Origin of the sequence: Nostoc sp. (assembly GCF_036916575.1) — a bacterium.
Classification (GTDB): Bacteria; Cyanobacteriota; Cyanobacteriia; order Cyanobacteriales; family Nostocaceae; genus Nostoc.
Genome location: NZ_JBALGC010000059.1, coordinates 1 through 57,671, shown reverse-complemented (window position 1 = coordinate 57,671; position 57,671 = coordinate 1). Strand labels below are relative to the sequence as shown.

Here is a 57,671-nt window from a genome sequence, read left to right as displayed (position 1 = left end):
AATTTACGGAGTGTTTGTCAGGTGTGTCTTGCTTTGGCACTCAACCTGGTTTGTGAACTCAGCATCACACCTGTGGGGTTATCGCACCTTTGATGCTAATGATGGTGCTCGTAATCTTTGGTGGGTATCCCTCGTAACCTATGGAGAAGGATGGCACAACAACCATCATACTTATCCCCATATGGCGAAATCTGGGTTGTCTTGGTGGGAAATTGATGTTACTTGGTGGAGCATCCTAGTTTTGCAGACTTTGGGTTTAGCCAAAAAAGTTGTTTCGCGTCCTCCTCAAGGTGCAACTCACGGCTAAATTGCAACTTAACCATTATGAATTTGCCATGCCGACTGTGGGAAGCAGTCGGCTTACTAATTTTTATCAGTAGTATTTCACGGTAAAATCGCAACGGCCCAAATCTCAGTAATACATCATGTGTGGAAAAAGTAACTGAAATCACAGCCGTAAAAGTAAAATCCTACTGTATGTCATCTTTCTTTGTAAATAAATTCTGATAATTATTTGCAATTGTTTAGTGATCTCCTGTAATGTTTATTCTTAAGTAGTTGATTACTAAGCTCAGCAAGCGGCAAATATTCACTGGTTTGTTGAGAGTAATAGCAAGTAGAGAGTAGGTGTAGGGGTGGCAAATGCTATTGAAGCAAATATTAAAGATTCTTTTGGTCACAAGCTCTATTTGGTTTTGCGTTGCCAAAAGTGCAACTGCTCAGAAAATATCCTCTCAACAGATACAAAATGAATCTGCGATCGCTAAAGTACTACTCAATTCCAGGACGATTAGAGAGATTCCACGACTAGGGGAAGTAAAACCAACGATCACCAGCGCTCAAAGAAGAGTACAGGCGCCAACACCAGAAACAGTGCCAACTCCTGAAGTAGTGCAAGTAACGGGAGTCAAGGCAAATCCTACTTCTAAGGGTGTGGAGATTATTTTACAGACTTCCATTGGGCAACAATTGCAACTACTGAATCGCAGTGCTGGCAATAGCTTTATCACTGACATTCCCAATGCTCAACTGCGCCTACCGTTGGGCGAAGCATTCACATTCCGTTCGGATAAGCCTCTAAAGGGTGTTGGTGAGATAACGGTAATAAATCTGGATGCCAAGACTATCCGGGTGACGGTGACAGGTGAGGCGGGTTTACCTATTGTCGAGTTGTATGACAGTCCGAACGAGGGTTTGATTTTCAGCGTTGCGAGTGTGGCATCTTCGGCGCCGTCACAGCAAGCACCTCAAACACCACAAAAGCCCGAAGCTGGTCAGCCAGGGAGTCAGACACAGCCTAGTCTTCCATCAGCACAAAGTGACGAGCCAATTGAGTTAGTGGTGACAGGGGAACAAGACGGATACAATGTGCCAGATGCATCAACTGCGACCAAAACTGATACCCCCCTGCGCGACATTCCGCAAGCGATTGAGGTTGTGCCTCAACAGGTGATTCGAGACCAGCAAGCAAACCGCCTGATTGATGTGTTAAAAAATGTACCAGGCGTGGCACAGACACAATCTTCTCGCGCAGCCTTTGCTAATAATGTTTCGATTCGGGGTTTTGACGCGTCTAATAGTATACTGAAAGACGGACTCTTAGACCGTTCGCTGGCGACTCTTGGCTACGATCCTGTAACGGTTGACCGCATCGAGGTTCTCAAAGGACCTGCCTCGGTTCTATTTGGTCAAGGGTCACTGGGAGGCACTGTTAATTTAGTTACGAAGCAGCCACTTCGGGACCCCTACTACTTCCTAGAAGGCTCCTTTGGAAGTTTCGATTTTGCTCGGGGGGCGATCGATCTGTCAGGTCCTGTGAATGCTGACAAAACGGTGCTGTATCGCTTAAATGCCGCCGCCCAGACAACAGGAAGCTTTGTTGATTTCTATTCTCAACAGCGCTACAACGTTGCACCCACGTTAACCTGGCAGATCAACGACAGAGCCAAGCTCACTCTGGCAGCCGAGTATTACCAGACTAAAGCACCCAACGATTTCGGTATTCCGGCACAGGGTAGTGTCCTGCCAAATCCTAACGGTAAGATTCCGCGCAATCGCTACGTCGGTGGACCTTTTGATAATAACGATAATCGAGTCTATCGAGTTGGTTATAACTTTGAGTACCGCTTTAGCGACAACTGGCAAGTGCGTAGTGCCTTACGCGCCTCATTTCTTACTCTAGATAGGGAATCTATTTCTGGTACTCTAGCAACAGATGAACGTAATTATAATCGTAACTACTACACACAGTACTTCAGCGATGACATCTACAATTTCGATACCTATGTGGTCGGCAAGTTCGCCACTGGGAGTATCAAGCATCAAATAGTAACAGGACTGAATCTATCCAGACAGGATACCTATACCATCAATCGCATCAGCAAGATCGCCTCCCTGGATCTATTCAATCCCCAGTACGGCAGCAGACCAACCGGACCTGGCATCGATTTCAACGACGTTCGGATCAGGAATGACGCACTGGGTACTTATGTTCAAGATCAAATCACATTGGCAGATAACCTCAAGGTACTGTTGGGTGGACGTTTCGACATTGCCAGTAATGATTATCGTAGATTCGACACCGTGCTTGGTAGCTTCCGACAAAATGAAGCATTTAGTCCCAGAGTTGGCATTGTCTATCAACCGATTCCACCTATTTCCCTCTACGCTAGCTACAGCAAATCATTTCTACAAGCAGCAACTTTTAGCCAAGCACAAGCCGAACCAGAGCGCGGCACCCAATACGAAGTCGGCGTCAAGGCGGATTTGAGTAGCCGTCTGGCCGCGACTCTGGCATTCTATGACCTGACTCGCACGAATTTGCCCACCCAAGATCCTAATAACCCATTGCTCTCTATCCTGGTGGGCGAACAGCGCAGCCGAGGGATTGAGTTTGATATTTCCGGTAAAATTTTACCGGGATGGAACATCATTGCGGGCTACGCCTTAACTGATGCCCAAATCACCAAAGACAATACATATCCGGTTGGCAATGCTATCAATAAAATTCCCAAAAACTCTTTCAACCTGTGGACAACTTACGAGATTCAATCTGGTGCTCTGCAAGGATTCGGGGCTGGTGTAGGATTTTATTATGCGGGAGACCGACCGGGCGATTTAGGCAACACGTTTGAATTACCGAGCTACTTTCGCACCGATGCTGCTCTATTCTACAAACGTGGGCGATTCCGCGCTGGGCTTAATTTCAAGAATTTGTTCAATATTGATTATTTTGAATCAGCCAACAGTAGAAATAGCGTTTTCTATGGTGATCCGTTCACATTGCAAGGAACGATTTCTTGGGAGTTTTAATTCGATCTTTCAAGGCTAATTACCCTCTAGCTTAACAAAGAGGAACATTTCAATACACTGACTCATGAGTAGCAATATCAATCAGCAAAAATCTCTTCTACTCTGATTCTGAATTCTCAATAAAGTTGAACCCAATGCGACTAGAAATACAAAAACACTCCACTTCTGGGTAGACATGACCGCTAAAGCTTGTATATAATACTCTCCAAATTTATCAATAACTCTTCTCATTAAATTAAGAGTTAATTACTGGTGTGTGAGGAATAATTGTGAGAATTAAGCGATTGTCGTCTAATGTTGTGTTGTGGTTGGCGATCAGTTTTTTGCCATTGTTGATGGCACAATCTGTACGGGCAGTCGAGCAGAAGAATCAGCAAGCAATGCAGGGTGGGGAAAATTCAAACCCGACTACAACAAAAATTAAGCGATTGAGCGAGATTTCACGCCCAGTCAGAAATGTTAAACAGTTGGTTTCCCAATTGTCAACCCCAGAAACAGCGCCTACTACCAATGAAATTGTGCAAGTAACAGGAGTGAAAGCAAATCCTACTGCTCAAGGTGTGGAGGTGATTTTACAAACTAGGAAAGGGCAACAGTTACAAGTCACAAATCGCAGTGCTGGTAATAGCTTTATTGCAGATATTCCCAATGCACAGCTGCGTTTGCCGAGTGGGGAGGCGTTTAGATTTCGTTCCCAAAAACCAATAGCGGGAATTAGTGAGATCACTGTTACGAACTTTGATGCTAATACTATCAGAGTGACGGCGATCGGTGAAGCGAGTTTACCTACTGTGGAGTTGTCTGACAGTGCGGACGAGGGTTTAATTTTCAGCGTTGCGAGTGTGGCATCTTCGGCGCCGTCACAGCAAGCACCTCAAACACCACAAAAGCCCCAAGCTGGTCAGCCAGGGAGTCAGACACAACCGAGTCTTCCATCAGCACAAAGTGATGAGCCAATTGAGTTAGTGGTGACAGGCGAGCAAGACGGGTATCGCGTACCAGATGCATCAACCGCGACCAAAACCGACACGCCCTTGCGAGATATTCCCCAGTCGATTCAGGTCGTGCCTCGGCAAGTGCTACAAGACCAGCAGGTCACGAACCTGGGTGAAGCCCTGAGAAATGTACCCGGTTTAGCACAGGGACCCAATTCCGCATCTCGTGGGCAGTTCTCAGTACCCGCCATTCGGGGTTTTGATGCTGGCAGCAATATCTTTAGAGACGGGTTGAGAGATCCGACAACTGCCTATGTTGTTCCTGATGTGGCTGGGATTGAACAAATTGAAGTACTCAAGGGACCAGGCTCAGTGCTTTACGGGCAGGGGTCGCTGGGTGGAGTAATCAATCTGGTGACTAAAAAACCCCTGAGCAATCCTTTCTATTCAGCAGAATTCTCGGTGGGTAGTTTCAACCTTTATCGAGGCGCGATCGATCTTTCTGGTTCCCTGAATGACAGTAAAACCATCTTGTATCGATTGAACGCTGCGGCTCAGACAACTGAGAGCTTCCTGGATTTCTATGATGAGCAGAAATATTTTGTTGCACCTGTTCTTTCGTGGCAAATCAGCGATCGCACAAAGTTGACACTGCAAGCTGAATACGTCAATCGGCCCAAAAAGAATGGTCAATCAGGCATCCCAGCCATTGGGAGTGTCTTACCCAATCCTAATGGAGAAATCCCGCGCGATCGCAATATATCTGAACCAGATTCTACCGATGATCAGCGATCGTTTCGAGTCGGGTACGATCTGGAACATCGTTTCAACGACAACTGGCAATTGCGTAACGCTTTCAGCGCTACCTGGCTTCGACGAGAGAGAAATTTTATTATTTCCACTGCATTAGCCCCAGACAACCGGACGTTGAGTAGAGGCATCAATTTAGGGGGTGATGACCAGAGATTCTACAATGTTGACACGTACCTCGTAGGTAAATTTGCCACTGGCAGTATTCAACATCAACTCGTCACAGGATTTAACCTGACCAGGGAGGAGTCCGTTTTTGATATTACTCGACGCCAGGCAGCTTCCCTTGATGTGTTCAATCCTGTATACAGGCAGCCATTGGGATCTGTTACATCCAGGACTGATGAGGCTGACCTGACAGATACATTGGGTATTTACGTTCAAGATCAGGTCACGCTAGCTGACAATATGAAACTGCTGCTGGGCTTACGGTTTGATACTTTCAAACAAACCGTAGATGATCGAATCTCCAATACAAATCAAGAGCAATCAGATCATGCTTTCAGCCCCCGTGTTGGGATTGTCTATCAGCCAATTCCACCCATTTCGCTATATGCCAGTTATAGTCGAGCATTCACCCCGGTCACTGGAACCACTTTTGAAGGCAGTGCTTTTCAACCGGAAGATGGCACTCAATACGAAGTAGGTATCAAGGCAGATTTAAGCGATCAACTGTCTACAACCCTTGCGTTTTATGAGCTGACCCGCTCCAATGTCTTGACCACCGATCCAATCAATCCTGACTTCTCCATCCAAACAGGCGAACAACGCAGCAGGGGGATTGAATTCAGCCTTGCAGGTGAAATTTTACCCGGATGGAACGTGATTGCTGGTTATGCTTACACGGATGCAACAATTACTCAAGATAATGATTTTCCAGTTGGCAACTTGCTGAACAATATCCCCAGAAATAGCTTCAACATCTGGACCAGCTATAAAATTCAACGAGGTCCAGTACGAGGCTTGGGCTTTGGCATGGGGTTTTTCTTTGTGAGCGATAGACAGGGTGATTTAGCAAATACCTTTGAATTGCCCAGCTATTTTCGCACTGATGCTGCCATCTTCTATAAGCGCAATCAATTCCAAGCTGCAATTAATTTCAAGAATCTATTTAACGTGGACTATTTTGAGTCTGCTTTGAACCGATTGAATGTTTATTATGGCGATCCGTTTGTTGTACAAGGCACGATCTCGTTCACATTTTAGCTACACCGATGTCGAAATTACCAAAGACAATACATTTACGGTGGGCAATGCTTCTGGGTAGACATGACCGCTAAAGTCTGTATATAATATCTCCAACTTTATAAAGAAATTTTCTCATTAAATTAAGAGTTAATTACTGGTGTGTGAGGAATAATTGTGAGAATTAAGCGATTGTCGTCTAATGTTGTGTTGTGGTTGGCGATCAGTTTTTTGCCATTGTTGATGGCACAATCTGTACGGGCAGTCGAGCAGAAGAATCAGCAAGCAATGCAGGGTGGGGAAAATTCAAACCCGACTACAACAAAAATTAAGCGATTGAGCGAGATTTCACGCCCAGTCAGAAATGTTAAACAGTTGGTTTCCCAATTGTCAACCCCAGAAACAGCGCCTACTACCAATGAAATTGTGCAAGTAACAGGAGTGAAAGCAAATCCTACTGCTCAAGGTGTGGAGGTGATTTTACAAACTAGGAAAGGGCAACAGTTACAAGTCACAAATCGCAGTGCTGGTAATAGCTTTATTGCAGATATTCCCAATGCACAGCTGCGTTTGCCGAGTGGGGAGGCGTTTAGATTTCGTTCCCAAAAACCAATAGCGGGAATTAGTGAGATCACTGTTACGAACTTTGATGCTAATACTATCAGAGTGACGGCGATCGGTGAAGCGAGTTTACCTACTGTGGAGTTGTCTGACAGTGCGGACGAGGGTTTAATTTTCAGCGTTGCGAGTGTGGCATCTTCGGCGCCGTCACAGCAAGCACCTCAAACACCACAAAAGCCCCAAGCTGGTCAGCCAGGGAGTCAGACACAACCGAGTCTTCCATCAGCACAAAGTGATGAGCCAATTGAGTTAGTGGTGACAGGCGAGCAAGACGGGTATCGCGTACCAGATGCATCAACCGCGACCAGAACAGATACGCCCATTCGCGATATCCCCGCTTCGATTCAGGTCATCCCACAAGAGGTAATCCGCGACCAAGGAGCCACTAGCAGTCGAGAGGCACTGCGAAATGTCAGTGGTGTCATTTTTTCCACTGGGGGAGGGAATCGGGCAGAAAACTTTATCGTTCGTGGCTTTGGGATTACAGGAACACAATTTCAAAACGGAATTCGTGACGACTTTTATACGACTCGAACTCAAATCGATCTTGCCAACATTGATCGCATTGAAGTGCTTAAAGGCCCGGCTTCAGTCTTATTTGGACGAGCAGAACCCGCAGGAATTATCAACTATGTTACCAAGCAACCGTTACTCAACCCTTACTACAATGTCAGCCTCACAGCTGGTAGTTACAGTTTCTACCGTCCGGCAATAGATTTTTCCGGTCCATTGACGGCGGACAAGAAATTGGCGTATCGCTTGAATGTTGCTTATGAGAATGCGGGTAGCTTTCGGGATTTTGTTGATACTGAAAGATTCATCGTCGCACCTACGCTTGCCTGGCAGATCAGCCCCGATACAAAGTTGAGTGCAGAAGTGAGCTACTTACACGATGCACGACCGATTGATCGGGGCTTGATTGTCCTGAGCAACAATCAGGTGGCGAACATTCCCATCAGTCGCTTACTGGGTAATGCCAAAGATAACCAGTTTGCCGAAACGAGGGCAACATTGTACCTTGACCAACGCTTCAATTCTAACCTTTCTCTACGGTCTGCTTTCCGCTACACCAACTCTAGCGAAAAGTACCTGGATGGGGGGAGTGTGGCAACTTTTTCGGGACCGTTACGCAATGACCGCTTTCTTTCCGTAATGGAAGGTCAAGGAGCGCAACTCTACGAAACCTACAAGTCTCAAAACGATTTGATTGCCAAGTTTAACACTGGCTCAATTCAGCATACGGTTTTATTTGGTTTAGAGTTTGCTCGACAATCTTTCCGCCTTAGTCCTAGTAGGAGTCGCTCGGCAGGCGAGTACCAATATCAATTAGCAAAATCTCCTCTTACTCTGATTCTGGATTCTCAACAAAGTTGAACACAATGCGACTATAAATACAAAAACACTCCGCAATCTGGCATTCCAACTACATCGCTAGTCGTAGGACTGGTGGTGATCTTGAATTTTAATTTTGAATAATTTTAAGAGTATTTGCCATGAAATCTAAACAAATACGCGATCTGATATTTTACTTACACCGCTACCTCGGCTTAATTGTGGGACTGGTGGTGATTATCATTGGCTTCACTGGAAGTATGCTGGTATTTGAAAAGGAAATCAACCAATTCCTGATCAGTCAACAGTTTGGATCGGTGATTCCCCAACAACAGCGCCTTCCCTTAGAATCCGTACTGGAAACTGTCAAAACCGCTTACACTTCACAACCCAATCTGAAACTGTTGGGTATTAATTCCCTCCCTGACTCTGACACCCCCTACCGCGTCTTTCTGTTATCTCCTGATGAAAAACGTACCGAAGTTTTTGTCAATCCTTACACAGGTAAGATTATGGGTGCGCGTCAGTCGGAAAATACTTTATTTGGGTTGATATTTAAACTTCATTACCAACTACTTGCAGGTGATATCGGCACAATCATTGTTGGGATTGTTGCTTTGTTGCTGTTTATTCTTTGCATTACTGGAATTATTCTCTGGCCTGGTTGGAACAGGCTGATGGCTGGTTTTAAAATTAAGTGGAATGCCCATATTAAACGTGTCAACTTTGACCTTCACAAAGTGGCTGGAATTGTTACAGCTATTTTTCTGACTATGATTGCCTTTACAGGCTTTTGCTGGAATTTTTACAACTTTACCAAACCTCTTATCTATGTTGCTACCTTCACACCGATTCCACCTGATCCCGTTTCTCATCCGATCGCAGGCAAATCTCCCTTAAGACTCACAGAAATTTTACAAAAAGCCGATGCCGCTCTCCCAAGTGCATATACCACATATATCCGCCTGCCGCAAGCACCAGAAGGAGTAGTCAGAGTTGGGAAAAAATTACCGCAAGAAACAACAGAGTATGGTAATAGTCAAATTTATCTTGACCAGTATACAGGTGAAGTAGTGCAGCTGAAAAATGCTCTGAAATCATCACGGGCTGACCGTTTTCTCGATGTATTCGCACCAATGCACTACGGCACGTTTGGGGGTCTACCAACACGGATTCTGTATGTGTTTGTCGGACTCGGACTATTAACTCTGTCTGTTACAGGCTTTATTATGTGGTGGTATCGTTACAAAGGGAAAAATCCCAAACAGAAGACGATGAAAATGGTTGATTTAAGTAAAAGTTAGATACTCAAACCGGGGCGATCGCAGTACTTTACTTGTGGTTAGCTTAATTAGATCGCACATTTTTTTAATCAGGAAAATCTTCTTTGAATTTAGAGAAGATTTCTAAGTAACGCCAATTTGGTATCACACTCAGTAAATGTATCTTGGGCAAAAAGTCCTTTTGGCGATGATAATTCTCATTGAGAATCAGGCAACTTATATCAATAAGTCATAAATGACTTACTATCGATCTGCGATCGCTGCCAACCAAGCATCCAAATTAGTCATACTGGTAAAATCAAGCAACGCTTCCCCCAGATTTTCCAACTGTTCCAAACAGAGGGATTCGACAGCTGATCTGACCTCTTGCGGTAATTCGCCTACACGTCGAGTTAATTGAGGCAAAATCAGTGATCGCGTGGCAGTTCTAAGAAGGGTTATGGAGTGGAGAGGGGGTGAAATTAGCAATAAATTATTTTCTGTAAATTCTTGATGGTTGCCCGAATTCAATAAACAACCGCCCGAATTCAATAAACGGCTGTCCGATGTCCTGAATTATACGTGAAATACCAATTATTCCTTGAATTGTTGATGATGCCGTCTCTCGGAAATAACTCACCCTACATTTCCCTATGGCTATGGAACTGAGTCGGAATTGAAAACTCATCGTGCTGACTTAATTGCCTATTCTGCGAGTCATATTCCCAAATTAATCATTCGTAATTCCTAATGGGCTACGCCTAGCTGCACTAACATCTGGTTCTATCTGAGTTTGGCTGCTGGGTAGCGTCTTTTTTTTAGTGTCATCTGTGTTTGTCAAGAAATTATGAGAATTATTTGCAATTGATTAGTTATTTCCTGTAATGTTTATTCTCAAGTAGCTGATTACTAAATTTCATCAAGCAGCAAATGGCAGCTGCTTGATTGAGAGGAAGTAGTAAGTGGAGAGCAGGTAGAGGAGTATAAAAATGATATTGAAGCAAATATTAAAGATTGTTTTGGTCACAAGCTCTATTTGGTTCTGGGTTGCAATAAGCGTAACGGCTACTGAAGTAAATAAACAAGCACAGGGTAAATCTGTTGGATCAGCATTACTCAATTCCAGAACGACTAGAGAAATTCCAAGACTAGGTGAAGTAGAATTTCCTCGCACCAGCGCTCATCAGTTAGTACAGTCCCCAACACCTCAAATAGCGCCGACTTCAAAAGTTGTGCAAGTGAGGGGAGTCAAGGCAAATCCTACCTCTAAGGGTGTGGAAATTATTTTACAGACTTCCATTGGTCAACAGTTACAAGTGGTAAACCGCAGTACTGGCAATAGTTTTATCACTGATATTCCCAATGCTCAACTGCGTTTGCCGTCGGGTGAAGCATTCACATTCCGTTCTGATAAGCCAATTGCTGGTCTTAGTGAGATAACGGTAGTAAATCTGGATGCCAATACTATCCGAGTAACGGTAACGGGTGAGGCGGGTTTACCTGCTGTTGAGTTGTTTGATAGCGATGAAGGTCTGATCTTCGGGTTGATACCAGTTACATCTTCGGCACAGACACCACAGCAACCGCCAGCACCACAACAGCCAGGAACTCAAACCAAGCCAGAGCAACCATCCGCACAAACTGATGAACCGATTGAATTGGTGGTGACAGGGGAGCAAGACGCGTATAGTGTACCGAATGCCTCCACTGCCACTGGAACTGATACCCCTATCCGGGATATTCCATTCTCAATTCAGGTAGTTCCTCAAGAGATAATTCGAGATCAGCAAGTCATACGCACTGAAGAAGCGCTCCGTAATGTCAGTGGTATAACTTACCAAGGAAATGCAAGCAACAGGGCTGGTGCGAATTTTGCCATCCGAGGGTTTACTGATGCCCCAATTCTGCGCGATGGATTTAGACAGTATAGCATTGGCACTCTTCAGCCGCCTTTAGAAGTATCCAATTTAGAGCAAATTGAAGTACTCAAGGGTCCGGCATCTATCTTGTATGGTGCGATTGAACCCGGAGGATTGATTAACGCGGTGTCCAAGCAGCCCTTGTCCCAGCCGTTTTACGAAACAGAATTACAAGTGGGAAGCCGGGGTTTTGTCCGACCCCGCTTTGACTTTTCTGGTCCCTTAAGCGCTGATGGTAAAGTACTCTACCGCCTGAATGGGTTGTACCAGAGATTGGACAGCTTTAGCAACTTTGACCAGGAAGATCGGCGAATCTTCATTGCGCCTACACTTACCTGGAAAATAGATGATCGCACCGATTTAGGAATTTCGCTGGAATATCTCGACAATAATCGCCCTGCTGATTTCGGTCTCCCAGTTAGTGGCAACAGGATTGTTAATGTTCCACGCGATCGCATTGAGTCCGAACGTAGCGACGCTGTGACAAATCAATATCTAAATGTTGGCTATAACTTGGAGCATCGCTTCAGTCGAAATTGGAAATTACGCAATGCCTTTCGCTATTCCTCTTTAGACTACGATTTCAACGTTGTTGCCCTTCCTCTTTCTTTTGACGAAGCAACAGGTACAGTCAATCGCACCTTTGCCCAGCAAGAATTACAGAATGAAAATTATAGTTTACAAGCTAACGTGGTGGGTGAGTTTGCTACGGGTTTTATCAATCACACTCTTTTGTTCGGTGCAGACTATATTCATAGTGCTACAAACGTTTTCACGGTGCTTGATTTTACTCCCCAACCGTTGAATATTTTCAATCCGGTTTACGGAGTGGCTAAACCCAACAGGGATACATTACCGCCTTTTGGCGGCACTGATGGAACATCCAATCGTTGGGGATTTTATCTGCAAGATCAGATTTCGTTGTTCGAGAATTTGAAGTTGTTAGGAGGTATCCGCTACGACACCATAGAATCAAAAACAGTCAACCTGCCAGGACAGGTGACACAACCGGGTGAGACGACTCAAAATGATGATGCTTTTACTCCGCGTGTGGGGATTCTTTACCAACCGAGCAAAGCTGTATCTTTGTACGCCAGTTACTCAGAATCCTTCACGCCCAGTACAACAAATACAGAAACAGGTCAGCCCCTAGAACCAGAACGGGGTAAGGGGTATGAGTTTGGCGTCAAAACGGAGTTTCTAGACGGTAAAGTGTTTGCCACGTTGGCATATTTTGACATTACCAAACAAAATGTGCCGGTCACAGATCCCAACTTCCCCCTTGCATCTATCGCATCTGGAGAACAGCGCAGTCGTGGGGTTGAGTTCGATGTCGCCGGAGAAATATTGCCGGGATGGAAGATCATCGCTAACTACGCCTACATTAATGCTGAAGTCACTGCTGATACCAATCCTGAATTAGTTGGCAATAGGTTATATGGTGTTCCCGAACATAGTGCCAGTCTGTGGACAACTTATGAAATTCAGCGCGGTAATTTGCAGGGTTTAGGGGTGGGAGTTGGATTTAATTATGTTGGTGAAAGACAGGGGGATTTAGCTAATAGCTTTCAGGCAGATGATTATTTCATTACTAATGCAGCAGTTTTTTATCGGCGTAATAATTGGCGATTTGGACTCAATTTCAAAAATATTGGTGATGTCAAATACGTCGAAAGTGTATCGAATGGCCGCAGTGGAGCCAACCTTTTTGGCGAACCATTCACGTTGATTGGCTCGGTTTCGGTGCAGTTTTAACTTCTTCCTAACCCTCCCCAATTCCTTAGAGAGGAAAGCAGCCAGATTTCTTCCTACCAATCCATCGGGGGGGATTGAGAAGGGTAGTTAGAGGAAGTTTCAAGGCAGTCCACCATCTGCTAGAACGGCTATTTTGTCAGGCTAATTCATAAATATGACTCAAATTAAGACAAAACTCACAGGCGTTCCGCGTACTATGCTGATGACTACGCGCGCGCGGGTGGATGAACATCAACGCCAGACCGATGCGTTGTTTCGCGATCCAAAAGCGTTTGAATGGTGGCAAGCGATCGCCCAGGTGCTTTCGTTAGTGCAGGAAAATTATCGTTATCCCCATCGACTTAATGCCCTGCGATGGATTCCCTGGATTGCTAAACTGCCCTACTTTCGCAATGCCGGTTTGATTCTTGAAACCAAAGTTTTACCGCTGTCATCAGACTAATGTGTATGCAAATCTTTCGCCATCATTGATGCTATTGCAGTGAAATTTTAATTGCAATGCTGCTACTCAAGCATTCTATTAGTTGCCAATCATTAACCCGATAATTGCCATGAAACCATTTTTATTCAGTGCTTTGTTAATTATCACTAGTGCGATCGCCGTTGCTTGTCAACCAAAACCTCAACCACCTGTAGCGAATCAATCCACTGCAAGTAAAATCTCAGCGACTGAGCTAGACAATCAGGAAAAAGCTGGTTTCAACTCCGAAATTTATCTGCTGGCAAATCCCGATGTTGCCAAATTGATTCAAGAAGGAAAATTCAAATCTGCCTTAGATCACTATGAAAAAGTAGGAAAGTCTGGCAAAAATCCCAAAGGAGAAGCGATTGAAGGATACTTTACAGGCACTAATGGCAATGATACAGTGACTGGCTTTGGTCAATCTCCCGCCCTGACTGGCGTGAACTTTGAAATTGTATCAGATCAGAAGGGTCCATTTCCCATCCGTCCAAAAACTTTGGGCGTTGGTGAAGTCGATACCTTAGTTGCAACCAAAGGTTCAAACAATGAATTTCTCCTGGGTAGCTTCATCACTGTTGTTAACCCCAAAGCTGAACCGTTTTATGTCGGTAAAGGAGATGCTGATTATGCTCGAATTCAAAATTTCACTAAGTCTAAAGATGCAATTACTTTGGCAGGGCAACCACAACAATACAAGTTTGAGACTGTAAAAGGAAACTTTCGCATTTTAACTGCTAGCGGTGATTTAATTGCGATCGTTGAAGGCATAGATAAACTTGAAGCAGGCAAAGTATCCAAACAGTACGGAATGTTTCCCTTGAAATAACTTGAAAAAGTAGTGATTACTATGAGTCAACTATCCAAACCAAGCGCCCTCAACGACACTAAAATCGAAACTATTTTAGCTCGACTGCACGCAGAAGCTGATAAGCAATTTGGTGGATTAATTCTCCACTATTTGCCCAAACTTCCCGGCTTGCTTTTGGGTAAAGGCATTAAGTGGGATCAGACAAAAACTGAATTTTACAACGATAAATACATTCCCATTGAAAGGGATCAAGGGGAATTAATGTATTTGATAGCCCGTTCAATTAACGCTAAAACAATTGTTGAGTTTGGTACTTCATTTGGAATTTCTACCATATATCTAGCTACTGCTGTAAGGGACAATGGTGGCGGCGTTGTTATTGGCACAGAAATTGTGCATGAGAAAGTTTTACAAGCTAGAAAAAATATTGCCGAAGCCGGACTAGAAACCTATGTGGATATTCGAGAAGGGGATGCGCTAGAGACACTAAAAACCTTAAATCAAACAGTTGATTTGGTCTTGATTGATGGCTGGACACATTTAGCCTTGGATGTGTTAAAAATTCTAGATCCGTTAATCCGACCAGGCGGAATCATTATTTCTGATAATGTCAATACCTTTAAAGATGGACTGAAATCTTATGTTGAGTTTTTGCAAAACCCTGCTAATGGTTATCGAACATCTACTTTGAATTTGAAAGGAGGCACAGAATTTTCTGTCAAGGTTAAAGAGATATCATGAAAATTAAGCAGTTTTTTTCAAAATGGTCGAGAACAATTCATCGATGGGTTGGGCTTTATTTTGCTGTAGTCATTGGAATTTACTTAATAGAAATAATTGCCCTTCCATCTGTTTTCAGTTCTGGCTTACCTACAGTTGACGGGAAACCACCCACTCAAACTGTTACAGAAAATACCAAATCTTTACTTTCTCTGGAACAGGCTTCGCAAGCATTCATCTCTCTGCACCCACAGGGGATTAATACGCTAGAAGACATTGATGAAATTGCTTATCTACCAACTTTAGGCGTTTATCGATTTGAAAATCAAAAACGTTTGTTTGAGTGGTATATCGATGCTCATAACGGCAAATTAGTAAAGTATGGCTTCAACTCCACCGATTTTTTAGAGTATCGAGGATTGCTGGGATGGTTTGCTCCCTGGATTCACGATCTGATTGAAATGTCCTTTTTGTTTTTTATGTCAACACTGGCAGTCAGTGGTGTTTATCTGTTCATTTATCCGTTTCTAATAAAGAAAAATTCAGAGATTAATTCAAGCTTAAAGGAAACCCTTTAAGTCGGGCAAATCCTCGTTCGATATAAAAACCACCATTATTTTACAAAAGTTCATAAGCTGGTGGTAAGAGTGATCGCTTCCAAGTGCCTCAAGAGCTTATCCAAACCGTATTCAGAGAGCAAGGCATGGTAAAAAGGACGCATGGAAGCTAAATTAGAAGCTATATCTTAGATTATTGGTGTTGGATTATTGGTGTTGGAGTCGGCAGCCAAACAAATCGCGCAGGCGTTGGATTTGGAAGTTGAACAAGTTCAGTAAGCTGCAAAAATAGGCTCTAAGTCAAGATATATCAACGAAAATTAACAGCATCTCTAAATATCCTTGCTATTTTTGGTTCCCACAATTTTTAATTTTTTGTATGGTTTTGCTCTCTCCCATTCTCCAAGCTAGACTCTCCCAACCCCTCAAAATTGGCTCATTTGAGGTAAAAAGTCGGGTTCTCCAGTCGCCTCTATCTGGAGTAACGGATCTGGTGTTTCGCCGTCTAGTGCGTCGTTATGCGCCAGATTCGATGATGTATACCGAAATGGTGAATGCTACAGGGTTGCATTATGTCAAGCAGTTACCCAAAATCATGGAGGTAGATCCAAATGAACGCCCAATTAGCGTTCAACTATTTGATTGTCGTCCAGATTTTCTAGCAGAAGCAGCAATCAAGGCAGTTGCAGAAGGTGCTGATACTGTTGATATTAATATGGGTTGTCCAGTTAATAAAATCACTAAAAATGGTGGCGGTTCTTCGTTGTTGCGACAACCAGAAGTAGCAGAAGCAATTGTGCGAGAAGTGGTGAAAGCTGTTGATGTCCCTGTGACAGTAAAAACCCGTATTGGCTGGAATGACAACGAAATTACTATTCTCGACTTTGCCAAGCGGATGGAAGATGCAGGGGCAAAAATGATTACGGTACATGGACGCACCCGCGCCCAAGGGTACAATGGCAATGCTCGTTGGGAATGGATTACCCGTGTAAAAGAAGTGCTTTCTATCCCAGTGATTGGGAATGGAGATATTTTCTCTGTTGAAGCAGCGGTGAGATGTTTAGAGCAAACTGGCGCTGATGGTGTGATGTGTTCCCGTGGAACTTTGGGTTATCCGTTTTTGGTAGGAGAAATTGATCACTTCCTGAAAACTGGGGAGATATTACCGCCACCAACCCCAATTGGGCGTTTGGAATGTGCAAGAGATCATTTACAAGCCTTATGGGAATATAAAGGCGATCGCGGTGTGCGTCAAGCCCGTAAGCACATGACTTGGTATGCTAAAGGTTTCGTTGGTGCTGCTGAACTCCGAGGACAGTTAAGTGTAGTTGAAAGGGTAGATCAAGGTTTGGCAATGATTGACCAAGCAATTGAAAAACTGGCTAATGGTTATGAATTAGAGGAAGAAACACAAGGTAGTTTGGTAATGCTTTAAAAAATGAATATTACAAAAATTTCCTTTATTACTGTATACAGCGTTTTTCAGGTAAATGAGGTACACAGGTAGGGGCACAACATTATTGTGCCCTTACAATAATCTGTACTTCACTAAGTTGCAATCTGCTGTATATTGTGTATTTAACTAATCAATGTGGAGGCTTGCAATGTTAGTTTCCAAACACAATCAGATTGTATCTATTCCCGAAATCCACTCTTTAGAAGACTTTATGGCAAATCCTCCAGACGGGATGGAGTGGGTGAATGAGCAACTGATAAAAAAAACAGGGATAACATTAAAACATAGTGAAATTGAAGTTAATCTAAGCTTTTACTGGAGAAGTTACATCAACACCAATCAACTAGGTGGGAAAATTTACACTGAAGTGCCTTGTCGCACATCTAAACAGGGCCGGCGTCCTGATGTGGCTTATCTGACGCCTGAATTGGTAGCTCAATTTGGCAATGTTCCCACTTTGCCACAGAGTTTTCCACTAATTGCTGAGATAGTTTCACCCACCGATTTAGCTGAAGAATTATTTCTCAAAGCACAGGAGTATTTGCAGTCTGGTTGCGAAGAAATTTGGCTAGTATTTCCTGACAGTCGGTTAGTTTTCGTAATGACTGATAATCAGGTTTTGGGGTTTAAAGCTAGTGATGTGGTTAGCACTCAAAAAGTCTTGCTGGGTTTTAGTGTAGCTGTAGACGAATTGTTAAGTTGAAAGAGACTTGTTTGAAATCCTATGAATCAACCACTACTTCGCTTTGTCGCTAGCAAAAATTATAAAAATCTGTCTTTAGATAAAGTAGTTGAGCTAAAAAAACTCAATATATTTATAGGTTCAAACGGTTCAGGCAAAAGCAACTTTATCAGTTGTTTGAAATTTTTAAAAGACAGCTTAACTACAATTCCTGATGAAAGTCGCGGTGTTAGTAGTTTTGAAAATGCAGTTACTCAAATTGGTGCTAATCGAATTTTAGATGGCAGTGTAGCAAGCCCTGCTGTAGTCACACTTGCTTATTGTTTTTCACAATTTTCCCAAACTAGTACTCCCGGAAGAAACAGTGGAATTCTTGATTTGAAGATTTATGTTGACAAAAACCAGCCAAGAGTTAGTATTTCCGAAGAATGTTTATATAGCAAAGAAGATTTACATGAATCAGCTTCATCAAGACCTTTCTATTATTATAAGTTTCATGACAGGGAAGCGGGCAAAGGCGCTGTATCAGTTTATGATAGTCCCGGACAAAATTCCAGCACTCATTTTGAACCTTTAGACAATATAGATACCAATTCTTTGGGGCTTTCTGCTATTCCTCGGCTGCTTGAATATAGCCAATATCCTCCCGAAAGCACACCTGTTTTCAGAATTAGAAGAGACCTTGTTGAATTTATTTCCAAATGGCAATTTTACAATGCCAATAATATGGATTTAAATCAAATTAGAACGGCAGAACCTAAAATAGGAGGAAGTGATATTTATTTATCTTCATCGGGAGATAATTTACCACTAGTTTTAGATAATTTGACTCAGCAAGATATCGACTTCGAGGACAGCATCAACAAGGCAATGAAGTCGATTTTACCAAAAACTCGTCGTCTAAGACCTATACGTTCTGGTCGCTTGTCTCTGACTGTAGAATGGTATTTTCATGATATTAAGGAAGCTTTTTATCTAAATGAAATGTCAGATGGAACTGTCAGAATGCTTTGTTGGGCTACTATATTACATTCTCCAGTTCTCCCTTCATTGCTAGTCATTGATGAGCCAGAATTAGGATTACACATATCGTGGATGCCAATTTTAGCAGAGTGGATTAAAAAAGCTGCCGCGAAAACCCAATTAATTATCACCACACATAGTCCGGATCTTTTAGATCATTTCACGGATTGTTTAGAGAATGTTTTTTGTTTTGCTTCAGAAGATAAAACACATTTCTCCATCAAAACACTCTCCAAAGAAATGCTAAATCAAAAATTAAAAGAAGGATGGCAATTAGGTGATTTATATCGTGTTGGCGACCCCAGTATTGGAGGATGGCCGTGGTAGTATGGGTTTTTGCTGGTGGTGGGGAAGCTGAAGTTAGAGGATTAATCCCTTTTTTAGAACAAAATTTTTCTAATTGTAAATTTGAACGAAAAACACTAGCTCGTTAAAAACCTGGGTCTAAGCCTGGTAAGGGAAGTAGTTATGGCAGAACAAGTCAAAGTCTAATTGAGCAAATCATTAAAGAACTACCTATTGCCTTAAGATATGAACCAAATAAATGTAATCTAATTTTAGTGTTTGACGATTTAGATTGCCGCACGCCAGAGCTTCAAGAAAAGAAAATTTTGGATGTGATATCAACTATACCAGAATGTGCTGATATTAATAAACTTGTTGTGTTTGCTGCTCCTGAACTGGAAGCTTGGATTATTGCAGATTGGAGTAACTCAATAGCTAGACATCCAGATTTTCGAGGTAGACACGAGCGGATGCGTTACTGGCTTAGTCAAGAAAAAAATATTCCTTTTAATGAACCAGAATCATTTAGTGAATATGATGAAGACAGAGATTGCTGTCAAGAAAAGCTATCAGAGGCACTAGTTGATTCAAGTGTTTTAGCTGAGTTTGATAGCCTTTCGACACGTTATTCTAAAGGATTGCATACCCCGGCACTATTACAAGACATCCGACCAGATGAAGTTCAACGAAGATGCCCTTTATTTCGGAAACTCTATAACTATCTTAATCATTTTTGTAGTTCTCCATCAAACTATGGTTAAAACTTGTTGATGCGTTACGTGCATCTATTGCATCTCCTCCCAGTTGGCAGCCATCAAACTATGGTTAAAACCTGTTGATGCGTTATGCGCTTCGTGCTACTACTTATTAGTTACCCTTTTTACTTGTAGGGAGAGGTTCCGTGAACTACAGGAATGTAACTTACTAAAGTCAGGAAAAACCTTTTGTGCAGTAGGATGCACAAAATGGTTATTCTGCACATTCACGAAATAAGAAAGTTTCAATCCCTAATAGGGATTTTATTGAATTGCAATTTTGATGCTTTTAATCGGTATCAAAGTCTCTCGCTTGTAGTTTCAATCCCTAATAGGGATTTTATTGAATTGCAATTTCATAGGTATCAGGATACTTGTTGTAGAGAATGTAAGTACACTCTTCTATGATCTCTAAAGACATCTCTCTACCATAACTATCACTAAGAGCATCAAAGTAGTGAATTAAGGCACTATAAACCTTACCTAAGAAGTCCAAGGCTCCTCTGGAATAGTAAACTGTTTTAGGTTTCAATCCACAAAAAATAAAAATCCATTTACATAGGAATTAATTGCAATTGCAATAAGATGGAAGCATACAAAAAGAGAGTGATACTTTAAATCCATTTACATAGGAATTAATTGCAATTGCAATGTACTAATAGATTTTTTGCATCGCCTGGTGATACTAAATCCATTTACATAGGAATCAATTGCAATTGTAATGACTGAGCGATCGCTGTTCCCATTCTTAGAGGAGATCGCTACCTCTATTAAAATAAGCAATCGCCTAATACTCGCACACTTTAATTTACCAAATCAGGGAATACCTCTTGCACAGCAGGATGCACTAAGTGATGATTTTGTACGTTCACACCCTTAGCTAATGCTGGGTTAACTTCCAGTACTATAATTCCCAAATTCGCCAACTGGACGACATAAGGTAATGTACTGTTGTTTAGTGCCTGAGTTGCTGTCCAAGGTACTGCTCCTGGCATATTGGGAACGCCATAATGTACCACACCCTCTTCAATGTATACCGGATTTGTGTGGGATGTAGCATGCAAGGTTTCTATACAACCGCCTTGGTCAACAGCAACATCAACTATTACAGAACCAGGATGCATTTGTTTGACCAATTCGCGGGATACTAGTGTTGGTGCCCTACGTCCCAGTACTAAAACTGCACCGATGAGCAAGTCGGCTTCAATGACTGCGGCTTCAATATGAGCAGAGTTGCTGTAAAGCAATTCCACTCTAGAGCCAAATAGGGTTTCTAGGTAAGATAAGCGCTCGACACTCACATCTAAAATCTGTACGCTAGCACCCATGCCTATGGCAATTTTAGCTGCCTCTGTGCCGACAACGCCGCCACCGAGAATTACTACTTTGCCTGGTTTGACTCCAGGTACACCGCCCAAAAGGACTCCTCTGCCACCTTGCTGACGTTCTAGGAATCTGGCCCCAAATTGTACTGCTAGCCGACCGGCAATAACGCTCATGGGGGTGAGCAAAGGAAGTCTATTAGCACCAGGTTGTTCTACAGTTTCGTAGGCGATCGCACAAGTGCCACAATCAATTAAATGCTCTGTCAATTTGCGATCGGCTGCTAAATGTAAATAAGTAAATAATATCTGCCCTTTCTGCAAAAATTTATACTCAGATGTCAGCGGCTCTTTGACTTTAACAACCAATTCCCGATTCCAAGCCGTTTCTGATGTAGGGACAATCTCGGCTCCAGCACTTCTGTACTCGTCATCTGTAAATCCAGCACCAGTACCTGCTTGCGTCTCGACGAAGATGCTATGACCATTTTCTCGCAGCACCCGCACACTAGAAGGACTTAAGCCTACTCGAAACTCTTGATCCTTATTTTCCTTGGGAACGCCGATTTCCATGTACCGCCTCTGATAATTTTTTTGTTTAACTGTAGCCTGCCAATCTCAAGCTTGCTACGTCTATATAAGGGATAGCTGTATTAGAGATAGCTAATCTCTGTTCTAAGTTTCTCAATTTAATCTGACTAGACCCAAACTCTTATGCTTGACTATTACCCCAGTATTTATACAATATATAAAGAATAGTAACAATTTATTAATAGAACGATTGTATAGCTCTCTACTAAGAAGCTTTTGCTGAATTTCTCAAGTCATCTTGGCATTCAAGCACTGCAATCAGCTCATAAGCTACTCTGACTTTTCAGGTCATGTGAAAAAGTTAACGCAAAACCTAACCCCCTAACCCCCTTCCCGCATCGGGAAGGGGGAAAATTCAAAGTATCTCTTTTTTTAGGAGAGAGGTTTTCGAGATATAGAGTAAAAAGTCAGATAAGCTACCAAGTGTAGGGTAAAGGTTAAGGGCAAAAAAACGAGTCAATTCCTTTAACCTTTACCGCTTATCCACACTTCCCCGACTTCTGCTGTGAAGTCTCATATCAAGTCGTTTGCTGAAAAAAGGTTTCTTAAAAATGACACAACCACAACCAACAATTACACCTAAACTAGAGGAGCCTAAGTTTGGCTTTAACGAATATGCTGAACGCTTGAATGGTCGAGCGGCAATGATTGGCTTCGCTATAATGCTAGTGATTGAATATGTCACCAATCAAGGGGTGCTATCATGGCTGGGTCTGAAGTAGTGCTACTAACAAGCACAAGGTGGAAGTTGTAAGCTAGTAATTAAAAGAGTTTTAACCAGCTGGAACAACCAGTTGGTTTTGACTTTAGTAGCGTCTCGTTGGCGCAGCCCAAGGTAGAGAAGAGAAGCTATGCCGTAGGCTTTACGCTGTGCTAACTGTTCGCCTTTGGCGTTGCCGCAGGCAGACGCTCTCTACGAGACGCTACGCGTAGCTAGCTTCCCCGAAGGGGTACGCGGACTCGTTGGCGTAGCCTCTCGTAGAGAAGAGGCTGCGCTATCGGCAAGAACCACCGCTCAACGCCAGTTCCTTTAAGTAGGGGAACCCCACCAACGGACTGGCTCGACTTTGCGCTATTTACGCGCCCGGCGTACTAGATACTTTAATTAGACTTATTCGTAAATTATTGCCCTAGAATGTAAACAAGAGAGAAATAGAAATACCTATTAGTGATTGAAATATTACAAACTTGCAACTAGTATATGCAAGACGATTAATGAGTATACTTCCCCCCTACTAAAGAAAATCATAATTAGTGTCTGCCTTAGATGAGAAAGGCAAATTACGGGTGATGTATTCTTGGTAAATATACACAAAAGGTGAACTGGAACCAACCAAGCTGTGATGAATGCTGTATTACCTCGTTTTTTGAAGTTAACCTACCGAAAAGAGCCACTAATCAGTGTATTGATGACAATGGGCGTTATGGATGCCCTGATTGGCGGATTGAATGATAGCTGGTCGTTGTTTGCTTTTGGTTTAGGAACGACAGGGATAGCGCTAGCCTATAAGTTATGGCGTTTCCAGCAGCGTCGTCCTTTACCAGAGGAGCCTGTAGCGCAACATTATTTGCCCTCTCGTTCTTCTAGTCCGCCTTTACCAATGTTAAGCGTTTCTAAGAAAAAACCACCTCTTTAGGAAGTGCAGAGTTATTACTTAATAACTCTGCAAAATTGATTGGGTGACCGTATATATAAAAGTGAGGAAAAAGAGTGAGTAGTGAGGGAAGAGGTGGGGGTAATTTTCTGCGACCGTATATTATCCTGGTATTTATGGCAGCTGTTACCCTTCCAGTGACTATCTGGCAAGGGTTTCACATTCATCAAGCTAATGCTGCCATTGAAGTAATACCAAACTCCCAAACTACCAGCAGCTTTGCTAATGCCCAACTACTTTACACACTCACAGGACATAAAGGAACCGTTAAATCCCTCGCTTTCAGTCCAGATAGTAGAATTCTTGTGAGTGGAGGTGCAGAAAACGAGGGTGTAATTCGCCTGTGGAATCCAGCAAACGGCAAAAAGTTGGCGGATATTAACAAAGCACACAAAGCAGCCGTAGAATCTTTAGTGATTTCGCCAGATGGGCAAACCCTTGCTAGTTGTAGTGATGACAATACAATTAACCTCTGGAACCTGAAAAATTTAAAATTTAGTCGCTCTTTTGTCGGACATACCAGTAACGTATTATCTTTAGCGGTGTCTCCTGATAGTAAAGTTCTAATCAGTGGAGCTTTGGATGGGATTCGTCTATGGGATTTGCTACAGGAGCGCCCTCTAGGGACTCTAGTAGGCTTTGATAATTTGATTTATACCCTAGCCATTAGTCCTGATGGACAGACCTTGGCTAGTGGTGACGATAAGGGTGTAATCAAGCTGTGGAATTTGAGTACTGGTAAATTAATCAGTGAATTTGTAGCTCATTCTAATGCTGTTAGCGCTGTCATGTTTACACCAGATGGACAAACATTAGTTACTGCTAGCCGCGATCGCACAATAAAACTGTGGAATATTAATACTGGAGAATTAGTCCGCACCCTTACAGGACATAATAACTGGGTAAATGCGATCGCCATTAACCCCGATGGACAAACCCTTGCTAGTGCCGGCAGAGATGGGATTAAATTGTGGAATTTAACTACAGGTGAGTTAATAAATACACTCAATGGACATAGAGACTGGGTGAGTGCGATCGCTTTTAGTCCAAATGGTAAAATTCTTGCCAGTGGTGGATTTGATCGACAAATCATGATTTGGGGGATTCCACTAAAACCTAATTAACAGCGATCGCACCAAATAATCGTGAATTCGTAAACTATATCCTCGACTTCTTAAAGAAGTCGGGGATATAACTTGTCTGAGATTTTCATGCTCCTTCCGAGGCTTAGTGACTCGCTATCGCTAACGCTATTGGAAACACGATGCCAGTCGCTCATCGGAATTTCCTCAGACGCTCTCTACCAGACGCTGCGCGTAACTTGCTTGTCTAGTAGGGTACGCGCAGCGTCTGGTAGAGAAGAGGCTGCGCTATGGGCGGCATCGTCTCACGCCATTTGCTACAACGGGGGGAAAATACGCAACGCAGTGGCTCCTCTTGTCCCAAAGGCAGAGGCTAGCTCAATACCTTTGAGTTAAGACATTTCTTTGTTGGGGTAAGCAGGGGGAGAAATAAAAGGCTTAACCCAAGCGTATTGGAGGCTAGCTCACTACGCGGACTCTCCGTTGTAGTGACTACCGTCCAGGTTTCTAGGATGATGGTGATTTTTAGACAAAAGAGTTATCAAAATTTCCCGTATTTGCTAAACTTTAGTCTTGCCTTTTTAGAGTTTTTATAGTAGAAAATCAACCAAAGCTCAGATCAAATTTTGCCAGAACTAGCCAAAATCAATGATGGTAACAACCAAGAGCGATCCCCAAATCTTGAACAACTGTAAATACTTGATGAAAATACAGCCGAGCTAATATCTTAATCCAGCAAATTCCTGTAAGTATAAACATAGGTAATTGAAAATCATCTATGCAGCTACTTGCCCTCTAGAAACGGAACAATTTTTCAACTTAGACAATCTTAGAAATGGTCATCGTCAGTAAATGGACTCAGGTAAAAATCACTATCTCGTTTGAATCAAAGGTTTGCAGCGCTTAAGCGCTACTTGCAAGGTAGGACAACTTGCTACTTAAATGATGTTTAATTTTCCCGAACTGCTTTTGATCCCCATTTCGATAGAATGAATGACTAAGCAGAACCTAAAACTCAAAACCGCTTTTGACTGCGACGCCCATGAATCAACTGAACAATGGTTTTACGCTATTTCTAAGTCTGCTAGTCGAGGCGATGCCTTTTTTGCTTCTTGGGGTTTTATTCTCCAGTTTGCTGCTGTTTTTTGTTGATGAGCGCAAATTAGTAGAAAAAATGCCCAAAAATCCACTGCTGGGTGCTTTAGTTGGCAGTATGATCGGCTTTTTATTTCCGGTGTGTGAGTGCGGGAATGTACCAGTAGCGCGGCGGTTCCTAATTCAGGGAGTACCCACACCAGTCGCAATTGGTTTTTTGCTAGCAGCACCAACAATTAACCCAGTTGTAATTTGGTCAACTTGGACAGCATTTCGAGATCAGCCAGAAATAGTGGTCTTACGAGTCGTATTTTCCTTAGCGATTGCCACAATTATCGGCTTTGTTTTCAGTTTTCAAAAGGACTTAAATCCCATAGTCCAACCTGCGATCGCTCGGTATATGAAGTTTAATCCGCCCGCCCAGCCGGAAATCAAACGCCGTGGTAAGCGTTACGAAGTACAACAGGAAGCAACAGTACCGAATATCTTGCAATCGGGGACTTATATCTTAGGAGGAAAAGCAGGTATACCTCTGCGGATAGATGCTAACTTGATACCGCCTACTACAATCTCTAGTTCCAATAAACCGCTTGCAGATAAACTGCGCCTAGTGGTGGATAACAGCATCCAAGAATTCCGAGAATTGGGCGGAATCATGGTTCTCGGAAGTGCGATCGCTGCTGCTATTCAAGTCCTAGCTCCCCGTGAATTAATTCTCAGTTTGGGTGCTGGGCCCATTACCTCAATTGTGGTCATGTTGATATTAGCAGTAGTAGTGTCAATTTGTTCTACAGTCGATTCTTTTTTTGCTCTATCTTTTGCCTCAACTTTTAGCAGCGGTTCATTGTTGGCATTTCTGGTATTTGGGCCCATGATTGACATCAAAGGCATTGGTTTGATGTTATCTATTTTTAAGCCCAAAACAGTTTTTTACTTATTTGCTTTAGCAGCACAATTAACATTTGTGTTCACTCTTTTCCTGAACTTGCACGTCCTTTAAAAAATTAGTCATTTGTCCTTTGCTAATGACTAATGACTAATGACTAATGACTAATGACTAATGGCTAACAAAAATCCCAAATCTAAAATCCCAAATCTGTTACTCCCTTGGCTGGATGCTTTAGCAATTACAGCTTGGGGCATTTTGATGTTGAGATATTGGCTAACTAACAAGCTGAACCTGTTGATTCACCCAAATTACATTTGGTTCGTGGTCGTGACTGGTATCAGCTTGATCATTATTGGTTTTTTGAAGATGCAGGAACTTTGGCTGCGGCGTCGCCGTGATCTGACGCCAAACACCCAGCATATTAGTTTATTTCGCCCTGGTTGGAGCAGTGCTTTGTTGTTGACTACAGCGATTCTAGGTTTTATCATTACACCGCAAGTTTTTGCTAGTGACAAAGCACTCCAAAGGGGTGTGACAACTGATTTATTGGGAAGCACACGTGTCAAACCCCAAGCCTTTCGGGCTACTGTTCGCCCAGAAGAGCGATCGCTTGTAGACTGGGTACGCACCGTCAATGTTTATCCAGAGCCAGATACATACGCAGGACAAAAAGTCAAGGTGCAGGGATTTGTCATCCACCCGCCAGATATCGGAAAAGAATATTTGTTCTTAGCACGATTTGTCTTAACTTGCTGTGCAGCAGATGCTTACCCTGTGGGATTACCTGTCAAACTTCCAAACAATCAAGAATTTTATTCTCCTGATACCTGGCTGGAAGTCGAAGGACAAATGGTGACAGAAAATTTGGCAGGTAAACGCCAACTTACTATTGCCGCTACCTCTCTCAAAAAGATTCCCCAACCGGAAAATCCTTATAGTTATTAGTTATTAGTCATTAGTCATTAGTCATTAGTCCTTTGTTGATGCCCCATGCCCAATACGCCATGCCCCATGCCTAATAACCAATGACTAAATCTAAAGCATTTATTCAACCACTGGATCGGATAGCGATCGCACTAATGCTACTGCTGAGTGTGCTGATTGGGTTAATCATATTGCAAGGTGATGTGGTAACTGCTCGTGTCCGGGAATTTACTTGGCAAAATCAACAAATTGGGGCAGAAGATAACTCCTTCACCCTCACCTTCAGCCGCCCAATGGAAGTAAAAAGCGTAGAAGAGAACTTGAAAATTGAGCCGCCCCTAGCAGGTAAATTCAGTTGGGCAGGGCGGCGGATGGTTTATACATTGGTGACACCAGCACCCTATGGCACGAATTATAAAGTGCAGTTACAGGGAGCCAAAGATAAGTTTGCGGAACAAGAAGGCAAAAATCGGGTGATAGAGCCTTTTGTTGGTAGCTTCCGCACACGCGATCGCGTCATCCTTTATATAGGAACCGATCAAGAAGAACAGGGACGGTTAGTTCTTTATAACTTGACCCAAGAGCAAAAAAGGGTACTTACCCCTAAAGACCTGATAGTAATGGACTTTGAGTCGTTTCCTGATGGGGAGAAAATTTTATTTTCTGCTCACACAACCAAGAACCAAGACTTACTTTCAGCTCAACTGTACACGGTGACAACAGGCGTTTCTGGTAAATCTGGACAAGAAGCAGAACCAGGAGGCAAAGTTGACCTGACTTTAGATAGTAAAGATTATCAAAACCTGAAATTTGACTTATCACCTGATGGGCAAACTATTGTCATTCAGCGCGGAAACAAAACTAATCCTGGAGACTTTGGACTATGGTTTATGCCAGCAACCAGTGACGGTTCAAAAGAAAAACCTATCCCTAAACGTCTGCAAAGCCAACCGGGGGGAGACTTTATGATCACGCCAGATAGTAAAGCCGTAGCAGTTGCCCAAGGACAGGGAGCAGCAATTTTACCACTGCAAGGTGATGCCAATAAACCCCTAGACTTTCTGCCGCAGTTTGGTTTGGTACAGGCTTTCTCCAAAGATGGCTCTCAAGCAGCGATGGTAAAGTTTAATACAGATTACACGCGAGATTTGTTTTTAGTGACAAACCAAGGTGTGCAGAAACAACTATTAAAAACAACAGGCTCAATTCTCAGTTGCCAATTTGATATCGCCTCACCCACCCTCTACTGCTTGCTGACACAGCTAGTATCCAAGGAACAATACATAGAACAGCCTTATGTGGTGGCAATTGATCTAAAAACCGGGCAACAGAAACCACTGCTAGTACTACCTCCCGCTCAACGGAATGTGCAAATGAGTTTATCTGCCGACGGTTTAGGGTTGTTATTTGACCAAGTAGTACCGCAGACAAACCCGACATCATCACCCACAAACACTTTGAAAACTGATGATGGAGATACGATCGCTACCAGTAGCCTGTGGTTAATGCCTCTGTTGCCCATCGCTGATGCTGCAACTGTTGAAATTAGACCAGAACAACTCCCTTTAACTGGATTTCATCCTCGTTGGCTACCTTAATCAAAATAGGACTTACGTAAAATAAGCTGTTCCTCAAAAACCAAAGCATATTTCATTGTGTTGACGGTTGACTCTCAACAGTCAACCGTCAACGACTTGTAAACGCCCACCAGAAGGCTTACCTGATTTTATTTTAAAAAAGAATATCTTCTGATAATTTTTCTTATAATTTTAGTGCAAATAATCATAATTTACTAATGTTTTGAAAAGGGAATTTTGAGGTAAAATGCTCGAAGACAATAAAGACTTGCTAAAAGATAATTACCCTAGGAAAAAAGCAATGATTAACAACCAATTTCAAAGCCTTGACTCAATTGATGGTGTAGAAGATATTTCCCAAGAAAACGCCGCTGCTTATTCTGGTGGAAGAGTCATTTTATATGATGGAAAAAACGAGGGAGGGACATCCCTTTCCTTCACCACAGGATATGTTTCAAATCTCGGCAAGTACGGTTTCAACGATAAAACCTCATCTATCGAAATTACAAATTCTCAGAGATGGCAGTTTTGGCTAAATACAAATTTCCGAGGTAATAGCATAACTTACGGTAAAGGAAAGTTTAATCTCCAAGGAATATACAATAACAGCATTTCGTCTTTATCACGCACTCGTTAAGCAGTGGTAGAGTGACTTGTGTGTTGAGTAGGATGTTTGAAAAGTTTGTTGGTAACAGCAATACCTCCCAAACCTAACTCCTCTACCCCCTTCCCTATCTTAGCGTTCGCGCAGCGTCTCTAAGAGTTGCGGCATGAAATGCGGCAATGGGGATTTCAAAGCCTCTTTCCCTGTGGGGAAGAGGAATGGAAGCGGAGTTTATAGTATAGTTTGCGACTTTTCAAACATCCCTGACACTTAAGTTTTAGGAGCTAGCAATTAAAAATGAAAAAAATGATCAACCCTTTACCATAATTGAGGGAAATTCTTTGCTACCAAATCTACAAAGGGCAAGGTATGCCTTGCCCTTTTATTGTGAGAAAAATAATGTCAAGCATCTACCTTAAGTTCTCTAGACAATTGCTAATGTAGAAGACCTTTATTAATTGCTTGATTTGAGATATTAGTACTTTAGATTTTCTAAAAGATATTCTCCCATCAAAAAATGGTTGGGTATCGTCCTTAGTCAATAGTCAAGAGCCAACAATATAAAATTTAATTATTTTTCCTCGTTCCTCCCACCCTTTATGGTAAGCTACTCCAACTTTGATTTTCTACCTTCAGTTCAAGAAAACAAATTTCTGCCACCAATTAGTTGTTAGGACAACATTCGGTTGTCCGAATGAGAAGCCGCTTTACGTCTACGTTCTTTCCTAATTTTGCATAAGTCCTGATAGTGATGAAAATTATTTTCAGTAAATTTTTGCCAGCAAATCTATGAAAATGACAAATCTAGGATTATTAGTTTCCGCTATTTTAGGAAGTTTTTTGCTTTCGTTGACTTCAGCTAATGCTGTTATTTTAGTAGAACCAATTGTTACCACACCTAACAAAAACTTCCCTGACGGAGAGGGACTTGGAAACGATTTCCGACCTCTAAATGATATATTGGCTAGCAATGCCCCTGATGTAGGTAATCTACAAAATTTATTAAATGATACAGGCTACACAATAAACCAATTATCTCTATTATTGTTGACAAACATTGATTTTATTGAAGGAAAAGTAGAGTGGGGAGATGTAAATGGAGACAGCAAAATTGGTCTATCTAACATTTTTAGCAATATCACCATCGCTCCTGATTTAGTTCTGCAAGACACCCCTTTTCCTCGGTTGGATTTAACAGATGGAATAATCTCAGATGGAAATCGTTTTACCCTCCAGTTTATTACTAGTCCAGATTTAAGTCCTGTAGATCCTCAAAAATACGGTCCTTTGGTGACAGGAGTTTTTTACGACGGCTTTAAATCTGTTCCCGAACCCTCTACTATTCTTGGTTTTACGCTTGTAATAGCGCTAGATCTTAGGTTAAGGTTAAGAAACAGCAAGTGAATATATAGCGATCCTAAATGAGTCGTGAAAAATATAGATAAGGAAACGAACCGCCTTTCCAACTCTTGGAAAGGCTGCGCCAAAGGAGCGCTACGCGTAGCTTGCTTCCCCGTAGGGGTACGCGCAGCGTCTCCAAGAGTTGAACGCACTGTACTTCAATTCTTTCTCAGCAAAGTAAGGTTGATGACTCTTCTCGCCAGAACGTTGACAAATTCTCATTTATTGGATTTGAAACTATAAATTGATAATTTGTCCAAGCTTCCCAAAAAATATAAATTGATAGTATTCCTAAGAACATACGAAGCACTAAACTAACGGTATTATCTGGTAGTTTCGGCAATGTGCGAGTACTCATCTGAACGCCTAAAAGACCTCCACATCCCAAAACTATACCTTGAACAAACAGAATATTTCCCTCTAATGTGTGTCCTGTGCAGGCAGCTAAAGCAGTGATCACAATCACACCCAAACTAGTCTGAATTGCTACTTTAATTTCTTCTCCCAATAGCAACATTTGTAGTGGCACCATAATCGTACCGCCGCCTAAGCCAAATAAACCTGCTAAAATTCCTGCTGCTCCTCCAGTGCCAATTTTAGAAACTAATGGGTTAAATACTGGGGCTATATTCTCTATTTCATTGAAGGCCAGTTGCTTGCGAAGCTCAATCAGATAGATATTAGCAAGTAAAATGATGCCAAATGTAAAAAGTATTATATAGGATGGAATTTTATTGGCGAAATATACACCTATTCCAGTAGTTAAAAAAGCTGGAATTCCTAAATAAATTACTCGTTTCAAGTCAAAGTAGCCCATCCACCAATTCTGCAAACTTCCAGAAATTGAAGTAATCACAATAGCAAGGCTACTAGTAGCGATCGCCTGAACGGGAGTATAACCTAGTGTGACTAAAAGAGGAATTGTGATAATACCGCCACCTATTCCTAAAAGTCCAGCTATGACTCCAGATATTAAACCCCCGGTCACTAAAATCAACCAACTAAAATCAATCATAAATAGGTCTTTTCTACATAACTGACTTGGTGTGATTAACCTTGTACTGTTACCGGATGGCTAACAACACCTCCATAGAGCAATCCAGAATCATTCCACGGAACTGTACTCGGTTGTGTGTTACCTAAATTGTCAGTAGCACGAGCTTGGAGAAAATATTCCCCAGGAACTGGGTTCCATTCAATGTCCCACCGTGTCCATGCAAATGGAAAATTTGGTTCTCTCAGTCGTGCAAATTGCCAAGTTTTACCGCCATCTAGGCTGACTTCCACACGCACAATCTTTCCTTTCCCAGACCAAGAACGTCCACGTAGTAAGTGGGTTCTAGCAGAAAGCGTAGCTGGCCAAGCCAACTCAAAGGCGCTTTTAACATTTTGGTAGGTAATCAGTTTACCTTTATACGGAGCGATCGCTGGGTAATCTGCACCAACCAGCACCATCTGCTCCGTCACCCACTGGGTATATATCGGTGTTTCGGAAACCTCAATCCGCTCAATCCATTTAACGTTGGCGTTTCCTCCCCAACCAGGGAATAAGGCACGGCATGGCTGACCATGATCTGGAATTAATGGTTCTCCGTTCATTGCATAGACAAGGAGCGAGTTATCTGCTAAAGCCTTGGCAATCGGAACTACATTGTTGAACTTGGATTTATTCGTCCCCTTTGAGTCCAGCGAATCCACATCTGCGCCCTCAACGAGTACGTCTTTTGCTGTGGATTTCAGTCCAGCTCGCTCTAATAATATGCCAAGTGGTACACCAGTCCACTCAGCCACACCAATAGCCCCAAGCCTCCACCGGGTTCCAGGGAGTAGTGTGTTGTAAGCTTCTTCAAAGAAGCGCCGACCATTAGCAGCACACTCAATGGCACAAGTGACTGAAATGGACGGCATAGCTATGATTTCATCGTAAGTAAACTCGCAGGGGGCAGAAACGCCAGTTCCATGAATTTGTAAACGCCATGTAGATGGATCAAAGGTCGGAGGTGTACTGCGGTTATGAACATAGAACCAATCATTTGGTACTAAATAACCGCGCCCATACATTGCTTCCCAGTTCATCTCTAATGTGCCTTTGCTATGAGAAATATACCCTGGTGGCAAAGGCTTAAGTATTTTACTGCCTTTAGTTTTAATAGCTGCCTGACTATAAGCAGGCGCAGGTTTAGCTAACCCTCCAATGGCTGTTGCACCAACCATAGTGGCTAGTATTTGCAGAAAGCGCTGGCGCGAAATACCTGCATCTGTACTTTTTTGCCAGATATACTGATCAACCCGTGCGTGTAGATAATCCTCCTGGTCAAAGAGGTTTTCATCGCTCAAGCTATTACCCCCTTGTAATTATTTGTAATTAAATATTGGCAGGCAGCAAAGGAGTTGAAATTCTGCCTCTGCTACCTGTTATTCTGCACAAATATCGATTTTTGGCAAGAAAAAGGAACGAGACTAACCCTCTATCGCTGTCCAAACACCAGTTATCTCATCTTGTGTGTAGTTGGGCAAATAGTGAGCAAATCCGTTTCTAGCTATTTGGGCGATCGCATCAATAAAGCGCTCGCAATCTTCCAATGTATTATATACAGCAAAGCTTGCTCGGATAATACTAGGAATGTTGCGCGTAATTCCCCTGTCTACTTCTTTGGCAATTTCGCAGTCTTGCTCGTCTGAAATATTCTTGAGCTTGCGAATGTATTCGTATGTGCAGAAAGCCCCAGCCCGAACCCCAATTCCGTATTCTTGTGCCAGAATCTCTGCTACTAAGCGTCCATCAAACCCATCAATATCAAAGGGAATAACATGGGCTAAATTGTCTCCTGGGATATGTACTTTGACGCCAGGAATCAGCCCAAGCCGTGTAAATGTGAATTCAACTAAAGAGTGTTCATACTGAGCAATGCGATCGCGCCCAAGTGCTTCAATAATTTGAATGGCCTTGGCAATGGCAATAGCACCCATTGCGTTTGGTGTTCCAGGGTCATGGGCCCGTTCTGTATAAAAACGCTTTATCTCTAGGTTTCTGGTGATATAAGGCAGGTTTCCACCCCCGATTTGATAAGGGTAGGAACTATCAAAAAATTCCTTTGGCCCCAGCAAAACCCCGGTTCCATAGGGTGCATACATCTTGTGTCCAGAAAAAGCCACAAAATCTAAATGACATGGGTCATCATCTGCACGCATATCTACTCGTTCATGCTGGATTAGCTGACACACGTCAGCGAATATCTTAGCACCATACTGATGTGCTAAAGCTGCAATTTCGTAAATCGGGGGTCTGTAACCTGTAATTGTTGAAGCACCTGTAATAGTCACTAACTTAATTTGCTCGGCTTCGGGGAGATTTTGGTGTGCCTTGAAGATATCTTCAATTTCTGCGACACTTACACTTCCGTCCGGCTGGGTTCTGTACTGCACAACTTCGTCTCTAGTAACCCAAGGCAGCAGGTTGGATGAATGCTCAATATCAGAAACTAAGATTTTCCCAGGTTTTTTTGTCCAAAGTGTGGCGGCTCCATTAATTGCTTCTGTTGTATTCTTCGCAAAGATTACATAGTTATCTGAAGATGACCCCACAAAGTCTCGAATAATATTCCGACTAGCGTCATATTCTCGTGTAGTGATGATGGATTTTTGCCCGGAACCTCGATGCACGCTGCCATAAGTGTCAAGCATTTCATCCACATACTGCTTTAGGGTTGCAAAGGGAGTGGTTGTAGCTCCATTATCCAAGTTGACGTATTTGACATACTTTCTGTTAAAAGTTTTCACCCTGAAAGACAGAGACTCATCTGTGAATAACGGTCTGATTTCTTTGTCCCAAAAACTGTCAAAATTTTCTGCAACCAGCGGTAATTGGGCAGCTTCTTGCTTTATATTTGCGCCCATTGCAAGTACGTCAGTCATCTTTAGCACCTCTATTTTAAATTTTTATTTTTTGGACAAGCCTAACTGCCATAAAGCTTTATTCAACGCAATAATCATCTCAATGGCAGTAATGATGGTCTTTATAATTACTTTCTTGCTAGTAGAAAACTCTGTTATTCAAATTATTCTTTAATAAAATAATAAAAAAGCATATACGTATTAATACTGAATTAATTTCTTTAAAAAGTAATTTATTATACAATGTAAAAATATTTATAAGTAGTCAAGTATACTTTAAACAATTTTTTTGTAGTAATTAAATAAACTTGACACATTGAAGGCAAGTTGATAGAAAAAGCCTTTTATTAACTAAACCTGGAATTGCTTACTATGACTGTATTTACCAAGAAAAAAGCACGTACTAAGTTGAGATTGCTCTTTAAAAAAGTTTTATTAATCCACTTATAGTAAATATTACTTTTTAAACTAGAATTTATACGTGTTTACTCGTGTTTGTCAGGATTTACTAACATTGCACTTCTGGCAGAAGCTTTCAGTTGTTTGCTGACATTAAATAGCGATCGCCCAAGATTACAGAATTTCATTGAATAGTGAATGCTTATACTGACATCTATCCTGAGTAATAAATAAGTCAGTATAAAAATGTATTAAAGGAAATATAATTTTTATATCTTAAGACAGATGCAATTTTATATAATAAAGTATAGACGAGAAAAATTTTATCTAGAAAAACTTCATCAGCCAATACAGTTTAGTTTTGAAGTATCGGGTTTCTCCTCTCTTTTGCCTATCCCCAAAGGCTGCCCGAATTCCCCTTCTGCCTCTTCTTGACGGGGAAGAGCATCATAGTGTTATAACGGCATCAGTCTAGATACAGAATGGGGAACACCAATTGATAATTAATTGCTGGTGCTTGAAGAGAGTTAAACTTAGCTTTTAGAGCAAACCCTGATTAGACGCAGTTGATAAGCAATGCTAATGCCAGCACTGCTAAATATTTTTAAGCAGGTGGGTCAAGAGTGATGAATGAAGCTGACACCTCAAACAAGGCGGCTGTGATGGAATCCCTAAATTCTGCTAATTCGCCACAATCAGAGCAGGCGAGTTGTCCCTTTTACTCAGTTGTGCCTCATGACAATATGGAAGTTACAAAACTGCCACTCCTCATGCCAGCTGAAGATACACAATTTTCACAAAATACTACCCAGCAAGACTGGGTTGCAGAGCCTGAAAGCGGCAAACAAGCACTTATTGACTCGGAATTTCAGAACCTGCTGGCATTGAACGAAGAATTGCGTGCAGCTAACAATAAGTTGTATGAACAAGTGGAGCAGCTAAAAGACAACTTAGCTGAGTCTGAAAAGGTTTTGCAGTGGCAGAAAACGCGTTCCAGCGTTACTGAATCGATGCTCAACCAACACACTCAGGAACTGGCAGCGGCTCAAGAACAGATAAAGTCCCTATTTCAACAATTAGAAACTGCTGTACAAACTGTTCAACGCCAGGAAATTTTCACTGATACTTATAAAGCACAGCTACAAATTAGCCAACAACGCCTTGCCCAGTTAGAGCGAGAATGTACGTTGTTACACACTAACAACAACGAACAGTCTCAGCAACTATTGCAATCAGAAACTGCTTGTCGGGAATTACGTACTAGACTAATGCGACAACAGCGCCAGACCCTGCAATTCAAAGCAGCTCTGGAAAAATGTCTAGATACATCCGTTCCTAGTTATGACTCCCTAGAGGATAGTGCAAAACATCCTAAAGACATAACTAGTGGACAAGGAAGATTCTCTAGAAAAGCTCGGTCTTTGTTTCCTAATCTACAGCCAATTCAACCTTGGTCAGCAGAATCAGAATCTTTGACTGAGAATCTAGATAATTCTTGGGGCGAACCCTCAGCACCACTGCCATTCCAAAAAAATGAAGCCACTCCGACGCCATCATCTGCTTGGAACTGGACAGTTAAAAAAGATACGCCAACACCAACACAAACCGAGATATCTCCAGAAATTGATGATTCCCCAGATACACCGGAAGCTGTTTCACCTTTGGGTTCATCAAATTTAGATCAGCAATTAGATAGTTTAATCCAGATGTTTTTCACCTCCCAGCCTGCATCTGCATCACCACCGCCTGCGGCGAAAACAGATGTAAGTGATGCGCCCATCTGGGAGACTTTAGCAACAATCTTAGAAGACGATGAGAAACTAGAAAATCCACAGGAGGAGCAGTTGGAGGCAGAAATTAATCCTCCTGCAACTACCTCCACTTCTTGGACGACAGATTCTGTGCTTTCACCAGCCAATAACTTACTGGTTTCCTCCACTCCACCTCACACTCAGACGCCTAGTGGAGAAACTGAAGACTACTGGTCAGAAGTTTCACAATTGACGCAGTTAGAATTGTCAGCGACTGATTTGTCCTCAGAATCATCAGGTAATAACACTAATGATGCCAATTCACCTTCACCGGTGGTTTATCCCCAGCGTCCACCCAAGGGGCGTAAGTCATTGGCATCTGTGGAACTGCCAAATTTTCGCCCCAAGAGTCAATAGTTAGGAGTAGAGACGCGATTAATCGCGTCTGTACAGGAGTTAGGAGTCAAGTAATTAATGCCCAATGCCTAATGACTAATTTAGAATTCTTGCTTCAGACTTTGAAATTATGGCTTCTGGGCTAATTTTTGCTACTTGAGCGCGCGATCGCGGTTTGCCTGTGGCGATCGCATAATTAATCGCTAACAGCCACAGCCACAATCCCGGATTCCGCGGTTCTAGCCAAAAACCTACCCGGTTCAAGAAGCGTGAAAACCACGGACTCAGCAAAGCACCAACCAAGGCATGACGGCCGAAGTTAAAATAACTACCAAGCCATCTAAGCAAATCCCTTGGCCCAGCAAGTTCCCAAATCCATAAAAGCAAGGCAGGATTTTTTCTAGCTGCTTTGAGTGCTAGGCGGTTAAAGGTAAACCAATCACACCTATCTTTAATGAAATTATCTGCCACCTCTAGAGGTTCATCTGCTAACAACCCAAAAAAGGTATTGAGCATGGAGTTAATCCGTTGGGGTGGTAAAAATTTCCCTGTGGGCACCATCATGCCTTTGGAAAATAGCCAAGTCACTGAAACGTTGCTTTGGTAAGCGCGAATTTGGTTCAAGTGTCCCAAACTCAACAAGTCATGCTTGAGAGCAGTATCCAATAGTGTTGTTAAGCGCTCTAAGTTGCGAACTAGCGAACCAAAACCGGTAAAGACGAGGGGAGACTGGAGTGATGCGGCATCACCGATCGCAATCAATCGATCAAAAGCAACAGTGCGATCGTGACTTCCCATACTAAAATGCCCCGGTATATACCCAAATGTCGGCTTCTTCCACACCAATTTGTCCATATCGCACCTGCGATACTCTGGCAAAATCGTGAAAAAGTCCTCGTACATCTCCAACAAAGAACCGGGATTTTCAAGATTGACTTCGTGGTAATGAAATAAATAAATTGTCAGTTCATCAGCTGCTCCAGGAAACAGTTCCCAAATCAGCTGCCTTCCCCGCGAGATATCCCCATGACTGTAAAGAACATCCCCATACTGGGAATCCCAAACCCCTGGCTCAAATCCGCTCTCAATTGCCGCTCCCACTGTCGGACAGACACTATCAAAAGCCCGACCACCATTTAATTGCCAAGCGATGGGGGACGCAGTTCCCATTGCATCTATTAGCAGTCGTCCACTTACTTGCTTTTCAACCTGACTGGGTAAATGCTTGACTTCTAAAAGAACTTGTGATATATCAATATCTGCACGGATAAACTCTGTTTCATCCCAGATTTCACCGCCTGCCGCTTGCAGTTTTTGCCCACACATTTGGAGCCATTTTTCGGAATCTAAGCCTAAATTTAGGACTGTAGGTGTGTGGAGGACGGGCGATCGCAGTGAGTATGGATTATTAGCATCAAAAAACTTATTGAATCCGTCTTTGTATTCCCTGGCAATGATAGTTTCTAACTCAGCGGGGGTGACTAAACCCAGGTTAACCAAGCTTTGAATCTCATCGCGGGAAATATTCCATTCTCGGTTCATCCGCCCAAAGGGCATTCGTTCCACCAACAAGACTTTATATCCGAGTTTTGCCATCAATGCTGCATGAATCGCGCCTAGTGCGCCACCGATGTAGATGATGTCGTACTGGGGATTAGGGATTAGGGATTGGGTATTGGGATTACCTTTTCCCCAGTCCCCTTGACTGGAAAACACGACTTGACGCGGTTGTTGAGGATTCCGTACCCCTTCGCGCCATCGTTGTTCCCACCAATAGGCACGCGTTAGGTCATATTCACCGTTGGGCATTTTCTGAAAATACTTGACGGTGAGGGGGTAAACAGAGCCTAGCGCTGCAAAAATCGATTGCTGGGATAAATCAATCGCTGGCGGTTCTGGGTAATGATGCCCAAAACGGCTTCTGATTTCTTTGGTTAGACGTTGCAGGATTTGTCCCTCACTGGGAAAGGGCTGTTCTGCCCAACGAAATACTTTCAGATAGGTAGTTCGTTGCACTGACCAGACAAATACCGAAAGTTCCGCAGGCAAGTTTTCGGAAATAGCCCCAGTAGCAGTTGTAGTTGCAGTAGGGATTTTGAGGCGAAAGCCTTCCGAGGTAAGCACTTTTTCTCCATTTCCGGGTTCAAAATCTGTTTGTAACCAGCTACGCACAGCTGCTATATCCGGAGTTGGAACTTCTAAATAAAGGATTTCTCTCATCTTTTCCTGACATCTCCGATCAATCTACTCACTAAGACAGATTTTATGAAGGCACAAAGTAAGGTAAACTCCGCCCTATTAGTTTCGTAAAGATTCAGTGAAGAAATTTATAAGAGTTTATCAAAGTTATTGGTCATTTTGTATTTTTGTAAACCCACGCCATGAATTATCCTATTCCAGATAGTCCCCAGGAAATTGTTGCTTTGCGACAAAAACCGATTGATGAAGAACTAGTTGCCAGTGCGATCGCTGGAGTTATTAAAATTGTCCGCGCTCAGGGTCAATCTTTGGAAGAATTAACCGCTCAGTTGCTAGCAGATGATCCACTGCTGGATCAGCAACAACGTCGCTGGTTGAGCCAATTAGTTGCCCAATCCTGGGAAAAGTTCTCCTAAGACCTTGCATAGGATGAAGTTTTTGTCGCAGCATTAGATTTCTAGGTCTGCACCTAAATATTGGCGATGCCTGCGGCGGGCTACGCCTACGCATTTTAGGTGTAGGAGTAACATATCTGGAATTGGCAATTGGGTTGCTATTTTTGCATTTATGGCATAGAAGCCACTAAATTAACCATATCAGCGTTTTACGTTGCTAATGAATTTTACATGAAATTTGGCAGGAGCTTGAAGAGTAACTATGACTTTTCCCTTGGCAGTAGTAGTCTGCTAAGGTAACTCTACTTAAAATCTACTGATAAATGGGGTATTAAATTAACTTTCTTACTGCTTTTGAGAGCAAGTATGAACGATGCTTTTAAACATGATGCGTAGGTGTAGCCAGCCTTCTCTATGAGACGCTACACGTAGCTTGCTTCCACGTTGCGCCTTGCGCTTCCCGCAGGGTAGTGGTATGGCATCGTTGGCTTAAAAACTGTGTTTGCAACCTCCATTTTGACAAAATTTTAAGCACTATTACTTATTGACAAATGGTTAATGAGCTTAACCTGTCAAGATAATTCATAATTGATAATTCATAATTCATAGTTAACAAATTTGGCGGGTTTAAGTCCCCCGGTTCTATAATCGGCAAATATGTTGGCGGGGTCTAAATCTTTGTTACAAAACTGTACTTCCGACTTCTTTAAAATGAGTGTTAGCTCTGAACTCTCCACTCATTTAAGACCACTGATTTAAAAATTCAGTATTGGCTCTGTACCCATTCCAAAATTCATGAATTATGAATTATGAATTATGAATTAATAATTATTTGGTTACCCAAAGTTAATACCCTACCGTGGAGGAACGCCAAGAAAGACAATTTCCTCAGCATTCAAGACATTCAGGGTGAACTGATCACGCTTAATAGTGTAATTGTTGGAGGTGCCTGTAATAATGTAATCACTTTTGAAATCAGGCAGAATTAGCTTGTCCGATCCGGCGCCACCATCGAGCGTGGCATTACCGTAACCAACATCAAATGTGTCGTCTCCATATCCACCCTTAATCAAGACATTGGCAATAGCGCCCCCTTGGTTTGAAACGGGATTACCCTTAGTATCAATTCGACGGGCTTTGAAGTAATCGTTACCGTTTCCGCCATCAATTGTGCCGCCTTGAATGCCAACGCTGGTGCCATAGCCAGTAAGGATATCAGATCCTGCTCCTTCATAAATAATGCCATTAGTATTAACAATACCTATACCTTGACTAATGCCCTTACCGATGATGGTATCCTTGCCATCGCCTAAATTGATGATGCCATTGTTAACAATACCTATACCTACACCAGGTGCAACTTTATCAGCCTCAAAAGGGATCTCGTTCCCTGCACCGCCTGTGCCCGTGCCAGAAAGGAAGTCGTTTCCCTGCCCTGTACTAATTACGCTACCCTTGCTGTTGGAGATGCCTATACCATTCCCCGCAAGGGTATCACTACCACCACCACCAGCTGCTTCCCCATCACCCCCCTTGCCGATACCAGTAATAGAATTGTTTCCTTCTCCTCCATTAATGTTGCTGCCACCACTGTTGAAGATGCCTGTAGCATTTGCTCCAACAACGCTAGCACCAGATCCAGCAGTGCCGGAGATGGAATCGTTCCCTTCTCCTCCATTAATATTGCTGCCCTCAGTGTTAGAGATTCCTATAGCACTCCCTTGATATTCTCCAATTCCATTTCCAGAAATCAAGTCGTCCCCTTTTCCTCCATCAATGCGGCTATTCTGAGTATTATTGATGCCTGTAGCAACACCTATTCCATAACCGTCGCCTCCCGTTCCGGTTCCGAAGATAAAATCTTTTCCGTCTCCTCCATTACCGTCGCCTCCCGCTCCGGTTCCGAAGATAAAATCTTTTCCGTCTCCTCCATTAATGTAGCCACCCTGAGTGTTAGAGATACCTATACCAGGTACATAGGTTCTATACTCGAAGCCACCAGTGCCTGTGCCAGAGATAGTATCGTCTCCTATCCCTGCATTGATGATGCCACTGTTAGCAATGCCTGTGCCTGTGCCGGCATCATCAAAGCTGCCGTCGCCGCCGGTGCCACTACCCTTGATAGTGTCGTTACCTGCTTGAGTATCAATGACTCCCTTTTTTAGAACTTCAATTCCAATTGCTGGGAATGCATTATCCTCTTTGCCCACCACGAGATCGGAACCAGAAGTGCCTATGATTCCGGGTAAAGAAACAATTAGTCTGGACATAATATAATTTTCCTGAATTGAATGTGATCAAGTTTTAACCTCTGAAAGTCTTGCTCTTTCAAGAATAATTCTCTCAGTCAAAATTCAGAGTTCTCTGTGAATTCTGACTTTCTTAGCTCAGAAGTTTATAGAGTCAGAACTAGAAAGTTGCAGATTTGACAAGCTATCTATAGGACTCCTGTTTAATTTTTGAACTTATATCATCTCAGCTTATTACTTCTTCAGCAATAGACAATAGGGAAAGATTAATTACCTGTTGCCTTTTACCTGAAGGTGTATGGTATTTTTTCAAAAATCAAACCAACAAGTAATATCTCAACGATTTTTGAGTTTTCCATCTGAATTATTCGAGAAAGTATTTAAAAATTTATCACCGAATTTAAAAACTGCTTGGTATCGCAGAAATAAACGACCTCTACCAGAAAGTATTCAGTTTGTCGTTACCAGATTTCCAAGAATTTGGATAGTAGACTGTTCAACATTAGAAGCATTATTTTGTAAGCTCAAAAGCCTAGAATCAGTTCCCAAAGGACAATTAGCGGGTAAAATGGGAACAGTGATAGATTTAATAACTAGACTACCAATAGAAATTTGGTTTCAAGAAAATCCGAGAGTTTCTGATACTAAACTTGAAGAAAATATCTTACACTTGATCACAGCAAAGACCTTACTTTTACTGGATAGAGGATTTTATCATTTTAGCTTTTGGCTCTCCTTAATTGAACAAGAAGTTCATTTTATTACTCGTTTGAAAAAAGGGGCATCCATTAAGGTTGAGCAAGTTTTCACAGATAGTTATTCTCTCAAAGACCGTTTGATTCGTCTGGGGTCTGGCACGAAGACGACTCCCGTAATTACTTTACGTCTGGTTGAAATCCGTTCAGGAAAAACTTGGCATTCTTACTTAACTAGCATACTTGACCCTACTGTTTTACCCCCTTATGTAGTGGCTGATTTATATCGAAGACGATGGCGGATTGAAGATGCTTTTAACACTGTAAAACGTCTGTTGGGATTAAGTTATTTATGGACTGGTTCAATCAACGGTATTCAGTTACAGATTTGGGGTACTTGGTTATTTTATGCTGTATTGGTTGATTTTGGTGATGCTGTGGCTGACGAGCTTTCTTTACCCTTTGACCAAATTTCTTTACAGATGATTTATTGCGGTCTATATCATTTTTATGTTGCTCATCAAAAAGGTCTTGCTTGTGACCCTATCAAATATTTTGCTGCGCTAGATAATCAAGATTTAGGTATTGTTAAACGACAACGAAAACCTTTGATTAAGCTTATTGTCGCACCTTTCCCTGATCAACAACGAGGCAAAAGAGAATTTTTCTTTTAAGCACCTTCTCAAATCCCCTTGACAACTGCCTCACAACCTTAACTTGTGACCAATGAGTCAGTACTGATTGACCAGAAAGAAAAAGGTTTACCCTGAGCGTGGCCGAAGGGTACAAGCCCACTTTGGCTCCCTTCGACGCCGCCCTTACTTCGACTTCGCTCAGTACAAGTAAAAGTAGCAAATTATACTTATAGAAGTCGAAGTAAGTCGAGGTAAGCCGAAGTCCAAAATCCAAAATTACTTGGCCTCCCCTTCTGATCGAAAAGCGTAAAATGCAATAACACTACATAGCGGTTTTTGTCAACTAGAAGCTTTCACCGCCGCTTCTGCTTGGGAGTGCAGCAACAAACCGTATTCCAAGCCCTCCACCACCGCTTGATAGGAAGCCTCCAAAATATTGGTGGAAACTCCTACCGTTGTCCAGCGTTGACGACCATTGCCTGATTCTACCAACACACGGGTTTTCGCCGCAGTGCCCGTATGTCCATTGAGAATCCGCACTTTGTAATCTGTCAAATCAAAGGTTGCTATTTGGGGATAAAAGTTCACCAAAGCCTTGCGTAAAGCTGCATCCAAAGCTGCCACGGGCCCGTTACCTTCGGCCGCCTCCAAAATATTTTTCCCGTCAACAGCGACTTTGACTGTAGCTAGGGCATTGCTAGTTTCTTTCCCCTCAATCAAGTCACAGTGGACTTGAAAACCTTTGACTTCAAAAAACTTCTGGCGACCTCCCAAAGCTTCGTGCATCAACAGTGCAAAACTGGCCTCTGCTGCCTCAAATTGAAATCCTTCACTCTCCAAATCTTTGAGGCGCTGGAGAATTTGCTTGGCTTCTGTTTTTAACTGATCGAGTTCAATCCCAAAACTGCGGGCTTTGGCTAAAACATTGCTCAGTCCAGATTGTTCCGAAATCACAATGCGGCGACGATTCCCGACTTGTTCCGGTTGAATGTGTTCGTAAGTGAGGGGATTACGTTCCACCGCTGATACATGAATACCGCCCTTGTGGGCAAAAGCCGAACGTCCCACAAAGGGAGCATGTTCATCTGGCGCGAGGTTGACCACCTCACTCACAAAACGACTAGCTTCTGTAAGTTGTGTTAGCTGGTCTTCTGTGATACAACTGTAACCCGCCTTCAGTTGTAAATTGGGAATTAACGAACAGAGGTTAGCATTACCACAACGTTCACCGTAACCGTTAATTGTGCCCTGTACCATTTTTGCCCCTGCCATCACGGCGGCTATTGCGTTAGCAACAGCCATTTCCGAATCGTTATGAGTATGAATTCCAATTTGAGGGATTGGGGAAGGTGGGGCCCCCTCTGGGGATAAGGGGTAATGGGGATTAGGGATTGGGGACTGGGAAGATTCTTTCCTACTTCCTAGTCCCCAGTCCCCAGTCACCTGTACTACATCTTGAACAATTTGGCTAATTTCGTGGGGTAAAGTGCCGCCATTGGTATCACATAGGACTAGCCATTCAGCACCAGATGCGATCGCAGCCTCTAATGTCTGTAAAGCATAATCTCGATTGTGCTTGTAGCCATCAAACCAATGTTCGGCATCGTAGATAATGTGACGCCCTTGAGAACGGAGGTACTCAATTGTGTCGCGAATCATCGCCAAATTTTCTTCTAATGTCGTCTTCAGGCCTGTTGTGACATGTAAATCCCAAGACTTGCCAAAAATCGTTACCCAGCGAGTTCCCGCAGCCAAAATATCCTGTAGCATCGGTTCGGTTGCAGCAGTTGAGTTGGGGCGTCGAGTCGAACAAAAAGCAACAATTTCAGCTTGTTTGAGCGGATCTTCTTGAAGTTCCCAGAAAAATTGTACATCCTTGGGATTGGCACCAGGCCAACCGCCTTCAATAAAGGGAATTCCCAATTGATCGAGTCTCTTGGCAATGCGTAATTTATCTTCTATCGATACTGATAGCCCCTCGCGCTGAGTGCCATCTCGTAATGTAGTGTCATAGAGCCAAAGTTGAGGTGAGGAATTTGTGGTCATAAAACTGGGACCGACGAGACAACTTTCAAGGCAATGTGTCAATATACAACAAAAAGCCAGTTTGGCAATTTAAAAATGCCTAAGCTACTAGCTCAAGGTAAAACAATTGATTGTAAGCAGGGAAGCAATCTCCGAAAAATTTTGCTGCAAAATAGTATTCACCTCTACAATGACGGTGCTAAGGTAATAAACTGTCGGAGCATCGGCAGTTGCGGTACCTGTACGGTTAAGGCAGAGGGCAAAGTATCAGCAGTGAATTGGCGTGATCAAGCACGGCGTTCGCTTCCTCCCCATTCTCCTACAACAGACTTGCGTAAGAAACTGTCAAACTCAGGTTTTAGGCGATGTGAAAGTGACAAAGTTTGATGGATTTTGGGGACAAGGTTCTCGAATAGTGTGGACACCAAAAGGTTAAAAAGGAGTAAGACAAGATGGGTAGATGGACACCCTTAATTTTAATGGCTGGAGGTTTAGCCATTCTGCTTGGTACATTACTAGGCATCAACTTTCCGATGGGCGTACAAAGCTCTAACGCTCCCGGTGGCAAAGCAGCAAAAGTCCTGCCAGCTAATATCAATGTTAATAGCAGTGCTGGCAGTAAGAATGATGAAACTGCAACTGAAGGAAATGAAACAACTCAAACAAACCAAACTAGGCGCAGTATTGTAGCCCCAAAACCTGACAACAGGAGTAGCGTTGCCCAGAATCCTAGCGATGATTCAACATCACCTGCTGACAGTACAACAAACGGCAATACAGATAATTCAGCAACAGACACGCCATCCAGCGATACAAATCAAAGCAACGAACCAATTCGAGCCTTGTGGTAACGATAGATCCGTCTTTAGTTACGAGTTATAAGTTATAAGTTATGAGTTATTAGTTATGAGTTATTAGTTATGTACTAATGATAAATAGCTAATGATAAATGGCTAATGATAAATGACTAATGACTAGTGAGACTGTAATTATTGGCGGCGGCGTTATTGGTTTAGCGATCGCCATTGAACTGAAACTGCGCGGGACACGTGTCACCGTGCTTTGTCGTGACTTTCAGGCTGCCGCTACCCACGCCGCCGCTGGGATGTTGGCACCAGATGCAGAAAACATCCCTAATGGGGCAATGCGTTCCTTGTGTTGGCGATCGCGTGCTTTATATCCCGACTGGACGCGCAAACTAGAAGAACTGACCAGCTTAAATACTGGCTACAGGCCCTGCGGTATCCTCGCACCCGTTTTTGAAGAAAGTAGGGAAATAGGGGAGCAGGGAGGCAGGGGAGCAGGAAAAAAAGAGGAACTTCTCACCTTTGCCCCTTTGCCTCTTTGCCCGTCTGCTAGCGAAGAGTCCCCGGCTTACTGGTTAGACAAACAGGCAATTCATCAATATCAGTCAGGATTGGGAGCAGAGGTAGTCGGTGGCTGGTGGTATCCTGAAGATGCACAAGTTGATAATAAGGCTTTAGCTCACGTATTGTGGACCGCGGCTGAGTCTGTTGGTGTTGAACTCAAAGATGGCATTACAGTAGAAGCATTTTTACAGCAGCAGGGACAAGTGGTTGGCGTGCAAACCAATGCTGGAGTAATTCGCGCCGCGCACTATGTTTTAGCTTCAGGTGCTTGGTCAAATGAATTGTTACCACTACCTGTGCTACCCAGAAAAGGACAAATGCTGAGTGTGCGGATACCGGAATTTGTGCTAGAATTGCCTTTGAAGCGGATTTTATTTGGGCAAGATATTTACATCGTACCGAGGCGCGATCGGCTGATTATAGGGGCAACAAGCGAAGACGTTGGCTTTACCCCCAACAACACCCCACAAGGCATTCAAACATTACTACAAGCTGCCATCCGGCTGTATCCCCAACTAAAGCATTATCCCATCCAAGAATTATGGTGGGGATTTCGCCCAGCCACCCCCGATGAATTACCCATCCTTGGCACCAGCCACTGTCAAAATTTAACCCTTGCTACTGGTCATTACCGCAACGGGATTTTACTTACGCCCGTAACAGCGGCATTGATTGCCGATTTAATCTTGGAACAAAAGTCTGACCCCCTACTTGCTAATTTTCACTATTCACGCTTCCAGTCCAAGCCATCTACCTCCACCCCAATGCTGACTCACTCTGCTAATTTCTCTAACGGGCATCATATCACCCCACTCCCCACAGACACGATTAATCGCGTCTCTACCGACTCCCCACTGATTATCGCTGGCAAAACCTTCCAATCCCGCTTGATGACGGGAACTGGTAAGTATCGCAGCATTGAGGAAATGCAACAAAGTGTTGCCGCCAGCGATTGCCAGATTGTCACCGTAGCAGTACGACGGGTACAAACCAAAGCTCCCGGACATGAAGGTTTAGCTGAAGCCTTAGATTGGACGAAAATTTGGATGTTGCCCAATACCGCAGGTTGTCAAACTGCTGAAGAGGCGGTTCGGGTGGCGCGTTTGGGACGAGAAATGGCGAAATTGTTAGGCCAGGAAGATAATAACTTTGTCAAGTTAGAAGTAATACCTGACCTGAAGTATTTACTTCCAGACCCGATTGGGACGCTGCAAGCAGCAGAACAACTAGTCAAAGAAGGCTTTGCAGTATTACCTTATATCAATGCTGACCCCATGTTAGCCAAGCGCTTAGAAGATGTAGGCTGTGCTACAGTAATGCCTTTGGCATCGCCAATTGGATCGGGACAAGGGCTGAAAACAACCGCCAATATCCAAATCATCATCGAAAATGCAGGTGTGCCAGTGGTGGTAGATGCCGGTATTGGTTCACCCTCAGAAGCTGCCCAGGCAATGGAATTGGGAGCAGATGTTTTGTTGATTAATAGTGCGATCGCCCTTTCTCCAAACCCAGCAGCAATGGCTCGTGCCATGAATTTGGCAACAGTCGCCGGCCGTCTAGCATACCTTGCTGGCAGGATGCCCATCAAAGATTACGCCAGTCCTAGTTCTCCTCTGACTGGGACGATTACTAGTTAGGGAATGGGGCATGGGGAATAGACGGACAAGGGAGACAAGGGAATAACCAATGCCCAATGCCCAATCCCCAATGTAACGATTTGTCTAACAGTTTCAGAGCGGATTTAGCATTTATGTAACATTAAATGAACAATAAAGACAAAGGAATTAATTCATGCCCTATACAAATGAAGAAGGCGGTCTTCTGAATAATTTTGCCCGCGAACCAAAGATTTATCAAGCAGAACCTGCCACAGAAGGGCAAAAGCGAACTTATATCTTACTAGGAATCGCCGCTACAGCTTTAGTTGGCGGTTTGATTACAGTCGCCTTCTTTGTTTCCCAGGTCAGTTGAGCATAAAATATTTTTACTAAAATTTCATCTTTATAGTTTTCAGGTTCCGATTTTAAGAGGGGCCTGCTTTTTTATTTTTTGTTAAAATTGAATTAGCGATTAAAGTATAATTATATACTGTTTTATTCTTCTAGACCTGAAGGCTCAATTTATCCTGAGCCGGATAACATCCACTTAAAAATCATTTTCATTATGAGTTCAACCCACTTGGATGCGCCTAGAAAGGTGATATGTACTGTGTTTTGGCTATTTAGCCGCCATGAGCGTGAATGATACTGCACATAACGAAAATTTTGCTTGGAATCGGCAAGTATACCACCGCCTGAAACTTGCCCTAAGTCTTGGCTTACGACGACAACTTTTTTTAGCTGTATGTGATGATTTACACTTGAGAAATCAAGTAGCGGGCCGTTTGCATTCTACATTGGCTTATCCTGTTGGACAGGTGCTATATCAGCCATCAAATACCCAAGAAAATAGCACTCCAGCTTATCCGCGATTAGTGACGTTGCGTTTGAATTTAAACGATCCCAATCCCATAGTTCAGATAAATCAATGGTTGGCAAATTATCCACCGCCAATTGTTGGGGCATCAAAAGATACCCCAGGAAGACCTTTTCCAGTACCAGCGTTTCAGATTGTAGGCGTGGAGCAGCTAACTAAGCAACCAGTCGCAACACAACGATTATTTTTGCACTATATTCGCTTAAGCGAACAATATTTCTCTAAACAAGAATCCAGCCGATTTCTAGAATCTAACTTGCTGCTGTGGATACCGCGTCCTTGGTTATCTGCTATCAAGCAATCAGCACCACAGTTTTGGCGTTGTCGTACTGGCGTATTTGTGTTTGCTGGAGAACCGACACCAGCGACTCAGAATTCGGGTTATCCAGAACGTTTTTCTAGTTCCAGAAGCTTGGATTTAGAGAATATTGAGCAGTCGATTCTAGATGAATCAGTTACCCAAACAGGACTCAGAACCGCAGCCACCGAGTTAAAGTTTAAGAATAATTTCGATTTTCCGGCAGAAACACAAGGGAATGGCGTACACAAAACCCAGGAAGTTTCGCCGTCAACAGCGGATTTCTTGAAGACTGTGCCACAACAGCAGGAATCTACTAATAGGTCTGGTAGTGGGAATAATAATCAATCGCTGTCGTCTTTATCTTATATTAGCAGCGAGTTAACGGAGCTAGTAATAGCAACAATCAACACAAATATTGCTCAAGATACAGAGGATTACTTACAACCGCAGCAGATTTTGTTGGAGATTGAAGAATTACACGAAAAGCAAGTTCCAGGGGAGGTACTGGCAGAAGCTTATCATCGCTTGGGCATTTTATACCGCCTTCGGATTGAGCAAGGAGAGTCAACCCTAGAAAACCTGATGGTGGCGATTATTGCCTATCAGGAGGCAATTAGCTATGATGAAGCCTCACCACAACTCCCAAACATCTTGAATGATTTGGGTACACTTTACTGGATGCTATACCGCACACCACCCAATTCTGAGGAGGGACAAACTTATATAGAGCAGGCAATAGAATTTTATCAGTTGGCGTTAAAGATGATCTCATCCCAGACAGATCAGGAAACTTACGCTCGTGTGCAAAATAATTTGGGGACAGCTTATGGTGATTTAGCTCGTTTTTCTCACCCATCTGAAAATTGGCAGCAAGCAATATTAGCTTACAATGAAGCACTCAGCTACCGTACAGCCGACATGGACTCATTAAAGTATGCGGCTTGCCAGAACAATTTGGGTACTGCTTACTGGCATCTAGGGCAATACAATCAACCGATTGTGCATTTAAAGAAAGCGATCGCAGCTTACAACGAAGCACTTATACACTACAACCCGGAAGAGGAACCGCTTAAGTATGGTATGATTCAAAACAACATAGGTACTGCCTGTTGGAATCTGGCACAATACGAACAACCTGCCCAAAATCTCCAGCTAGCTATAGATGTCTACAGCGAAGCTCTCAAGTATCGCACTCCAGCTAATGTTCCTGGCGCCTGCGCCGCTACACAAAATAATCTGGGTACTGCCTACTGGCATCTAGCAAACCTATCTCAGACAACTAAAGAGGCAGGGCAAAAGTATCTGCAACTATGCATCAGCGCTTATGAAGAGGCCATAGCCTTGGCTCACTCACTTAGTGGTACTCCTTTAAGTTTTGATTTGCTTGCCTCTCACAATAACCTGGGTCTAGCACATTATCAGCTTGTAATAGATAAGTCGTTTAATGGTGACAAAGCAACATGTTATCAACACTTAGAAGTAGCATTAGATAACCATTTGCAAGCCTTAAACGGATTAAGTAAACAACCAGATGCTTATCAAACAACCTTCACTTATGTAGTGAAAACTATTCGTGCTTTTCATAATGAATTAGGGATACAAGGACAAAATCTAGCTTTATCTAAAGTTCCTAGTCAGTTATTGCCAGATATTTTGTCAAAATTATAATCTATATGCCGAAAATCCTTGAAGATAAACCTGATTAGCGACTTATCAAATAAATTGAGTCGCCCTCATGATTGTCAAGTTGTCAAAGTTCGCTTGGGATTACGCCCTTGTTTTATCCCTTGCGGTTATTCTTGAATTCTACCAACGAATCACATTCGTCCCAATAGCGCTGCGAGTGCCAAAAAAGAGTAAATTGATATCAACTTGACACTTGATCAGAGAAGCAAGTAAGATAGCGATGTCTACGACGGGCTACGCCTATGCAAACAGTTTTACTAATTATAAAGTGATGAAATATTTGAATAACCCATAAAAAAAGCTCAATAAATATAAATTTTTTAATAAAATATTTTTAAATAAATATAAATATTTTATAAAAATTACAATAATTATTGGCGTATTTTCCGTAAATTTACTAACGTAGACTGGAGATTTAGTTGAGAGAAAGCTCCAAAATGAGAATTGAAACATAAGTTATGAAACTAAGTTTAATTTTTGCGACTGCTATTTCTAGTTTTTTTGTGGGTGCGACCACAGGATTTGGTTTCTCTGGTCAAGCACATGCTCTAACTTTTTCTGGTATCTCTAGTGGTACATGGGGAGAACCTACTCCCGGAAGTATAGATACCACTCCCCTATATACGGGTGTGGGAAGCAACACATTTCTTTGGGGTGATGCTAATGTGTGTCCACCAGCTTCAAATGCTCCTAGTGGGTGTACAATAACAGGCTCAAATGAACTTATTTTAAATGGAAATTCCTTTTCAACTGACATCAACTCTCCATTCAAAATAGGTGATTTAACTTACTTTAATGGAACGGTACTTCAAGGTACAAGCGTTGAATTTGTACCTTTAAATATCAATCTATCCTTGAGACCGTCCGTTGGAATCAGCCAAGTTTTTGACTTCAAGTTGCGTCTTGTAAATACATATAACGAAGTAACAGATTCTGATAATAATGCAGACTTTGTATTTATAGACACAAATTTGAGTGATCGTAGTTTCACCTTTGAAGGCAATAAATACACGCTTGAGCTAACTGGCTTTAATCCAGACGTTAGCCAGATAAGTATTAAGGCCCTTGAAGGAGCCACAACTAAAACAGCTATTTATGCCAAAATCAAAACTATACCTGAACCTGCGTCAGTAGCGGGTCTATCCCTAATAGGGATATACTTGATATCTCGTAAAAAATTCTTGAAGAAGAAATACTAAGAGCTTTGGCGGTTAGAACAGCTGCTGCTATTCGCCTTTGAGAATGTAATTACACTAGGGAATTTTCCGGCTCCAATATGAGGTTTATAGCACTTTTCGTACCCTGTGGGAAGTCCTACGAACGGTACGCCAGTTTACTCAAGTCTGTTAACCCGCTCACATAACTGGCTCTAATATTCCACACAATTGAGAACCTCTATAAACCTCATATACCATACTTATTGATGGCAATTGAATAAATTTTAACCCAGCATAAGAATTGCTGCGATCGCATCAAAAATTTATCAGACTAACCCTTTCAAGATAACTCGTAAAATCTCTTGAAAATTAAAACCCGCGCTGGCGGGTTTCGTTTTTATGGTTGTCCGACTTCTAATCGCCAAGATATAATTCGAGTTTGGCTAGTTGCGTAGGCGTAGCCCGTCCTAGACATCGCTTGACCTTGACCGAGGTATTAACAATCCAATATATGTACCGACAGCAAATTTTGTTAAATCAAGAAATGGAGGGCGACTCTTTTCGTCGATAACTGCAAGAGTGAGAGAACCAATCACCATAATCAGCGTTACAACAGCCAGCACTTCATCTCTTGAAGGAAATTTCTTGGATAACATTCAAATCGTTTGAATCACTACATCCCTAGCTTTACAGGCGGGTGGTTGTTGTAGGCTTAAATACAGGCTTGTGATATGAGTGACTTGTGTATGCGATGAGAATGAATTACGAAATTGGCAGTTAGAATCAGCAAAAGTGTAGTGGTTAGGTTATGTCAGGGCGATCGCTTTGCTGTTCTCTAGAAGGTATCCAAAAAGCAAAAAGAGCTTTGATCGGCTGTTCCTTAACTCAAAAGGCATTAGCTGAAGATTTAGGAATTACTCGACAGCCGATCGGAAAATTCTTTACAGGTAAACCTGTTGACCGCAATCTCTTTGTCCAGATTTGCGACAGACTAAACCTAGAGTGGGAAGAAATAATTGCTGAACCAGCTAGTGAACCAGAGGTAAATCAGGATAACAGCATTGATATTGATGCGATCGTGCAAGGGGTACGTGAAAAGATAAAACCCATCATTCAACAACGCTGCGGCACAATGCGGGTGCTAGATATGACTCAGCCCATTGGATTGAATGATATTTACACCAGCGTCAATATATTAGAGAAAATCACTGGACAGCAACGATTAGGAATTGATGAATTATTACAAGAATGTACAAATGAGGATTTTGACCGCTTTACACTAGCGAGGATCACTGCAAAACGAGTGCCAGGACTGGAGGCTGTAGAAAAATATCCCAAGTTAATGATATTAGGTAAACCAGGAGCAGGTAAAACCACGTTTCTGAAGTATTTAGCGATTCAGTGTATTGGAGGTGAGTTTCAGGCTGAACGTGTACCGATTTTTGTCACCCTCAAAAACTTTGCGGAAGCTGCAAACAAACCTGGATTATTGCAACACATCACTGAAGAGGCAATAAATCCTATCTCTTCTATCCGAGATGTACTAACTTATGGCAAGGTATTAGTTTTACTCGATGGGTTGGATGAAGTTAGAGAAGAGGATAGTAACCGTGTATTAAAAGAAATTCGTGAGTTTTCCGCTCATTTCCCAAACAATCAGTTTGTCATGACCTGCCGGATTGCAGCAAAGGAGTATACTTTTGAGAAGTTTACAGAGGTGGAAGTTGCTGATTTTGACGATAAACAAATTTCCAACTTTACCAATAAATGGTTTAAGGATAAAGCTGTAAAACCAGAGACTTTTATCAAACGTCTTAAAGAAAATAACCGCATCAAAGAACTAGCAGCAAGCCCTCTGCTACTGACGTTGCTTTGTTTAGCATTTGAAGAGTCAGGGGATTTTCCTGTTAATCGTTCTGAGTTATATAAAGAAGGACTGGATGCGTTATTGAAAAAATGGGATGCCAAGCGGGGAATTCAACGCGATCAGATTTACAAAAAGCTCTCAGTTCAACGCAAAGAAGATTTACTCAGCAAAATGGCGTTGACTACTTTTGAGCGCGGTGACTATTTCTTCAAGCAGAAAGTAGCAGAACAATACATTACAGAATACATCCGCAATTTACCCGGTGCTAATACTGACGAAGAAGCATTGCAAGTTGACAGTGAGCAAGTTTTGCGTTCAATTGAACATCATCATGGACTAGTTGTAGCAAGGGCAAAAGGTATTTACTCATTTTCTCACCTCACATTTCATGAGTATTTCACAGCTAGAGAATTTGTGGTTGTAAGACAATCATCAGAGGAAGCGTTGCAAAATCTTGTTAGCCATATCACTGAGAAACGCTGGCGGGAAGTCTTTTTACTTGCGGTTGGAATGTCGCCAAATGCAGATCGGTTATTGCTGTTGATCAAAGAGAACATTGATGCAATCGTAGCTAAAGATGATAACTTGCAAAACTTATTGATGTGGAGCAGTGAAAAATCAGTTTCAGTTGATGTTCAATATAAAAAAGTTATTATCCGCGCTTTTTATTTAGCCTTTGCGGTTAGGGGACAAATAATGAGTCTTTCTTCTAGTTATCTTGTCCTGAGCCTTACCTTTCTTTATAGAATTATTTTTAATGAACTGCCAATTAGTGAAAACTTTATACGTGAAAATTTTAGAGAGCAATATAATAACAATAAAGACAATCTTATTGGGTTATCACTAATTGAAGCCATTGGGAATTATATGCAAGGCGATGATTTTGAAGATGATGAGTATTTTGAAGATGATTTTGAAGATGACGAGTATTTTGAATATGAATGTTCTATTGCTGCCCTTGCTCTTGCTCCTAAAACAAAGCAAGCACTGCTAGAACTTAGGAAACAAGTGCCAATAGCAAATGATCCAAAAATTTTTCAAAAATGGTGGCAAGCTAACCATCTATCTTGGAAAAAGCAATTTGAAGCAGTAATGATTCAATACCATAATATTATTACTGAATGGCAATTCAGTGTCCAGCAGAAGAAATTGTTTGAGCAGTATTACTATGCCAATCAATTACTGATATCTTGTCTACATAGCGATTGTTATGTCAGCCGGGAAGTGCGGCAGCAAATAGAAGATACCTTGCTATTACCGATCGCAGAGATTAAACAGCGTCAGCAGCAATCTTAAATACCCATGTAACAGATAGTTAATTTTTCAGTCCCACAGGTAAATCATTCGTTAAGAAAACGAAAATATTTCCCAAGTCCTAGCAAATCAATCTAGAATAAAAATAAGAGTTCGCAGTTAGCCACATTTGCCTCTATTCAATGGCTTAGATATGTGAACATAAGTAATAAAACAGGATTTGGGAACAAGATGATACTCGTTTTGCGTCCTATGAATGTCTCACCTCTGATTTAGTAACGCACATTAGCAAAATACAAATTCTGAGGAGTGATGTCTACGACGGGCTACGCCTAAGTGATCACTTCCCATGATAACAAGTACTTTTCTCTTCGGAATACGCTTATGACAGGTTAAAAAACAGTCAGAAACAAACTCAGTGAATCCCCGTCATTACATACATCACATACACAAAGGACAACCCTCTTATGACTCGCCTACATCAATGTAAATCTGGAACTGCTGCACTTATGGCAATAGCAGTTACTACAAGCGTCATTAGCCCCCTATTGGGCTTTGCTCCTGCTAATGCACAATATAGAAATGGGCAATACGGAAACGTTACCATTCCTTCTGGGGTTACTTTTCCTGTTACCTACGAAAAAGAGACAATTACTATTTCTCCTGGGGAAAGTAAATCTCTAACCTTGAGAATAGCCAATAACATTCTCGACAGAAATAGAAATGTCTTAATTCCGGCTGGTACTAAAGTACATGGACGGCTAGAACCTGTTGACTTAGATAATTATTCAAGAGATACAAGAGATACAGATGATAATCAAGGAAAAGGCGTGCGGTTTATAGCTCAAGAATTAGAATTTTCCAATGGTCAGCGTCAGTCAATTAATGCAAGTTCTCGAACATATACTACAACTGAAAGAGTTTCACGGGGGCCCAGCACGAATCAGGTTTTAACTGACGCAGCTATTGGTGGGGGTGCTGGTGTTTTAGGTTCACTAGTTACTGGGAACCGCAGAATTGACGATTTAAAACCTGTTCTCGGTGCGGCTGCGGGTGCGGGTGCAAGTGTGCTGTTGCGGAAAAAACAAGGAAATGCTTTTGTCCTCAGACCTGCACAAGATTTAAGGCTCACACTGAATTCTAACTTGAATTTAGTACCACAATCCCGTTACTAAATTTAACTCAATTCAAGTTGTGACTTTAATCACCCCGGATAGGCGATCGCCACTTTAACTCTAGTGGGCGATCGCCTTCATTTTTAACAGTAGAAAATTATATTTAACAGCAACTCTTCTACCTCTATATCGTCTGAATCAGTACCAATATTTATTGGAATACTTATTTAATTGCGCTATCGGTGGAGCTAGGAAAGTCGGCTCTATTATATTCCCTATTCAAAAAAGTATTCCAAATTAGGGAATATCCTGATATTTTTGTTAAGTAGTGGCGATAAAGGAGCCTTTTCTTGTGGTAATTCAAGGTTTCAGTTTAAGTGCATATCTTGCCATTCCCGTAGCGTTAAGTCTTTTGGCTCAGGGAGAAAAGATAAAAGTATCTTTAGTTGAAAACGTCCGTCAGGTATTCACTAACAAGGAAATGATCCTATCCAGCCGCCAGCCAATCGGCACTAAGGCGGCTCCGAAAACATACTATGTTAGTGGTACTGGAAACGACCAAAATAGCGGACTCTCTACTTCATCCGCCTTTAGGACAATTCAAAAGGCAGCAGACCTTACCAACCCTGGCGATACAGTATTAATTATGAACGGAGTCTACACAAATCTAGCCAAAGCTGGGAGTGTAATAAGTATTAAACGTTCTGGAACTGCAAATGCATGGATTAGGTATAAAGCATATCCTGGGCATTTCCCAAAAATTCAGCATAATACATGGAACGGTATCC

The 57,671-nt window shown here is 42.3% G+C and carries 41 protein-coding genes and 4 pseudogenes (1 of these 45 running past the window's edge); 35 read left to right on the top strand and 10 right to left on the bottom strand.

Annotated elements, in window-relative coordinates; translation table 11 throughout:
- The 5 genes from V7L29_RS13690 to V7L29_RS13670 form a co-directional block, all read left to right on the top strand.
- Positions 1-307, top strand: partial view of an acyl-CoA desaturase gene (locus V7L29_RS13690; RefSeq protein WP_334690874.1) — the 3' end only. It extends 551 nt beyond the left edge of the window; only the last 307 of its 858 coding nucleotides appear in the window; the start codon falls outside the window, past its left edge; it ends in the stop codon at positions 305-307.
- Positions 308-642: 335 nt separating this feature from the next.
- Entirely contained in the window at positions 643-3,312 is a 2,670-nt protein-coding gene (locus tag V7L29_RS13685) for a TonB-dependent siderophore receptor (protein ID WP_334735823.1), read from the top strand.
- A gap of 335 nt (positions 3,313-3,647) precedes the next feature.
- On the top strand, positions 3,648-6,263 hold the full coding sequence (locus V7L29_RS13680) for a TonB-dependent siderophore receptor (protein WP_442944186.1): 2,616 nt from the start codon (positions 3,648-3,650) through the stop codon (positions 6,261-6,263).
- Positions 6,264-6,419: 156 nt separating this feature from the next.
- A complete protein-coding gene (locus V7L29_RS13675; protein WP_334735821.1) occupies positions 6,420-8,237 on the top strand; it encodes a TonB-dependent receptor plug domain-containing protein in 1,818 nt (605 codons plus the stop codon).
- A 119-nt stretch (positions 8,238-8,356) separates the two neighbouring features.
- Positions 8,357-9,499, top strand: a complete 1,143-nt coding sequence (locus V7L29_RS13670) for a PepSY-associated TM helix domain-containing protein (RefSeq protein ID WP_334735820.1) — start codon at positions 8,357-8,359, stop codon at positions 9,497-9,499.
- A 222-nt stretch (positions 9,500-9,721) separates the two neighbouring features.
- On the opposite strand, the pseudogene V7L29_RS13665 reads toward V7L29_RS13670, so the two are convergent.
- Positions 9,722-9,895: pseudogene (locus tag V7L29_RS13665) on the bottom strand (DUF4351 domain-containing protein); the annotation flags it as partial.
- Between the two features lie 551 nt (positions 9,896-10,446).
- On the opposite strand from V7L29_RS13665, the gene V7L29_RS13660 reads away from it, so the two are divergent.
- The 9 genes from V7L29_RS13660 to V7L29_RS13620 all read left to right on the top strand — a co-directional run bounded on the left by V7L29_RS13660 (position 10,447) and on the right by V7L29_RS13620 (position 19,886).
- The gene (locus tag V7L29_RS13660) at positions 10,447-13,131 is read left to right on the top strand and encodes a TonB-dependent siderophore receptor (protein ID WP_334690868.1); all 2,685 of its coding nucleotides are present in this window, start codon (positions 10,447-10,449) and stop codon (positions 13,129-13,131) included.
- 202 nt (positions 13,132-13,333) lie between these two features.
- On the top strand, positions 13,334-13,573 hold the full coding sequence (locus tag V7L29_RS13655) for a hypothetical protein (RefSeq protein WP_334735819.1): 240 nt from the start codon (positions 13,334-13,336) through the stop codon (positions 13,571-13,573).
- A gap of 109 nt (positions 13,574-13,682) precedes the next feature.
- Positions 13,683-14,420 (top strand): hypothetical protein, encoded by a 738-nt coding sequence (locus V7L29_RS13650; RefSeq protein ID WP_334735818.1) that lies wholly within the window; start codon positions 13,683-13,685, stop codon positions 14,418-14,420.
- Between the two features lie 21 nt (positions 14,421-14,441).
- Positions 14,442-15,143: an O-methyltransferase gene (locus V7L29_RS13645; protein WP_334735817.1), complete on the top strand. Its 702-nt coding sequence runs from the start codon at positions 14,442-14,444 to the stop codon at positions 15,141-15,143.
- Positions 15,140-15,700 carry a PepSY domain-containing protein gene (locus V7L29_RS13640; RefSeq protein ID WP_334735816.1) on the top strand — a complete coding sequence of 187 codons (561 nt, stop codon included), beginning with the start codon at positions 15,140-15,142 and terminating at the stop codon, positions 15,698-15,700. Before V7L29_RS13645 ends, V7L29_RS13640 begins: the two co-directional genes overlap by 4 nt.
- 358 nt (positions 15,701-16,058) lie before the next feature.
- Positions 16,059-17,114 (top strand): tRNA dihydrouridine synthase DusB, encoded by a 1,056-nt coding sequence (gene dusB, locus V7L29_RS13635; protein WP_334690863.1) that lies wholly within the window; start codon positions 16,059-16,061, stop codon positions 17,112-17,114.
- 169 nt (positions 17,115-17,283) lie between these two features.
- Positions 17,284-17,838, top strand: a complete 555-nt coding sequence (locus tag V7L29_RS13630) for a Uma2 family endonuclease (protein WP_334735815.1) — start codon at positions 17,284-17,286, stop codon at positions 17,836-17,838.
- A gap of 21 nt (positions 17,839-17,859) precedes the next feature.
- Complete coding sequence (locus tag V7L29_RS13625; RefSeq protein WP_334735814.1) at positions 17,860-19,167, top strand: AAA family ATPase; 1,308 nt, start codon at positions 17,860-17,862, stop codon at positions 19,165-19,167.
- Positions 19,168-19,400: 233 nt separating this feature from the next.
- Positions 19,401-19,886, top strand: a complete 486-nt coding sequence (locus V7L29_RS13620; RefSeq protein WP_334735813.1) for a hypothetical protein — start codon at positions 19,401-19,403, stop codon at positions 19,884-19,886.
- A gap of 334 nt (positions 19,887-20,220) precedes the next feature.
- Here the strand turns inward: V7L29_RS13620 and V7L29_RS13615 are convergent, their stop codons facing one another.
- Positions 20,221-20,412, bottom strand: coding sequence for a hypothetical protein (locus tag V7L29_RS13615; protein ID WP_334690859.1), 192 nt, complete (start codon positions 20,410-20,412; stop codon positions 20,221-20,223).
- A gap of 271 nt (positions 20,413-20,683) precedes the next feature.
- Complete coding sequence (ald, locus tag V7L29_RS13610) at positions 20,684-21,775, bottom strand: alanine dehydrogenase (protein ID WP_334735812.1); 1,092 nt, start codon at positions 21,773-21,775, stop codon at positions 20,684-20,686.
- Positions 21,776-22,344: 569 nt separating this feature from the next.
- Here ald and V7L29_RS13605 point away from each other — a divergent pair.
- From V7L29_RS13605 to V7L29_RS13565, 9 genes are all read left to right on the top strand, one after another.
- Positions 22,345-22,515: a chlorophyll a/b-binding protein gene (locus tag V7L29_RS13605; RefSeq protein ID WP_334690857.1), complete on the top strand. Its 171-nt coding sequence runs from the start codon at positions 22,345-22,347 to the stop codon at positions 22,513-22,515.
- 171 nt (positions 22,516-22,686) lie between these two features.
- Positions 22,687-22,827 (top strand): hypothetical protein, encoded by a 141-nt coding sequence (locus V7L29_RS13600; protein WP_334735811.1) that lies wholly within the window; start codon positions 22,687-22,689, stop codon positions 22,825-22,827.
- 309 nt (positions 22,828-23,136) lie between these two features.
- On the top strand, positions 23,137-23,430 hold the full coding sequence (locus V7L29_RS13595; protein WP_334690856.1) for a hypothetical protein: 294 nt from the start codon (positions 23,137-23,139) through the stop codon (positions 23,428-23,430).
- 74 nt (positions 23,431-23,504) lie between these two features.
- On the top strand, positions 23,505-24,572 hold the full coding sequence (locus V7L29_RS13590; protein ID WP_334735810.1) for a WD40 repeat domain-containing protein: 1,068 nt from the start codon (positions 23,505-23,507) through the stop codon (positions 24,570-24,572).
- Between the two features lie 1,000 nt (positions 24,573-25,572).
- Positions 25,573-26,625 (top strand): permease, encoded by a 1,053-nt coding sequence (locus V7L29_RS13585; protein ID WP_334735809.1) that lies wholly within the window; start codon positions 25,573-25,575, stop codon positions 26,623-26,625.
- A 60-nt stretch (positions 26,626-26,685) separates the two neighbouring features.
- Positions 26,686-27,459, top strand: a complete 774-nt coding sequence (locus V7L29_RS13580; RefSeq protein ID WP_334735808.1) for a TIGR03943 family putative permease subunit — start codon at positions 26,686-26,688, stop codon at positions 27,457-27,459.
- 80 nt (positions 27,460-27,539) lie between these two features.
- Positions 27,540-29,036, top strand: coding sequence for a hypothetical protein (locus V7L29_RS13575; RefSeq protein ID WP_334735807.1), 1,497 nt, complete (start codon positions 27,540-27,542; stop codon positions 29,034-29,036).
- A gap of 280 nt (positions 29,037-29,316) precedes the next feature.
- The gene (locus V7L29_RS13570; protein WP_334690851.1) at positions 29,317-29,652 is read left to right on the top strand and encodes a beta/gamma crystallin-related protein; all 336 of its coding nucleotides are present in this window, start codon (positions 29,317-29,319) and stop codon (positions 29,650-29,652) included.
- Between the two features lie 756 nt (positions 29,653-30,408).
- Entirely contained in the window at positions 30,409-31,023 is a 615-nt protein-coding gene (locus V7L29_RS13565; protein ID WP_334735806.1) for a PEP-CTERM sorting domain-containing protein, read from the top strand.
- Positions 31,024-31,189: 166 nt separating this feature from the next.
- Here the strand turns inward: V7L29_RS13565 and V7L29_RS13560 are convergent, their stop codons facing one another.
- From V7L29_RS13560 to V7L29_RS13550, 3 genes are all read right to left on the bottom strand, one after another.
- Positions 31,190-32,035 (bottom strand): sulfite exporter TauE/SafE family protein, encoded by an 846-nt coding sequence (locus tag V7L29_RS13560; RefSeq protein WP_334735805.1) that lies wholly within the window; start codon positions 32,033-32,035, stop codon positions 31,190-31,192.
- A gap of 35 nt (positions 32,036-32,070) precedes the next feature.
- Positions 32,071-33,357, bottom strand: a complete 1,287-nt coding sequence (locus V7L29_RS13555) for a sulfite oxidase (protein WP_334735804.1) — start codon at positions 33,355-33,357, stop codon at positions 32,071-32,073.
- A 123-nt stretch (positions 33,358-33,480) separates the two neighbouring features.
- Positions 33,481-34,935 carry an aminotransferase class V-fold PLP-dependent enzyme gene (locus V7L29_RS13550; protein WP_334735803.1) on the bottom strand — a complete coding sequence of 485 codons (1,455 nt, stop codon included), beginning with the start codon at positions 34,933-34,935 and terminating at the stop codon, positions 33,481-33,483.
- A gap of 1,004 nt (positions 34,936-35,939) precedes the next feature.
- On the opposite strand from V7L29_RS13550, the gene V7L29_RS13545 reads away from it, so the two are divergent.
- Positions 35,940-37,481, top strand: a complete 1,542-nt coding sequence (locus tag V7L29_RS13545) for a hypothetical protein (protein WP_334735826.1) — start codon at positions 35,940-35,942, stop codon at positions 37,479-37,481.
- A gap of 75 nt (positions 37,482-37,556) precedes the next feature.
- Here the strand turns inward: V7L29_RS13545 and V7L29_RS13540 are convergent, their stop codons facing one another.
- Positions 37,557-39,680, bottom strand: coding sequence for an NAD(P)/FAD-dependent oxidoreductase (locus V7L29_RS13540; protein WP_334735802.1), 2,124 nt, complete (start codon positions 39,678-39,680; stop codon positions 37,557-37,559).
- A gap of 161 nt (positions 39,681-39,841) precedes the next feature.
- Between V7L29_RS13540 and V7L29_RS13535 the strand changes: the two genes are divergently transcribed.
- Positions 39,842-40,075, top strand: coding sequence for a hypothetical protein (locus V7L29_RS13535; RefSeq protein WP_292824491.1), 234 nt, complete (start codon positions 39,842-39,844; stop codon positions 40,073-40,075).
- An 833-nt stretch (positions 40,076-40,908) separates the two neighbouring features.
- On the opposite strand, the gene V7L29_RS13530 is transcribed toward V7L29_RS13535, so the two are convergent.
- Positions 40,909-42,324: a beta strand repeat-containing protein gene (locus tag V7L29_RS13530; protein WP_334735801.1), complete on the bottom strand. Its 1,416-nt coding sequence runs from the start codon at positions 42,322-42,324 to the stop codon at positions 40,909-40,911.
- 298 nt (positions 42,325-42,622) lie between these two features.
- Between V7L29_RS13530 and V7L29_RS13525 the strand changes: the two are divergent.
- Positions 42,623-43,672 (top strand): annotated as a pseudogene (locus tag V7L29_RS13525) (IS4 family transposase); the annotation flags it as partial.
- 300 nt (positions 43,673-43,972) lie between these two features.
- Here the strand turns inward: V7L29_RS13525 and cimA are convergent.
- Positions 43,973-45,679 carry a citramalate synthase gene (gene cimA / locus V7L29_RS13520; protein WP_334735800.1) on the bottom strand — a complete coding sequence of 569 codons (1,707 nt, stop codon included), beginning with the start codon at positions 45,677-45,679 and terminating at the stop codon, positions 43,973-43,975.
- A 75-nt stretch (positions 45,680-45,754) separates the two neighbouring features.
- Between cimA and V7L29_RS13515 the strand changes: the two are divergent.
- The 6 genes and pseudogenes from V7L29_RS13515 to V7L29_RS13490 all read left to right on the top strand — a co-directional run bounded on the left by V7L29_RS13515 (position 45,755) and on the right by V7L29_RS13490 (position 52,689).
- Positions 45,755-46,094: pseudogene (locus tag V7L29_RS13515) on the top strand (2Fe-2S iron-sulfur cluster-binding protein).
- Positions 46,095-46,110: 16 nt separating this feature from the next.
- Positions 46,111-46,509 carry a hypothetical protein gene (locus V7L29_RS13510; protein WP_334690842.1) on the top strand — a complete coding sequence of 133 codons (399 nt, stop codon included), beginning with the start codon at positions 46,111-46,113 and terminating at the stop codon, positions 46,507-46,509.
- Between the two features lie 119 nt (positions 46,510-46,628).
- Positions 46,629-48,665 (top strand): glycine oxidase ThiO, encoded by a 2,037-nt coding sequence (gene thiO, locus V7L29_RS13505; RefSeq protein ID WP_334735799.1) that lies wholly within the window; start codon positions 46,629-46,631, stop codon positions 48,663-48,665.
- A 154-nt stretch (positions 48,666-48,819) separates the two neighbouring features.
- Positions 48,820-48,999, top strand: coding sequence for a photosystem II assembly protein Psb34 (gene psb34 / locus V7L29_RS13500; protein ID WP_334690840.1), 180 nt, complete (start codon positions 48,820-48,822; stop codon positions 48,997-48,999).
- Positions 49,000-49,258: 259 nt separating this feature from the next.
- Entirely contained in the window at positions 49,259-51,472 is a 2,214-nt protein-coding gene (locus V7L29_RS13495; protein WP_334735798.1) for a tetratricopeptide repeat protein, read from the top strand.
- A gap of 476 nt (positions 51,473-51,948) precedes the next feature.
- Positions 51,949-52,689 carry a choice-of-anchor K domain-containing protein gene (locus V7L29_RS13490; RefSeq protein WP_334735797.1) on the top strand — a complete coding sequence of 247 codons (741 nt, stop codon included), beginning with the start codon at positions 51,949-51,951 and terminating at the stop codon, positions 52,687-52,689.
- Between the two features lie 425 nt (positions 52,690-53,114).
- Here the strand turns inward: V7L29_RS13490 and V7L29_RS13485 are convergent, their stop codons facing one another.
- A complete protein-coding gene (locus V7L29_RS13485; RefSeq protein WP_273762038.1) occupies positions 53,115-53,303 on the bottom strand; it encodes a hypothetical protein in 189 nt (62 codons plus the stop codon).
- A gap of 152 nt (positions 53,304-53,455) precedes the next feature.
- Between V7L29_RS13485 and V7L29_RS13480 the strand changes: the two genes are divergently transcribed.
- From V7L29_RS13480 to V7L29_RS13470, 3 genes and pseudogenes are all read left to right on the top strand, one after another.
- Positions 53,456-55,810, top strand: a complete 2,355-nt coding sequence (locus V7L29_RS13480; RefSeq protein WP_334735796.1) for an NACHT domain-containing NTPase — start codon at positions 53,456-53,458, stop codon at positions 55,808-55,810.
- Between the two features lie 425 nt (positions 55,811-56,235).
- Positions 56,236-56,943 carry a conjugal transfer protein TrbI gene (locus V7L29_RS13475; RefSeq protein ID WP_334735795.1) on the top strand — a complete coding sequence of 236 codons (708 nt, stop codon included), beginning with the start codon at positions 56,236-56,238 and terminating at the stop codon, positions 56,941-56,943.
- A gap of 292 nt (positions 56,944-57,235) precedes the next feature.
- Positions 57,236-57,671: pseudogene (locus tag V7L29_RS13470) on the top strand (right-handed parallel beta-helix repeat-containing protein); the annotation flags it as partial.

What these genes read in the sequence shown, in the direction of transcription:
- V7L29_RS13545 (WP_334735826.1), top strand. Translation starts at nt 35,940, where the DNA reads ATGAATGAAGCTGACACCTCAAACAAGGCGGCTGTGATGGAATCCCTA.
- V7L29_RS13495 (WP_334735798.1), top strand. Translation starts at nt 49,259, where the DNA reads ATGAGCGTGAATGATACTGCACATAACGAAAATTTTGCTTGGAATCGG.
- V7L29_RS13625 (WP_334735814.1), top strand. Translation starts at nt 17,860, where the DNA reads ATGAATCAACCACTACTTCGCTTTGTCGCTAGCAAAAATTATAAAAAT.
- V7L29_RS13540 (WP_334735802.1), bottom strand. Translation starts at nt 39,680, where the DNA reads ATGAGAGAAATCCTTTATTTAGAAGTTCCAACTCCGGATATAGCAGCT.
- V7L29_RS13640 (WP_334735816.1), top strand. Translation starts at nt 15,140, where the DNA reads ATGAAAATTAAGCAGTTTTTTTCAAAATGGTCGAGAACAATTCATCGA.
- V7L29_RS13580 (WP_334735808.1), top strand. Translation starts at nt 26,686, where the DNA reads ATGGCTAACAAAAATCCCAAATCTAAAATCCCAAATCTGTTACTCCCT.
- V7L29_RS13475 (WP_334735795.1), top strand. Translation starts at nt 56,236, where the DNA reads ATGACTCGCCTACATCAATGTAAATCTGGAACTGCTGCACTTATGGCA.
- V7L29_RS13670 (WP_334735820.1), top strand. Translation starts at nt 8,357, where the DNA reads ATGAAATCTAAACAAATACGCGATCTGATATTTTACTTACACCGCTAC.
- V7L29_RS13660 (WP_334690868.1), top strand. Translation starts at nt 10,447, where the DNA reads ATGATATTGAAGCAAATATTAAAGATTGTTTTGGTCACAAGCTCTATT.
- V7L29_RS13480 (WP_334735796.1), top strand. Translation starts at nt 53,456, where the DNA reads ATGTCAGGGCGATCGCTTTGCTGTTCTCTAGAAGGTATCCAAAAAGCA.
- V7L29_RS13645 (WP_334735817.1), top strand. Translation starts at nt 14,442, where the DNA reads ATGAGTCAACTATCCAAACCAAGCGCCCTCAACGACACTAAAATCGAA.
- V7L29_RS13595 (WP_334690856.1), top strand. Translation starts at nt 23,137, where the DNA reads ATGAATGCTGTATTACCTCGTTTTTTGAAGTTAACCTACCGAAAAGAG.
- ald (WP_334735812.1), bottom strand. Translation starts at nt 21,775, where the DNA reads ATGGAAATCGGCGTTCCCAAGGAAAATAAGGATCAAGAGTTTCGAGTA.
- V7L29_RS13630 (WP_334735815.1), top strand. Translation starts at nt 17,284, where the DNA reads ATGTTAGTTTCCAAACACAATCAGATTGTATCTATTCCCGAAATCCAC.
- V7L29_RS13650 (WP_334735818.1), top strand. Translation starts at nt 13,683, where the DNA reads ATGAAACCATTTTTATTCAGTGCTTTGTTAATTATCACTAGTGCGATC.
- V7L29_RS13530 (WP_334735801.1), bottom strand. Translation starts at nt 42,324, where the DNA reads ATGTCCAGACTAATTGTTTCTTTACCCGGAATCATAGGCACTTCTGGT.
- thiO (WP_334735799.1), top strand. Translation starts at nt 46,629, where the DNA reads ATGACTAGTGAGACTGTAATTATTGGCGGCGGCGTTATTGGTTTAGCG.
- V7L29_RS13565 (WP_334735806.1), top strand. Translation starts at nt 30,409, where the DNA reads ATGAAAATGACAAATCTAGGATTATTAGTTTCCGCTATTTTAGGAAGT.
- V7L29_RS13550 (WP_334735803.1), bottom strand. Translation starts at nt 34,935, where the DNA reads ATGACTGACGTACTTGCAATGGGCGCAAATATAAAGCAAGAAGCTGCC.
- V7L29_RS13490 (WP_334735797.1), top strand. Translation starts at nt 51,949, where the DNA reads ATGAAACTAAGTTTAATTTTTGCGACTGCTATTTCTAGTTTTTTTGTG.
- V7L29_RS13655 (WP_334735819.1), top strand. Translation starts at nt 13,334, where the DNA reads ATGACTACGCGCGCGCGGGTGGATGAACATCAACGCCAGACCGATGCG.
- psb34 (WP_334690840.1), top strand. Translation starts at nt 48,820, where the DNA reads ATGCCCTATACAAATGAAGAAGGCGGTCTTCTGAATAATTTTGCCCGC.
- cimA (WP_334735800.1), bottom strand. Translation starts at nt 45,679, where the DNA reads ATGACCACAAATTCCTCACCTCAACTTTGGCTCTATGACACTACATTA.
- V7L29_RS13585 (WP_334735809.1), top strand. Translation starts at nt 25,573, where the DNA reads ATGAATCAACTGAACAATGGTTTTACGCTATTTCTAAGTCTGCTAGTC.
- V7L29_RS13685 (WP_334735823.1), top strand. Translation starts at nt 643, where the DNA reads ATGCTATTGAAGCAAATATTAAAGATTCTTTTGGTCACAAGCTCTATT.
- V7L29_RS13680 (WP_442944186.1), top strand. Translation starts at nt 3,648, where the DNA reads ATGGCACAATCTGTACGGGCAGTCGAGCAGAAGAATCAGCAAGCAATG.
- V7L29_RS13535 (WP_292824491.1), top strand. Translation starts at nt 39,842, where the DNA reads ATGAATTATCCTATTCCAGATAGTCCCCAGGAAATTGTTGCTTTGCGA.
- V7L29_RS13570 (WP_334690851.1), top strand. Translation starts at nt 29,317, where the DNA reads ATGATTAACAACCAATTTCAAAGCCTTGACTCAATTGATGGTGTAGAA.
- dusB (WP_334690863.1), top strand. Translation starts at nt 16,059, where the DNA reads ATGGTTTTGCTCTCTCCCATTCTCCAAGCTAGACTCTCCCAACCCCTC.
- V7L29_RS13560 (WP_334735805.1), bottom strand. Translation starts at nt 32,035, where the DNA reads ATGATTGATTTTAGTTGGTTGATTTTAGTGACCGGGGGTTTAATATCT.
- V7L29_RS13485 (WP_273762038.1), bottom strand. Translation starts at nt 53,303, where the DNA reads ATGTTATCCAAGAAATTTCCTTCAAGAGATGAAGTGCTGGCTGTTGTA.
- V7L29_RS13510 (WP_334690842.1), top strand. Translation starts at nt 46,111, where the DNA reads ATGGGTAGATGGACACCCTTAATTTTAATGGCTGGAGGTTTAGCCATT.
- V7L29_RS13575 (WP_334735807.1), top strand. Translation starts at nt 27,540, where the DNA reads ATGACTAAATCTAAAGCATTTATTCAACCACTGGATCGGATAGCGATC.
- V7L29_RS13605 (WP_334690857.1), top strand. Translation starts at nt 22,345, where the DNA reads ATGACACAACCACAACCAACAATTACACCTAAACTAGAGGAGCCTAAG.